This window comes from Corynebacterium gallinarum (genome assembly GCF_014837045.1).
GTDB classification, from domain to species: domain Bacteria; phylum Actinomycetota; class Actinomycetes; order Mycobacteriales; family Mycobacteriaceae; genus Corynebacterium; species Corynebacterium gallinarum.
In genome coordinates this window covers 1-46,089 of the sequence record NZ_JACSPR010000005.1, presented here as the reverse complement: position 1 = coordinate 46,089, position 46,089 = coordinate 1, and the positions used below count along the sequence as shown (strand labels likewise).

General features: G+C 60.6%; 41 protein-coding genes, 5 tRNA genes and 1 pseudogene. 25 read left to right on the top strand and 22 right to left on the bottom strand.

All coding sequences use genetic code 11. From position 1 onward, the window contains the following. Window positions 1–2: 2 nt before the first annotated feature. From H9627_RS08135 to H9627_RS08120, 4 genes are all read right to left on the bottom strand, one after another. Window positions 3–75: transfer RNA gene (locus H9627_RS08135), tRNA-Gly, on the bottom strand. Between the two features lie 32 nt (window positions 76–107). Beyond that, window positions 108–182 (bottom strand) — tRNA-Val (locus H9627_RS08130). Between the two features lie 9 nt (window positions 183–191). Further along, a tRNA-Cys gene (locus tag H9627_RS08125) sits at window positions 192–262 on the bottom strand. Between the two features lie 41 nt (window positions 263–303). After that, window positions 304–376: transfer RNA gene (locus H9627_RS08120), tRNA-Gly, on the bottom strand. A 354-nt stretch (window positions 377–730) separates the two neighbouring features. Between H9627_RS08120 and H9627_RS08115 the strand changes: the two genes are divergently transcribed. The 6 genes from H9627_RS08115 (at window position 731) to H9627_RS08090 (ending at window position 4,389) form a co-directional block, all read left to right on the top strand. Continuing rightward, window positions 731–802: transfer RNA gene (locus H9627_RS08115), tRNA-Val, on the top strand. A 156-nt stretch (window positions 803–958) separates the two neighbouring features. Continuing rightward, window positions 959–2,188, top strand: coding sequence for a tyrosine-type recombinase/integrase (locus tag H9627_RS08110; RefSeq protein ID WP_191733515.1), 1,230 nt, complete (start codon window positions 959–961; stop codon window positions 2,186–2,188). 23 nt (window positions 2,189–2,211) lie between these two features. Next, window positions 2,212–2,853 (top strand): hypothetical protein, encoded by a 642-nt coding sequence (locus H9627_RS08105; protein WP_191733514.1) that lies wholly within the window; start codon window positions 2,212–2,214, stop codon window positions 2,851–2,853. 479 nt (window positions 2,854–3,332) lie between these two features. Continuing rightward, on the top strand, window positions 3,333–3,545 hold the full coding sequence (locus H9627_RS08100) for a helix-turn-helix transcriptional regulator (RefSeq protein WP_191733513.1): 213 nt from the start codon (window positions 3,333–3,335) through the stop codon (window positions 3,543–3,545). Beyond that, a complete protein-coding gene (locus H9627_RS08095; RefSeq protein WP_191733512.1) occupies window positions 3,542–3,994 on the top strand; it encodes a hypothetical protein in 453 nt (150 codons plus the stop codon). Before H9627_RS08100 ends, H9627_RS08095 begins: the two co-directional genes overlap by 4 nt. 2 nt (window positions 3,995–3,996) lie before the next feature. Beyond that, a complete protein-coding gene (locus tag H9627_RS08090; RefSeq protein WP_191733511.1) occupies window positions 3,997–4,389 on the top strand; it encodes a hypothetical protein in 393 nt (130 codons plus the stop codon). A gap of 127 nt (window positions 4,390–4,516) precedes the next feature. On the opposite strand, the pseudogene H9627_RS14190 reads toward H9627_RS08090, so the two are convergent. Then, a pseudogene (locus H9627_RS14190) lies at window positions 4,517–5,168 on the bottom strand (IS630 family transposase); the annotation flags it as partial. Beyond that, window positions 5,057–5,548, bottom strand: a complete 492-nt coding sequence (locus H9627_RS14185; RefSeq protein ID WP_225213645.1) for a helix-turn-helix domain-containing protein — start codon at window positions 5,546–5,548, stop codon at window positions 5,057–5,059. The pseudogene H9627_RS14190 and the gene H9627_RS14185, both read right to left, overlap by 112 nt. Window positions 5,549–6,617: 1,069 nt before the next feature. On the opposite strand from H9627_RS14185, the gene H9627_RS14395 reads away from it, so the two are divergent. The 3 genes from H9627_RS14395 (at window position 6,618) to H9627_RS08070 (ending at window position 9,847) form a co-directional block, all read left to right on the top strand. Further along, the gene (locus H9627_RS14395; protein ID WP_191733510.1) at window positions 6,618–6,836 is read left to right on the top strand and encodes a helix-turn-helix transcriptional regulator; all 219 of its coding nucleotides are present in this window, start codon (window positions 6,618–6,620) and stop codon (window positions 6,834–6,836) included. Between the two features lie 163 nt (window positions 6,837–6,999). Beyond that, window positions 7,000–7,179 (top strand): hypothetical protein, encoded by a 180-nt coding sequence (locus H9627_RS08075; RefSeq protein WP_191733509.1) that lies wholly within the window; start codon window positions 7,000–7,002, stop codon window positions 7,177–7,179. 235 nt (window positions 7,180–7,414) lie between these two features. Then, window positions 7,415–9,847: a bifunctional DNA primase/polymerase gene (locus H9627_RS08070; RefSeq protein WP_191733508.1), complete on the top strand. Its 2,433-nt coding sequence runs from the start codon at window positions 7,415–7,417 to the stop codon at window positions 9,845–9,847. A 48-nt stretch (window positions 9,848–9,895) separates the two neighbouring features. On the opposite strand, the gene H9627_RS08065 is transcribed toward H9627_RS08070, so the two are convergent. The 4 genes from H9627_RS08065 to H9627_RS08055 all read right to left on the bottom strand — a co-directional run bounded on the left by H9627_RS08065 (window position 9,896) and on the right by H9627_RS08055 (window position 14,315). Beyond that, window positions 9,896–10,327: an ATP-binding protein gene (locus tag H9627_RS08065; RefSeq protein ID WP_318247773.1), complete on the bottom strand. Its 432-nt coding sequence runs from the start codon at window positions 10,325–10,327 to the stop codon at window positions 9,896–9,898. Window positions 10,328–10,431: 104 nt separating this feature from the next. Then, window positions 10,432–10,656, bottom strand: a complete 225-nt coding sequence (locus tag H9627_RS14180; RefSeq protein WP_225213644.1) for a hypothetical protein — start codon at window positions 10,654–10,656, stop codon at window positions 10,432–10,434. Further along, entirely contained in the window at window positions 10,653–12,287 is a 1,635-nt protein-coding gene (gene istA / locus H9627_RS08060; RefSeq protein WP_191733507.1) for an IS21 family transposase, read from the bottom strand. Before istA ends, H9627_RS14180 begins: the two co-directional genes overlap by 4 nt. A gap of 1,467 nt (window positions 12,288–13,754) precedes the next feature. Next, window positions 13,755–14,315 carry a DUF5067 domain-containing protein gene (locus H9627_RS08055; protein ID WP_191733506.1) on the bottom strand — a complete coding sequence of 187 codons (561 nt, stop codon included), beginning with the start codon at window positions 14,313–14,315 and terminating at the stop codon, window positions 13,755–13,757. Between the two features lie 603 nt (window positions 14,316–14,918). Here H9627_RS08055 and H9627_RS08050 point away from each other — a divergent pair. The 3 genes from H9627_RS08050 (at window position 14,919) to msrB (ending at window position 17,542) form a co-directional block, all read left to right on the top strand. Then, window positions 14,919–15,626: a pyrimidine reductase family protein gene (locus H9627_RS08050; RefSeq protein ID WP_191733505.1), complete on the top strand. Its 708-nt coding sequence runs from the start codon at window positions 14,919–14,921 to the stop codon at window positions 15,624–15,626. Window positions 15,627–15,706: 80 nt separating this feature from the next. Further along, window positions 15,707–17,086, top strand: a complete 1,380-nt coding sequence (locus tag H9627_RS08045; protein WP_191733700.1) for a glycosyltransferase family 87 protein — start codon at window positions 15,707–15,709, stop codon at window positions 17,084–17,086. A 42-nt stretch (window positions 17,087–17,128) separates the two neighbouring features. Next, window positions 17,129–17,542, top strand: coding sequence for a peptide-methionine (R)-S-oxide reductase MsrB (gene msrB, locus H9627_RS08040; protein WP_191733504.1), 414 nt, complete (start codon window positions 17,129–17,131; stop codon window positions 17,540–17,542). A gap of 90 nt (window positions 17,543–17,632) precedes the next feature. Here msrB and hemQ read toward each other — a convergent pair whose 3' ends face one another. Continuing rightward, on the bottom strand, window positions 17,633–18,352 hold the full coding sequence (gene hemQ, locus H9627_RS08035) for a hydrogen peroxide-dependent heme synthase (protein WP_191733503.1): 720 nt from the start codon (window positions 18,350–18,352) through the stop codon (window positions 17,633–17,635). A 414-nt stretch (window positions 18,353–18,766) separates the two neighbouring features. On the opposite strand from hemQ, the gene H9627_RS08030 reads away from it, so the two are divergent. Together H9627_RS08030 and H9627_RS08025 are read left to right on the top strand one after the other, a co-directional pair. After that, the gene (locus H9627_RS08030; protein WP_191733502.1) at window positions 18,767–19,384 is read left to right on the top strand and encodes a DUF3000 domain-containing protein; all 618 of its coding nucleotides are present in this window, start codon (window positions 18,767–18,769) and stop codon (window positions 19,382–19,384) included. Between the two features lie 18 nt (window positions 19,385–19,402). Then, on the top strand, window positions 19,403–20,626 hold the full coding sequence (locus tag H9627_RS08025) for an HRDC domain-containing protein (protein WP_191733501.1): 1,224 nt from the start codon (window positions 19,403–19,405) through the stop codon (window positions 20,624–20,626). A gap of 9 nt (window positions 20,627–20,635) precedes the next feature. On the opposite strand, the gene dxs is transcribed toward H9627_RS08025, so the two are convergent. The 4 genes from dxs to dut form a co-directional block, all read right to left on the bottom strand. Beyond that, window positions 20,636–22,546: a 1-deoxy-D-xylulose-5-phosphate synthase gene (dxs, locus tag H9627_RS08020; protein ID WP_191733500.1), complete on the bottom strand. Its 1,911-nt coding sequence runs from the start codon at window positions 22,544–22,546 to the stop codon at window positions 20,636–20,638. 210 nt (window positions 22,547–22,756) lie between these two features. After that, on the bottom strand, window positions 22,757–24,022 hold the full coding sequence (locus H9627_RS08015) for a class I SAM-dependent RNA methyltransferase (RefSeq protein WP_191733499.1): 1,266 nt from the start codon (window positions 24,020–24,022) through the stop codon (window positions 22,757–22,759). Between the two features lie 148 nt (window positions 24,023–24,170). Then, a complete protein-coding gene (locus tag H9627_RS08010; RefSeq protein ID WP_191733498.1) occupies window positions 24,171–24,983 on the bottom strand; it encodes a DUF3710 domain-containing protein in 813 nt (270 codons plus the stop codon). A gap of 271 nt (window positions 24,984–25,254) precedes the next feature. After that, window positions 25,255–25,707 (bottom strand): dUTP diphosphatase, encoded by a 453-nt coding sequence (gene dut / locus H9627_RS08005; RefSeq protein ID WP_191733698.1) that lies wholly within the window; start codon window positions 25,705–25,707, stop codon window positions 25,255–25,257. 122 nt (window positions 25,708–25,829) lie between these two features. Between dut and H9627_RS08000 the strand changes: the two genes are divergently transcribed. After that, window positions 25,830–26,354, top strand: a complete 525-nt coding sequence (locus H9627_RS08000) for a DUF3093 domain-containing protein (RefSeq protein ID WP_404826203.1) — start codon at window positions 25,830–25,832, stop codon at window positions 26,352–26,354. 194 nt (window positions 26,355–26,548) lie between these two features. Here the strand turns inward: H9627_RS08000 and H9627_RS07995 are convergent, their stop codons facing one another. Continuing rightward, window positions 26,549–26,839, bottom strand: a complete 291-nt coding sequence (locus tag H9627_RS07995) for a DUF4193 domain-containing protein (RefSeq protein ID WP_006767798.1) — start codon at window positions 26,837–26,839, stop codon at window positions 26,549–26,551. 164 nt (window positions 26,840–27,003) lie between these two features. Then, complete coding sequence (locus tag H9627_RS07990) at window positions 27,004–27,861, bottom strand: inositol monophosphatase family protein (protein ID WP_225213642.1); 858 nt, start codon at window positions 27,859–27,861, stop codon at window positions 27,004–27,006. Between the two features lie 132 nt (window positions 27,862–27,993). Here H9627_RS07990 and ppgK point away from each other — a divergent pair, with 132 nt between their 5' ends. Together ppgK and H9627_RS07980 are read left to right on the top strand one after the other, a co-directional pair. Beyond that, window positions 27,994–28,746: a polyphosphate--glucose phosphotransferase gene (gene ppgK / locus H9627_RS07985; protein WP_191733495.1), complete on the top strand. Its 753-nt coding sequence runs from the start codon at window positions 27,994–27,996 to the stop codon at window positions 28,744–28,746. A gap of 484 nt (window positions 28,747–29,230) precedes the next feature. Beyond that, complete coding sequence (locus H9627_RS07980; protein ID WP_191733494.1) at window positions 29,231–30,748, top strand: RNA polymerase sigma factor; 1,518 nt, start codon at window positions 29,231–29,233, stop codon at window positions 30,746–30,748. Window positions 30,749–30,818: 70 nt separating this feature from the next. Here H9627_RS07980 and H9627_RS07975 read toward each other — a convergent pair whose 3' ends face one another. The 4 genes from H9627_RS07975 to H9627_RS07960 all read right to left on the bottom strand — a co-directional run bounded on the left by H9627_RS07975 (window position 30,819) and on the right by H9627_RS07960 (window position 34,946). Continuing rightward, complete coding sequence (locus H9627_RS07975) at window positions 30,819–32,165, bottom strand: DUF418 domain-containing protein (protein ID WP_191733493.1); 1,347 nt, start codon at window positions 32,163–32,165, stop codon at window positions 30,819–30,821. 89 nt (window positions 32,166–32,254) lie between these two features. Then, window positions 32,255–32,812, bottom strand: a complete 558-nt coding sequence (locus tag H9627_RS07970) for a hypothetical protein (protein WP_191733492.1) — start codon at window positions 32,810–32,812, stop codon at window positions 32,255–32,257. Between the two features lie 182 nt (window positions 32,813–32,994). Beyond that, on the bottom strand, window positions 32,995–34,710 hold the full coding sequence (locus tag H9627_RS07965; protein ID WP_191733491.1) for a DEAD/DEAH box helicase: 1,716 nt from the start codon (window positions 34,708–34,710) through the stop codon (window positions 32,995–32,997). Next, window positions 34,707–34,946: a DUF3039 domain-containing protein gene (locus tag H9627_RS07960; protein WP_191733490.1), complete on the bottom strand. Its 240-nt coding sequence runs from the start codon at window positions 34,944–34,946 to the stop codon at window positions 34,707–34,709. The genes H9627_RS07965 and H9627_RS07960 overlap by 4 nt, the downstream gene beginning before the upstream one ends. A gap of 120 nt (window positions 34,947–35,066) precedes the next feature. Between H9627_RS07960 and H9627_RS07955 the strand changes: the two genes are divergently transcribed. The 6 genes from H9627_RS07955 (at window position 35,067) to galE (ending at window position 40,813) form a co-directional block, all read left to right on the top strand. Beyond that, entirely contained in the window at window positions 35,067–35,522 is a 456-nt protein-coding gene (locus H9627_RS07955) for a DUF3099 domain-containing protein (protein WP_191733489.1), read from the top strand. Then, window positions 35,512–37,059, top strand: coding sequence for a DUF7782 domain-containing protein (locus H9627_RS07950; RefSeq protein ID WP_191733488.1), 1,548 nt, complete (start codon window positions 35,512–35,514; stop codon window positions 37,057–37,059). Before H9627_RS07955 ends, H9627_RS07950 begins: the two co-directional genes overlap by 11 nt. A 13-nt stretch (window positions 37,060–37,072) precedes the next feature. After that, window positions 37,073–37,507 carry a D-aminoacyl-tRNA deacylase gene (dtd, locus tag H9627_RS07945; RefSeq protein WP_191733487.1) on the top strand — a complete coding sequence of 145 codons (435 nt, stop codon included), beginning with the start codon at window positions 37,073–37,075 and terminating at the stop codon, window positions 37,505–37,507. A gap of 181 nt (window positions 37,508–37,688) precedes the next feature. Continuing rightward, complete coding sequence (locus H9627_RS07940; RefSeq protein ID WP_191733486.1) at window positions 37,689–38,690, top strand: sigma-70 family RNA polymerase sigma factor; 1,002 nt, start codon at window positions 37,689–37,691, stop codon at window positions 38,688–38,690. 444 nt (window positions 38,691–39,134) lie between these two features. Continuing rightward, window positions 39,135–39,827 (top strand): metal-dependent transcriptional regulator, encoded by a 693-nt coding sequence (locus H9627_RS07935; protein ID WP_191733485.1) that lies wholly within the window; start codon window positions 39,135–39,137, stop codon window positions 39,825–39,827. Continuing rightward, a complete protein-coding gene (gene galE / locus H9627_RS07930; RefSeq protein ID WP_191733484.1) occupies window positions 39,827–40,813 on the top strand; it encodes a UDP-glucose 4-epimerase GalE in 987 nt (328 codons plus the stop codon). Before H9627_RS07935 ends, galE begins: the two co-directional genes overlap by 1 nt. Before the next feature lie 14 nt (window positions 40,814–40,827). On the opposite strand, the gene H9627_RS07925 is transcribed toward galE, so the two are convergent. Next, window positions 40,828–41,961, bottom strand: a complete 1,134-nt coding sequence (locus tag H9627_RS07925; protein ID WP_191733483.1) for a DUF4192 domain-containing protein — start codon at window positions 41,959–41,961, stop codon at window positions 40,828–40,830. A gap of 342 nt (window positions 41,962–42,303) precedes the next feature. Here H9627_RS07925 and H9627_RS07920 point away from each other — a divergent pair, with 342 nt between their 5' ends. Both H9627_RS07920 and H9627_RS07915 read left to right on the top strand, forming a co-directional pair. After that, complete coding sequence (locus tag H9627_RS07920) at window positions 42,304–43,281, top strand: PAC2 family protein (RefSeq protein WP_191733482.1); 978 nt, start codon at window positions 42,304–42,306, stop codon at window positions 43,279–43,281. A gap of 133 nt (window positions 43,282–43,414) precedes the next feature. Further along, on the top strand, window positions 43,415–45,955 hold the full coding sequence (locus tag H9627_RS07915) for a DEAD/DEAH box helicase (protein WP_191733481.1): 2,541 nt from the start codon (window positions 43,415–43,417) through the stop codon (window positions 45,953–45,955). Window positions 45,956–46,089: the final 134 nt, after the last annotated feature.

Genomic DNA, 46,089 nt, shown 5'->3' with positions numbered 1-46,089 from the left:
AGAGCGGATGACGAGACTCGAACTCGCGACCCTCACCTTGGCAAGGTGATGCGCTACCAACTGCGCTACATCCGCATGAATCTGGTTTTGAGAGTTGATTCAAACTCTGGTGCGCGATACTGGGATTGAACCAGTGACCTCTTCCGTGTCAGGGAAGCGCTCTCCCGCTGAGCTAAACGCGCTTTGCTGCGAGGTGGAAACGGGAATCGAACCCGTGTGCACGGTTTTGCAGACCGTTGCCTCACCACTCGGCCATTCCACCGTGGCGGTTGATCCCGCCTCAGGTACACGTTAACGTACCAGAGCGGATGACGAGACTCGAACTCGCGACCCTCACCTTGGCAAGGTGATGCGCTACCAACTGCGCTACATCCGCATGCACTGCGCTGAACATGATTACGTTGTAACCCCTCGTTGCGGTGCGAGAACCAACTTTAGTCCGAACAGCGCGAACAACACAAATCCGCAGCTCAAACCATAGTTACCCCGCCCCAGCCAGGGCGAAAGCAAACACCACATGAATTACACCGCCGTAGTTTCCCAGGGCACAGACAGAAAGCGGGCGCCGGACATGGTCACCGACCACCTTTCCCCTTCCTATAGATAGGTATCGGCCGCTACAGAAAAAGAACTCCACACCGCGCGGGAAGAAACTGGGGCCCGGATTAGGAATTTTCTGCACCATCGTGTTAACTTCGAATTGCACCGATGAGGTTTACCGCGGTCGCACGGTCCTATGGCTCAGTGGAAGAGCGTTCCGTTCACACCGGAAAGGTCGCTGGTTCGAACCCAGCTAGGACCACAAATTGCCCTGTTCATCACCCCCGATGAGCAGGGTTTTCGCATGTCAAGGCATGTTTCCCCTAAATTGGCCCGTGGACATATAGGGACGGGAATGGACAAGAATCGACGTTCTTATTCCACGCTTGTTCCACGCTTATCCCACGGAGGAATAGAAATGGCACGCAAGAAGGTACGCACCCGCAGAGCGTTCGGGGCAATCGAAGAGCTTAAGAGTGGCCGATACCGCGCTAGATACCGCCACCCGGAGACCACGGCATGGGTTAATGCCCCCAACACCTTCCCCGCAAAGATCGACGCTGAGGGCTGGCTAGCCGATGAACGCCGCCTCATAGACCTAGGAACGTGGATCTCCCCCGAGGAGCGAGAGCGCCGGGCTGAGCTTGAGGAGATAGCCGACAGCAATACAGTTCGGGTGTGTATGGATCAATGGCTCAACGATAAGGAACGACAGGGTCTGAAGGCATCCACCATGACCAAGTACCGGGAGCGGGTGGCATACCGGATTACCGCTGAGGGCCTAGCGCTGGCGGATATGCCCGTATCAGAGGTGACAAGCCGGGCTGTGCGTGAGTGGTGGGATGACGTTCAACAGCGGTGGCCGGATTCTGGCGAGTTGAACCGGAAGGCTTACCAACATCTGCGTTCTGCTTTCGATGATCTAGTTGACGATGAAGTTATTCCCGTTAACCCCGTTGTCATCCGTGCTAGTAAGCGGACGGTTAAGCCAAAGATGGAGAAGAATCTTCCCACCCTGCTAGAGCAACAGGCCATTTATTCGGAAGCTCCAGAGCGTTACAAGCTGATTACCCTGTTGACTCAGTTTCACGGTCTCCGTATCGGTGAAGCCCTAGCGCTTAAGCGACAGGACATAACAGTGAAGTCTGATCTGACTAAGGGGCCTGGACCATGGTCTCCCCTAGTTCATGCCTCAGTTCACGACAACCTTCAGCGGGTGAAGCGAGATGGCAAGTGGGTCATGGAAGCTATGGGATCTGCAAAGACCGCTCAAGGTAATAGGCGAGTACCAATCCTGTCCATGTTTCATAAGGACCTGTTCCTACATATGGAGAAGTTCACTGGCCCCCACCGAGAAGAACTGTTGACTACCACCCGCACCGGTAGTGCTGTGTTCGATACCGCTTTTCGCTCCACCTTCAATGGGATGTTGAAGCGTGCTGGCATTACTCGCCGTCTCCATCCACACGCGGGACGGCGGTTCATCGTGTCGGCTCTATTGGAACAGGGGTATGAACCAACAGCGGTTGGTCAGATCATCGGAGACAAGGACCTGAAGGTGGTGCTTGAGATCTACGCACAGGTGCGGGATGGACGTACAGAGGAGATCATGACCGCATGGTCTAGGTCTTGGCAAGCGGAAGAATAGGCGAGAGTGGCAGCCACTCCCCCGTGGTTGCCATTGAGTACAAAGAGGAAGGAACGTACATGAGGGGTCTAGGTCGCTGGCTACAACTGAACCCGGAAGAATTAGAGCGCCACAAGGTAGCTACGTGGCGTATTGCCGGTAGTGGAAGGGCTGTGGGGTATACATTGGCGGTGGATGGCAACGCCGTTTTGGTGGGGGTAGTCAAGGCTAGAGGCAGTGATGCTAACTTGATTCCGCTTCCATTGGAGAAGCCCCGTGAAGGTGTCACGCTGGAGTTAGTTAAATCGTGGACGCTCACAGAAGCGATTGAAGCCTTTGAGCAGGGAGAAGTTACCCCTAGGGAGCTCAACTGGCTCTACCGTCATTCTGGTGGGGCTACGGGTGTCTCCTACACAGCCCATACGGAGATAGAGGACATTATTGACCTTGATCCCGCAGTGGAGGGGGTGTTCATCCGCAGTGGCAACCATTCCGGCTATGTCCACGTGGACAGGCTGATACCAGCGAAGGGGAAGACCGTCATCATTGATCCTTCTGAGCTGTATAAGCCAGCCCGGTTGCAGTCAAGCCCGCTTACTCAGGATGGTCTCCCGGAGTATTCCTTCAATGATCGGATGAAGATCTTCGCTAAGGCGGCGGGAAAGTTCTTTGCTGACAAGTCTTGACAGCTCCAGATATTCATACTAAGTTCGCATTTTCAACTTAACGCCCCGCTGACTGCAAGCGGAATCCAGACTAATTGGGCACCAGTCCTTTCCATTGGGAAGGGATAGGTGTCTTTTTTCATGTCTAACAAGGCAAATATAACCAAGCTTGGCGCGAGTGAACCCTACGTGCCGTTGTCCACTGCTGCACAGCACTTCGCGGTCTCTGAGCGCACGCTGAGGCGATTTATCGCTAGTCGAGATATTCCAGCCAAGCGATTGGGCAGATCCATCCGCCTCCAGATTGGAGCGGTTGAGAACGCCATGACTTCTTTGGGCAAGAAGAGCTGAGAAGTAAAAGCACCGATAAAGGCCCTGACACGCCGTAACTAAAGCCACTTAACACAAGTTAGTCGGTGTGTCAAATGCTGTGTGGTATAATAAGACTTAACAATGAAAGATTGAACCTATTATAGGCAAATTGAGAAAGGAAGAGAACTATGCAGGCAGACAAGCTACTTACTATCGGGGAATTGGCTGCACTACTCCAGATCAGCAAGGTATCGGTAAACGAGTTGCGCAAGAATGGCGATGGCCCACGTGAGGTGCGGTTGGGTGAAAGAACCATCCGCTTCAGAGTTTCAGACGTACAGGAGTGGCTCACCGAACATGCCCGTGAGGCAGGAGCAACTGAGCTGGGGAATGCGGCATGAGTAAGAAACTCCAAGACGGGCTGACTGCTCTAATCCGCTCTAAAGCTATTGAGGACAATCCCGCGCCTAAGAGTCATAAGTTCGCCACCAAAGCTGAGTTCCGCGCGGCCCGTGCCGCTTGGCAGGCAGAGAACGCAAAGAAGACCCCTAAGCCATTGCCACACGGCTTGTACGCAGAATATCCAGCCAAGGCATCCCCCCACCTTCCAGAGATCGCGCCGGGATGGGGAAGGAGCCTGCTAGCTGGCTACCTACGAGCTCTGGACGGCGCTAATGCATGGGTAGTTAATCCCACGGTGGAAGGCAACGCCTACGTAGCTACCCCAACCACGCTCACTGAGACCGATAGCGCGGAACTGGAACAACTCAAGGGGTACGGGTTCCGCGTGCTCATCACGTTCACGGACAGCCCCCGCATCACCATTACCGAACCACAGGAAGAGATTTAAGAATGGCTAACCACTATAACCGTCATGAAAGTGGCTACCGAGACACCTATGAGGCGGCGGTAGCAGCCCATGAAGCCCATTATCGCGATAGCTCTGAACCCTACGGCGATGAAGTCACGCGGGAAGAGTACGGCACTGCAATGAAAGCATTGCAGAAGGCTTATTTCACTGAAGCCAACCGCCTGCTGGAGAACTCGCACACAGGAGTTGAGTACGCGGCAGAGCTATTAGCGCTCACGTATCCAAAAATGGAGCGGACGGGTAGGACTTCTTTCACTCTCGCCCACTCAGACCTTCTCCTTGAAGGTGCGGAAGACCGCCGTGGCATCGCTGAGATCCACGCTTACCAGCTATTAGACCAGCTCAAATTTCACCTAGTAGAGTGTCGTGACTAATGTTCTGGGTACAGGTGGCGGAGCTTGATCCGTGCGTCCGTGGTGGTGAACTGCCAGTTCACGGGTCGTTGATCTGCATTGGTGGTGTCCTGCCAGCGACCGAGCTCGTGATTGAGGGTGTCGATGTCGGGTATCCGGCGGGAGAGGCACTGACGTGACAGTGCGGATAATTCGATCTCGGCGATATTGAGCCAGGGCCCGTGCTTGGGTGTGTAGTGAATCTCCAGTCGGTTGGCCAGGGCCCGTGCCTGCTCGGCGTCGAACGCCTCGTACAACGAGCCCAGAGTGTGGGTGTTGAGATTATCCATGACCAGCACGACCTTGTCCGCGTCGGGGTAATCCACGGTCAGCAGTGTCTTCATCTCGTGGGCCCAGTCCACCCGGGTGCGCCGGGGTCTGGCATGCACCCGGCGTCGCCCGGCCAAAGGCTGGCTCCACACAAAGATGGAACACACTCCCTTGCGGGAGTACTCGTAGTCTTCTTTGCGGACACGCCCGGGTGTCGCGTCGATGGAGTCCCGGGTGTAATCCAGCAGCTGGTAGGGCTTTTCACCCATGCACACCACCGGAATATCCGGGTCATGAGCACGGGCGTAGACATCGAGAACATCTTCCATCCGGGCCACGAACTCGCCGTTGGCTTTCGGTGGGATCGCCCAGTACTCCTTCAGGTGAGGCTGAAGTTTCGTTTTTTTAACACCCGACCGATGGTGGAATGATCCAACGGTGGAAGCCCGTCGGTGAGCAGAACATGCTTCTCCAGCAGTCGCAGACTCCACTGGGCCTGCCCTTCCGGTGGATTACTGCAGGCCAGAGCGATCAGGCGGGCTTCAACCTCGCCGGTGACCTTCGGAGCCACCGGCGGAGTCAGGCGTGTTTTCCGGGTGACAGTTTCTTCCACGTCCCCACCACGATCAGCGTAGGCCTTGGAGACCTTGACCACGGTATCGGCGCACACTCCAGCCAGTTCTGCCACCGTCGCCTGAGTCGGTACCGGTTCACCGCGGCTCAGCCGACCGGGGTGGTGTTGGTCAAGTTCCAGCAGGATCCGGGCTCGACGCACCTGCTGGGCCGGGAAGGACCCGGTGCGGACTCTGGCGGTCAACCACGCACGGTCAGCCTCGCTCAGGGTTACCGGTCGGGACTTTGTTCTCGCCATCACTACCCTCGCTTATGGCGGGTGATTAGGGGAAGAAACCCACCAGGATCATCATCCCCTAATCAAGGCCATAAGTCACGACACTCTACTAGATCAGGTTGAATCTAAGGGCAAGATCGCAGACAAGGACGCACTTGTCCTAGAGGAAGCTAGAACCGCCCTCAGTAGCCCCGGTGTCTGGAATGACGTTATCGACCTTGCCACGGTCTACCTAGGTGACAACCCCTTAGGCTGGCGCGGAACAGGTGCAGACCCCCGAGAGCTGATCAATGCCGATAGCTACGAGGTCGCATAAATGATCTTCTTTGGGTCAAGCAGCTCAACCCCACGAACTCAATCACCTAGCGGCTTGAATGAAGCCAAGTGGGTGCAGAGGTTCAAGGAAAATGGCAACCCCCGCCCTGATAGCCGATATGACCAAGAGGACTACGAGCATGACAAAGGGTTCAGTCGCTACCTAGAGCGCTAGCAACCCTCCCGGCGCGATAATCCCCCGCTATTTGCCCCGTGGACGCGCCGGGAACGTCTGGATTGGCAATTACTAGTTCAAGGGTTGACGGGTGCGCAAATCGGCGTATAGGACACCTGTCCTTCCCGAACCACTAAGGAAAAGTAGATATGAATGAAGGCTTAGGTAGATACCTAGTCAAGAATGTGCCCACTGAAGGCGGGAGCGAGGGTGAGTCTTGCCGGAGATCGTTCTTCAAATTTCTTCTCTCTGGTACAGCGGAGGAGAAGAGGGGGCGACTGGAGTCTGAAGGTGTTAGCTTCAGTCGTTATCTGTAACCGTCGCTAAGTAGTGAAACCGGCCCGACTTTCTAGTTTAGGGCCGGTTTTCTCATCTCTGAGTTAATTAAATTCAAACTCTCTTCAAGGGGGCTTTAGGGTACTCTACACGCCGAAAAGTGCCACTTTCAAAAAAGTAACCCTATAGCTTGATAGAAAGTCATGACCTGCGTCAATGACGACATTAAAGGGGTTAGATAAAGTGCGTATGGTACACTTCTAGCATGAACGTTTTCAGGGGTGGAAGCGTCTAATCCCATCATTGACAAGGAGGTAATCACCCATGCTTATTGACAAATGGTTAAGCACCACTCAAGCGGCAAAGTATTTAGGTCTCACAACGAGGACGCTGTATAACTGGCGAGCAAACAACACGGGTCCACGGCACGTGCGCAACGCAGACAATCACGCTCTGTATCGAGTGTCTGATCTAGACGACTGGATAGACGCTAGTGAGGCGGACACGCTGTCCTACAGAAGGGTTGTGAAGCAGCATGGCTAACAACCTGTACACGAGCAACCAGCAACATGAGCTACAGGATGCACTCGCTCAGGTGCGGTGGTCTTTCCCTCAGCTCATTAATTATCTATGGGAAAAGAACGACAGTTCTTTAGTCTCGCTGGATGATCTTCAGACCAGCTCCCACGGAAGTAGTTGGTACTAAATGCGCCTTACAGAGTTAGAGCTTTTCTCAGATCGGGATCTCCGCGTGATGGAGGTTCAGGCGCTGATCAGTCTGGCCGATAGCGTTGAACTTTTGACCGCCAAGGTATACGAGCTGAACGACACGATCACTGATATTTCGGACGTTGTAACTGGTCTGGAGGCCAAGCGACGACATTAGCCCTGACTGTGGTGCTAATTGGCTGGCGATCTTGGATTGACCTGGAGCGGTTCAGAATTCACTTGAGCATGGCCACCGCCCGTTTGGCACGTAGACAATGAAAAAACCCTTCAGAGAGGAGATTCCTGAAGGGTTCCACCGAAGAGGCGGTTATGTCCGAAGATAACCGTGAAAAGCGGGTAATGAGAAGGTCTCCCCCGCAACCACAATCCATTGAAGAAAGAAGTTCAACCACTTGAACACATACAATTCTACCACATCCGCTGATACGAGTCCACAGGTAGGCAAGGCTTATGAAGCAGCAGAAGCCTACCGTGAGAAGGGCTACGCCCGACCTATCCCCATGAGGAAAGAAGACGCCAAGCGCCCGTTTCTTAAGGGTGTCCATGGACGCAAGACCACCTTCACTGAAGCCAACGCCACCGCCCACCAGTGGTGGGAGGATAACCCACAGGATGATGTAAACCTAGCACTGGTGATGGCAGCTGATTCAGCTGATTACGAGATTATCTCTATCGACGTTGATCACCACGACAACAAGCGCGGACGGGATCATCTGGAAGAGCTGGAGGGTGACTATGGGTCACTAAGCCTGGACCAGCACCCGGCGCGATCTACGCGCCGGGGAGTCAGCGATAAGGGAGGTCAGTACTTCTTCAGAGTCCCTAAAGAGCAGTGGTGGCCTGCACAGGCCTGTACAGACGTAGATATTCGTTCGCTGGGTATCTCCTACGCCACCGTGTGGCCTTCCGTAAAGGATGGCGAACGGTACCAGTGGCTTGACCCTGATGGTGAAGCTGTGGAGCCACCCGCTGTGTGGGATCTCCCCACACTGCCCAAACAGTGGGTGGAGTGCCTTTCCCGTGGAACTGTGCCGAAGGGATTAAACGGAGTGGCGGAACCAGTGCAGGGGCTGGAGGACGCATACGAGCGCCTCCATGGTCTGGTAGCTAACTTTGACGCTCCAATTTCTGAGACGTTGGTTGAGAAAGTAGAGAAGATTGATCTAACTTCCGCTCACCCAGAAATGAACGGTGGAGTTCATAGCCTCATTCAATGGTGCGCCTTTGAAGAGGGGCCTTCTGGACTCAGAGCAGCTTTAGAGCGCCTGGAGAGCCGCTATCTCAAGGCCACCAGGGACCGCCGTCGCCAGGATGTGGCACGAGGGGAATTCGCCCGTTCTGTTGAGGGCGAAGTGGACCTTGTCTTAGCTGAGGTTGCACAGGGCAAGAGTCTCTCTATCACCAAAATGAACGCTATCGCCCACCAAATTAAGGACTTCGATCTCACTAGTGCGTTGGGTGCCTCACGGCTTGCCAGCGCCCGCGAGGAGCTGATGGAGGGGGTCACCGAGATCATCATGACCACTACGGGTGATGACCTACCTGCTGAGATCCTACTGCTACTCAACGATGACCTTCGCGCTGTGGAGCTGGATCTGCACGACAAAAGAGAGCCAGATCTCTACGACACCGCGAAGGGAGTTTTCATTTCCAAGTCCACCCTTCGCCCTTACTATCGTCGCTACGTGGCACCGGCTCTCAAGGAGTTCTTGGCAATGCTGGATACTGAGGACGATGAACAAAAATGGCTGGCTAAGCGGGTCGGCATGGCGGTCACATACTGCGGAAATCAAGGGAGCATGAACGGTGCCTTCCCAACCCTGGCCGGTCTACTCATGGAACGTCACCCGGTGCTCAGAGAGTCGGATTTTGACGCTGCTGACAATCTTCGAGGTCTGTCGGACGGCATGGTTATTGATATCAACAAGTGGATTGATGGGGACCTCAAGTCTTCAGTCCGCCCGCGTCGCCCCGAGGAGCTGCTCAAGAAGTCAATGAATATCTCCGGGGCTGAAATCCTTAAGGGTTGCGCCCGCTTAGATAATGGAGAGGTACCGCCCATTCAGAAGCTGGAGCAGGCTGTGTTCCACTCCAGCGTAATCCCCACGGTCAATGAGCTTATGGCCTACAGCTTGCATGGAAACAACCCTCACCGCGTGATCTGGGGTGCAATGGGAGACACTGGCACTGGCAAGAGCACTTGGCTGGACTTTTACCAGCGTGTCCTAGGTGATTACGGTGCTACATCGTCCTTGGAAGACTTGAGTTCGCGTCAGTCCGGCAACAACAGCTCCAAGGCTGCGGCCATGAGAGCTTCAGTGGCTTTTCTCTCAGAGCTGTCACAAGAGACCAGGGGCCAACGAGACGCGCTCAAGGAGATCTCGGGCAACACAGAGATCGCCGTGACGGACAAGTTCACCCGTACCGAGTATCACAAGGGCACGGTGATCTGTTTCTCAACCAATGAGCCCGCCCGCATTGATTTTGATGAAGCCCTAGAAGATCGCTTTGTTGTGGTCCCTACCGCTGGTACCCGCCCGAAGGTGGAAGCTGTGCTCAGCAAGTTCTCTGAGCGAGAGGGCGATAACGGGAATTGGCAAGCTGACTCCTTTAATGCGGTTGGCCTGCTGAATCTCATGGCCCGGAACTTCGCCCGCCCATGGAAGGAAGGTTTTAAGCGGAAGGATCTCCCCGATATTGTGGTCTCCACTGCTGAGCGCTTTGTGATGGAGTCCAACCCGGTGAATGCGTTCCTAGATCAGGCGTTGCTGTTCCGAACGGGTATTTTGAAGCACCGTGGTGACAAACGTGAAGCACTGGAGTGAGCATCGTGAAGCAGCACCCACCCCAGCACCAGGACGCCTAACCGCCTGTTAACTCATCGTCGGTTTCAACCTCATGTTCGGACCATCCAGGTTGATGATCTCAGCGCCACCAACAAGCCGATTCAGCAATGACTCCGCGACCACCTTGTCCGCCATCGAGGTGTACCACTCTTCCGGATTGAACTGGGAGGTCACCATTGTTGATCCACGCCCCTCGCGGGCGGCCAAAATATTGAACAACACATTAGCCGTATCCGCGCTGATCGGGGTCGTGAGAAAATCATCCAGAACCAGCAGATCCGTCGTGGTGATCTGATTAATGAACTGAACCCGCTTGGGATCGTGGTAATCCATCACCGCCAACTGTGCCGCCAAGTCATCAGTCCGGAAGAACCGGGCGGTGTAATCCCGCCGACAGGCAGCATTCAACAACGCCAAGGCCAGATAGGTTTTCCCCACCGATGATTTGCCTAGGACAATGACGTTGGTGGCCTTGGCTACCCATTGACAGTGAGCTAACCGTGTCGTTAACTCGACGTGCGAGGTTGCGATCAGGTCGGTAGTCGAGTTCTTCTACACAAGCATCAGGGTTTGGCGACTGGGATGCTTTGAGTAGTTTTGCTTTGGCGGCGTTCCGATCGGGCCGCAACCTCTTTATCCAGGGCAAAGGCAATCTTTTGGGAAAAGGTCCACTCGTCATAAGCGGCGTCGTTGGCGATATCGATGACGGTCTGGCCAAAAGCAGTCATCCGCAAACTGGTAAAGGTGTCCAGCCACGTGTCATCAAGATGAATAGAAGAATCGCTCACGGCTGATCCTCCTTCTTACCCATCAAGGAATCCAAGCTGAACTGGTCGGCCCCGCCCAACAAACCACCCCGCCTGCGATGATGCTGTGACCTCTGATCTTGACCACTCGGGCGCGGTGGCACCTCAGCAATGGTCGTGGGGCGAGCTGCCAGATCGCTACGCACCGCAGCCATCATGTTCTTCACCGCCGTGTAGGACACGGCCCGGGGTTGATCACCCTCCCCGACAAGTCGGCGGCATGCCTCTTCGAGGATTATTTTATTCTCACCTTTACCCATCCCCAGAATATTGCGGGCAGGAAGATACCCCTGAGCCACAATCGGCTTCGCCGCCAACAGTGCATCAATGACCTTCCTGGTGAACGGCCCGACCCTGGCCGCCTGATTGAGGAAATAAGCCGCTGACCACAGTTGGGTGGGATCTTCCATTCCCGGTGGGCAATGGGCAATATCGGTGACATAGGCCCCTCGTTGGTTGGTGACCTGGTGAGTGGCAATAGTGATGCCACCAGCAAAGACATCGAGTTGCTCCCCGCGGATACGGACATCGACAGTGTCACCGACATAGGTATACGGGATGGAGTAATGCACCGTGGATACCGTGATGTGCCAGTTCGGAGCGACCTTCGCTTTCTTCCACACTGTGGATACAAACGGCTGGTGAGGTAGTTCAGCCAAGAGATCCTGTTCAGCATCGATGAAGATCTGGCGTCTGGATAATGGCTGGTCACGAAAGGGGATGCGGTCATTGATCTCATCAACTGCTCCCCGAAGAGCACCGTTGAGGTCGTCTAGATTGGTGAAGTCCCTGCCCGCTAGTTTCAGGATTGCCCAGTTGGTGATGACTTTGACCCCGGATTCCACATTGCCTTTATCCTTCGGCCGCAGGGGGCGTGCCGGCAATGCTGCAGTGTTGTAGTGGGTCAAAAACTCCTCATAACTAGTGTTGACCCTGCGTGCCCTATCCCCGGTGGTAATGGCATTGGATGCGGTGGAGGCATTATCCGGGACGATGACTTCAGGTACTCCCCCGAAGTAGTCGAAGGCCAGGCGGTGCGCGGCCAGCCAGCTGGGTTGGCGCTGATCAAGCAAACCATGGGCGAAGACCAACCCGGAGTAAGGCAAGGTGGCGACGAAGATGCTGACCTTGGTGGTTTTCCTGCTGATCGGGTCGATCAACTGCATTGTCGTTCCAGCCCAATCGACCTGGCAAGTGTGTCCTGGGATGTGGTGGACCCGGGTGGTCAGGCCTTGCGCGGCGATGTGACGGTTGACGAGCTGCCGGAAACGTTCATAGCTGTAGTGCCGAAGCCCTTCAGGTGCGGGGATGTTCAGGTAGTTGGCCCACAGGACGTTGAGTGGGGTTTTCTTCCTGCCGGTTCTGGCTTTTATGATGGTGTCGATGTCGATGGTGACGAATTCACCTGCGGTGGTGGCCCGGCCATCGCCGATCATCAATGCCAGGTCTTCATTGCTGTGGCCCATGATTTGGGCTTCGGTGGTGAGATTGTGTTGGTCGAGTGCTTTACGCGCTTTAGCGATCGTGGCGTGTGCGGCACCGCAGTGGGCTTGGATTGTCCTGTATGAATTGCCTCGAAGAAGCAGAGTCATGATCAACTGGTAGTTGGTCACGGTCCAGGTCCTTTCTAGTGTTCACCTGACCGAGTTGTCGGGTGATACTAGAAGTGTGGGGTCTGACTCCGGTTACCGCTTCACGAAGCTCACCATACTGCTTCACGATTGTCACCACGGTGCTTCAAAATAGCCGTTCCTAACACGTTGCTGCTCACCGAAGACTACAACGACCGTATCGCCCAGGATGACATTCTAGAAGCTATCCGTGACGCTCTGGGTGATGACCTTGTACCCAAGGTCCCTGAGCTGAAGAAACTCATGTCAGCGAGAAGTTCTGAGAGTAAGAGGGCCCGAGGAGCCGATAGCCTTGATCGCAACGGCCACCTAGACAACCGGAATGTGAACCGTTACTTCGGTGTCCGGTGGCGCTCTGAGAACGTCCTGAGGCTCAATATCCCTCACATCTCCGATGACGATCTGAAGCAGGTTCGCGCCGCTGCGTAGTACATAGCCCCACCCTCCCTCTCTCGGGTGGGGTTTATTCATATCTGCCGCTGTTCAAATTTGCTGGAACAAGTTCCGCTTATGTTCCGACTATTGGAACAAGCATCTTTGCAGGTCAAGGCATGTATCTAACCCCTATGTTCCAATGTTCCAGTAATAATTCATTCTAAAATAAGTAGATATAGAGAGAGGCCTATATAGATATAGAGTGAGAGTCAGCTTTCGGCGGAACATTGGAACAAGAGGGTCAAAAACATAGCCCTGCCTGCGGATATGCGTGTTCCAGCACCTGGAACAAGACCACCTCACGTTCCGGGATATTGGCGTAATGTGACATGCATCGCTAATAAGAGGTGTATATGGGTCTCTATATGGAAGAGGTGCATACAGGTATGACTAATGCGTGTGCGCCATGCCGCTGCGTAGTGCGTGGTGTGCGTGCCTAGTCAGGCCTGAAGTGGTTCTTTCAGGAGCGGTGGATGTGGATCTCGCATATGCCCCAACGTCAGGCCGTCCACCTTTTGAGCAGGTAGCAGGCTGGACCAGTTGACGATGACTACCCGCCGATCCCCCCGAGGGTTCTGAACCTCAGTAGCGCTGAGGCTTGCCCCATTGTCGCTACCCCTCACCGAGTGAAGCCTGACCTAGTCAAGCGGCTGCGGAAGGTGTCCAGCTAGCCAGTAGCGGCCCTGCGGGAACTACCGTGGGGGAATGTTGATGCTGAGCTCAGAACGGCTCTGAGCGTGTCGAGCTGGCAAGTCGATTGAACCGATCAGCTGCGGTGACGTACCCCGAAAACACGCGAGCATATTTACCCCCCGGGGAGGGGCCCCCACCCCGTCGCTCAGGACACCCTGCCCTGTGCTGCACATTCCCAAGCGCGATAGTTCAGAATAAATTGCCCTACATGCTAAGTATATAACGATATATCGCTATATCCAGAATGGCAGGAGCAGTTTAGGAATAAGAAAACCCCGACATCAGAAATGACGGGGTAGGTTCTGCGAAGGTAATTGGGCTTTAAAGAATCGCTACCCAAGTTGCGGTGTCTGAGCTGAAGCTCAGGGTTGGACTGTCGGTCACACGATATTCGCCTGGCTCAGTACCATCGAAGCAGATGGAGCCGGTGATGGTCCCGCCCGGTGCGAGCTCCCCGCTTGAAAGATCGTCAGATCCAGAGAAGGTTGGGTCGGTGATCACACCGGCTGGGTTCTGCGCTTTCCAGTCCCATGCGCCAGAGAAGCTGACCTGTTCGTCGGTGTTGTTGGTGTAAGTCACCTGGCCGCAAGTGAGGGGGGTTCCGAACGAGCTAGAGGTTGCCTGGAAGCTGTTTAGGGTAACTTCCAGACCCTTACCACCGGTGTAGGTCTCTCCAATCTGGAATTCGGTCTTCTCCTCAGCTTCCGCGCCTTCGTTGGCCCCCTGTTCGGCTCCCGCCTCGGAGCTGGTGTTGCTATCTGAAGATGTGCTGGACGTGTCATCTCCGCCGCCAGCGACTGCACTGATGATGCCAATGACAATAAGGATGCCAACGATGATGGCTCCCCACTTCATACAGCCACCCTTTTTCTTCTTTTCCACGTAAACGATACGTTCCTGTGGCTACTGTCCCGGATTATCTTGGGGTGAATATGGCGTAGACACGGATCTCTCCTGAAAGCTTTGGCTCAATATTAGGTAAATGGTGAGCAGTGATTGAAATGCTAGGTAGAACATTAGTCACTGTGAAGATCCGCAGCAATTGATGTGTTTAAAATAATTTTTGCGGGGGTGAAAGCTTAAAGGAAGCTGCCATTTTAATTCATCTAGGTGAAATGACATTCCCTAAGGCCGGACCACTGATACCGCCTAACTCTAATCGGTTGGGATGGAATTAAACGGGGTTATCCCCCAAAAACCGGTAAATGAATTTCAGGGGTTCACATGGAAAGAGAAGGGAGTGTTTACCGCCAAGTAGTAGCGGTAGAATAAGCATTGTCAGTTGTTCCACGGCGGGGGTAATGAGGAACGTTATTCCAGTCTTGTTCCACGCGGGGTAGAATGGAACAGAGCTTAAGTCCCTGATCAGCACGAATGACGCTTTTAGTTCCTACCCAGCTAGGACCACCATCACAGCCTGTTTCCCCCTGGGGAGGCAGGCTTTTTCGTGTTTTCCCGGGCCACCGCTGGACTAGAATCAGCCACATGGTGGATATGAAGGATCTCGTCACAGGTCTCATCGGCCCGGTCCTGCCCGTGGGGGAGCCCGAGTGCCGCGCGGTTCTGGTGACCACACTGGCGGGTTCGACCTCAGCTGGGGGCACCTCGGGGTATCTGGGCAATGACACGGACACCGCTCTCCTGTTGGCTCTGCGCGCATGGTCGGATGTGGTGCTGGTGGGCGCGTCCACGGTCAGGGCGGAGGACTACGGCGGGGTGGTCATCGATGAGATTGAGCGGGAGACCCGTCGGCGCCGTGGTCAGCAGCCGGTTCCCCCCATCGCGGTGATCTCCTCCTCCCTGGATTTCGATCCCGGTTCCAGGTTCTTCACCGAGGCCGCCGCCGCACCGATCATCGTCACCGACAACACCGATCCCTCCCGGCTCGCCGGACTACAGGCTGCCGGTGCGCGCATCCTGCAGGTGGGGACGCTCGGGGTGAGGTTGGTCGTCGACAAGCTCAGGCAGGAGGGGTTCGCCCGGATCAGCTGCGAGGGCGGCGCGTCGGTGTACGCGCAGATGATCGACGCCCGTGCCATCGACGTGTGGCACCACACCATCGACCCCACCCTGTCCGGCACGGTGGAGAAACCCGCCGTCCGCGGAGGCCACAACCGGCCGGCCGCGCTCACCCTGGAACACGTGCACGCCGACCCCGACAGCACCCTGTTTCTCCGCTACCGGTTCGGCTAGGGGTGTTGGTCGACAACCGAATCCACCCCATTGGTTAGATTGGAGCGGTGAGTTCCCCAGCCAACCTGTTCCCCGACGACATGAGCTTGTCGACGCCCACCCCCGCCCTCCCGGACGCCCCCAGGCCCCGGCCACGCCGCAGCGCGTGGGACCGGGTGGGTAACGCCGTCGGTTGGCCACTGGCCATCCTGCTGATGGCCCACCGGTTCTTCATCCTGGCGATCAACGGTTCCGTCACCGACGACTTCACCACCGTCTACAGTGCACTCCGCCGTTTCATCGAGGGCACCCCGGTGTACAACGAGATCTACCACTACGTGGATCCGCACTACCTGTACAACCCCGGCGCCACCCTATTGTTGGCACCCCTGGGGTACATCACGGACTTCACCCTCGCGCGCCTGGCGTTCATCGCCGTCAACCTCCTGGCGATCGTCCTCGCGCTCGGCCTGCTCACCCGGATGGCAGGGTTCTCCCTGCGCAGCATGGTGTGGCCGCTGTCGATCGCGCTGGCCATGCTCACCGAAACCGTCCGGAACACCTTGATCTTCTCCAATATCAACGGCATCCTCCTGCTGATGATGGCGTCGTTCCTGTGGTGTGTGATCCACCGCCGATCATGGGTGGGTGGGCTCATCATCGGCCTGGCGATCCTGGTCAAGCCCATGTTCCTGCCCCTGCTGTTCCTGCCTCTGGTACAGAAGCAGTGGGGTGCGCTGGTCGGGGGCATCCTGGTCCCGGTCATCTTCAATGCGGTGGCGTGGCCCCTGGTCCCCGGTGCCTCCGACTACATCACCCGCACCGTGCCCTACCTCGGTGAGACCCGCGATTTCGCTAACAGCTCACTGCCTGGAATCGCCATCTACTTCGGCATGCCCGGCTGGCTGGAACTGACCGCGTTCCTCATCTTCGGTGCCATGGTCGGTATCGCGGTGCTGGCGCTGCTGCGCTTCCGTAACACCGAACCGTTCTTCTGGGCGGCCACCACCTCCGGCATCCTGCTGACCGGTGTGTTCTTCCTGTCCTCCCTCGGCCAGATGTACTACTCCATGATGATCTTCCCGATGATCTTCACCCTGCTGGGCACACGGTCGGTGTTCCACAACTGGATGGCATGGGTCGCGGCATACCTCTTCCTCACCCCGGCTTCCTTCGCCTCACCCCACTGGCCCGACATCGCCCGCTGGATGGAATTTTTCCGCGCCACCGCCGGTTGGTCACTATTGATAGCAGTCACCTTTGTTTCGGCGGTGGTGTGGTTCATCACCGACATCCGGAGCAGGCGTGGCGGTGCGGCTATCACCGGTGGGACATCCGGGGTTAGTGGGGACACCACTCCCCCGCTAAGTTCCGGTTTCTTCACCGGTGGAGGATCAACCACGCTGGGATCAGCGTCCCCGGTAGCCACCGATTCTCCGACCGATCCGCCCACCCAGGTCCCCGGGCTATCCCCGTTCTAGCGGGTATTCCAGGAAGATCATCCACAACCACGAGAGGACACCATGACTGACTTCAAGCTGATCACCGATGCACAATGGCGCGAACGCCTCAATCCGGAGGAATACCGCGTGCTGCGCCAGGCCGGCACCGAGGCTCCGCACGTCGGCGAGTACACCGACACCACCACCGAGGGTGTGTACAGCTGCCGCGCCTGCGGCGAGGAACTGTTCCGTTCCACCGAGAAGTTCGATGCCCACTGCGGCTGGCCGTCCTTCTTCTCCCCGCTGGCCAAGGACAAGATCATCGAGAAGGAGGATCTGTCCCTGGGCATGCGCCGCATCGAGGTGCTCTGCGCCAACTGTGGCTCCCACATGGGCCACGTGTTCGAGGGCGAGGGTTTCAACACCCCCACCGACCTGCGCTACTGCATCAACTCCATCTCCCTGCGCCTGGAGGAGAAGCCGGTTTCCAACTAGGGCCCGGATCCAGGCACACGGAATAAGACAACACCCCGGCCGGCACCATGAATGGTGCCGACCGGGGTGTTGATTATTGCAGCCGGGTGGTTAGGGAAGAACCTCAATCAGCTCGGCAATGTCCTCGACGCGGTAGCCGGAGACGAACGGGAGTTCCTCACGCACATGCATGCGCGCCTCGGTGTAACGCATCTTGTGCATCAGGTCGACGATGCGGTGCATCTTATCCGCCTCGAAGGCGAGCATCCACTCGTAGTCACCCAGGGAGAAGGCACTGACGGTGTTGGCGCGGACATCAGCGAAATCCGCGGCAGCCTTGCCGTGCTCGGCCAGGATGCGACCGCGCTTGGCCGGCTCCAGGATGTACCAGTCGTAGGAACGGACGAAGGGGTAGACCGTCATCCACTTCCTCGGCTCCTCGCCCATGATGAAGGCGGGGAGGTGCTGCTTGTTGAACTCGGAGGGGCGGTGGATACCGTTACCGATCCAGAACACCTCGGAGACCTGTCCCAGGATGGTGGTGCGACGGAAATCGGCGAACGCCTTCTGGAGTTCGTCGAACTCCTCCGCGTGCCACCAGATCATGTAATCCGCCTCAGCGCGCAGACCGGTGGCATTGTAGATACCCCGGATGACCACCTTGCCCTCGTTGACGAGGTTGGTGAAGAATTCACGGGCCTGTTCGATCACCGCGGTGCGGTCATCATCCAGGGAACCGGGAATGGCACGAAACACCGCCCACTGGGTGTAGCGCTGCACGTCATTGAGCTTGTCGTAGTCGAGCTCACTCACAGGTTGTCTTCCTTTCATGGATCAGCATTGTGGACAATGCTGATCCGATAGCGGATGAATCGTGGTGCGGACCGCCACGGTTCAGGCAGTGGCCCCGTCTGTGTGCCCCTGAAACCAGGAACCCAGGAAGACCTCACAGAAGACACTGCTGGTTGCGCCTTCGGCGGACGTTGACCGGGAGCCCTTCCGGTGGCGACACCACCGGTCGGATCCCCGTGAAAAACACGCACCAACACATCCATCATAAGTTTGATCGCCGTCTCATGTGGCATCACCCCCCAAATAGGGAATATTCGCCCGACTGACCGGATTTCACAGCTATTTTCTGACCGGTTGTACGGAACCCTTCCGGCATCACACATATTCTCGTGAAAAGCCGGTTAAACGGCGCGCCTCCCCCTACTGCAACCGCGCCCCAGTAAGTTTCAACCTGTGATCGATTCCGAAGCGACCTCTCAGCACAAGACACCAGCCGGCCAGGCTGAGGGCACCCCCGCCGAGTTCTCCGAGGCGGTGGAGTCCATGCACCGAGCACGCCTGCGCCCCGAAATCACCCTGGGTACGATCAGACCTCCCCAGCGTCTGGCCCCGTTCTCCCACGCCATCGGCCTTGAGGTCAACGTCGCCGACGATCAGGAGATCGTCGCCCAGGACAGCGACGGTGACTCCTTCGGCCGACTCATCCTCCTCCACGACCCGGGTGCCGAGGAGGCCTGGGAGGGCACCATGCGCCTGGTTGCCTACATCCAGGCCGACATGGACCACGCGGTGGCCTCCGATCCCCTTCTGCCGGAGGTGGCATGGCAGTGGCTCACCGAGGGGCTGTCCCGCAGCGGTGCGGAACACACCAACCTTGGAGGAACGGTGACATCCACCACCTCCGTCAGGTTCGGTGAGATCGGTGGCCCACCGAGTGCGTACCAGTTGGAGATGCGGGCCTCCTGGACCGCTACCGGCAACGATCTCACGACCCATGTGGAGGCTTTCGCCACCGTGCTCGCCTCCGTGGCCGGTCTTCCACCGGAGGGCGTGACTGAACTCCACCGCTAGGTGGGTAAATTGGTAGGCATGGCCTCCGACTTACTCCAACCCCGCGACGGCACCCCACCGCTGCTCACCACCCCCGCCCAGTTCGAGGCGGCGGCAGATGTGCTGGCAGGTGGTTCAGGGCCCTTCGCAATCGACACAGAAAGGGCGTCCGGTTTCCGTTACGATGACCGGGCGTTTCTCATCCAGATCCGTCGCAGGGGTGCAGGAACTCTCCTTTTCGATCCGGAGTCCCACCGTCCGGAACTCTCCCGCTCGCTTGGTCCCGTCCTCAACGGACAGGAGTGGATCATCCACGCCGCCGCCACGGACCTGCCGAGCCTGGCCTGGCTGGATCTGCGTCCCGGCACCCTCTTCGACACTGAACTGGCGGGCCGGCTCGCCGGTTTCGAGCTGGTCAACCTCGCCGCCATGGTGGAGCAGATCTTCGACCTGCATCTGCTCAAAGGCCATGGCGCCGAGGACTGGTCGAAACGCCCCCTCCCGGAGGAATGGCTGAACTATGCCGCCCTCGATGTGGAGATGCTGCTGGAACTCGCTGATGTCATGGCCGAGATCCTGGACAACCAGGGCAAACTCGGCTGGGCGGAACAGGAATTCGAGCACATCCGCACCCAGTTCGCCGATGTCACCGAGGCACCCACCCTCAGCTGGACCGATATGAAGGGTGTGGGCACCCTGAAACGGCCGGAGCAGCTGGTGGTGGCCCGTGACATGTGGATGGCACGCGACAGTGCCGCCGCCGACCGTGATCTGGCAGCTGGCCGGGTACTTCCCAACAAGGTCATCGTGGAAACCGCCCGCACCCTGCCCAAAAACTACGCGGAGCTGGCACGGGTGAAGGGGTTCCCAGGCCGGAACGCCGGGATGGTGAAGCGGTGGATGCGCATCATTAACCGGGCGCTGGCCTCGCCGCGACACACCTGGCCACGGCCACTGACCCGCCCCGATGGTGTGCCCGACCGCCGGTACTGGAGCTCCTTCCACCCGGATGAGTATGAGATTCTCCAGGGGATCCGCGCGGACATTGATGATCTCGGGGCTGAGCTGAACATCCCCGGTGAGAACCTCTTCCAGCCGGCGGCACTGCGGGCCGTGGTGTGGATGGCTACCAACACCGGGGAGATCCACGATCAGGACAGTCTGATGGGCGCACTCCGTGATTACGGGGTACGCCCATGGCAGGTGGAACAGGTGTCACCGATCCTCGTCGATGCCCTGCTCCGGGGGAACAGGCGGGGTTAGTTCCCCTCGTTAGTTCCCCTCGCCGAACAACCGGTCCATCCAGCCCAGTGCGGTTTTCTCCACGCTGTCGATGTCCAGGTCGTGGTCCAGCAGAACCTGCCCGCGGCTGGCGTGGTCGAGGAATTTCTGGGGCACCGCCACCTGACGGCGTGGGGTGTCCACCTCCGCTGCGTTGAGCGCATCGGAGAGCAGGGATCCGACACCACCGTGGATGACACCGTCCTCGATGGTGATCACCAGGTCATGGTCAGCGGTGAGCGCCACCAGGGACTGCGGGATCGGGATGACCCACCGGGGGTCCACAACGGTGACGTTGGCGCCCGCGGCAACCAGGCGTCCACCCAGTTCCAGGGCGAGGGTGGCACGCTCCCCCACCGCCACGATGAGGATATCCGGGGCATCCTCCGATGCCGGGGTGGCTTCCAGGTACGCCAGGATGTCCACCCCGTCTTTCACGGTCTCGATGGCCTCGATTGGTGCGGGCAGATCGCCCTTGGGGAAACGGACGACGGTGGGACCGTCGTTGATGTCGACGGCCTCACCGAGCAGTTCCCGGAGGGTGTTCTCATCACGTGGGGCCGCCACGCGGATGCCGGGGACAATGGAGGTCAGCGCCAGGTCCCAGACACCGTTATGGCTTGCTCCATCGCTGCCGGTGACACCCGAACGATCCAGCACGACGGTGACCGGCAGGTTCAGCAGGGCCACGTCCATGAGCAGCTGGTCGAAGGCACGGTTGAGGAAGGTGGAGTAGATAGCCACCACCGGGTGTTTACCAGCCAGGGCCAGGCCGGCGGCCGAGGTGAGGGCATGCTGTTCCGCGATGCCCACATCGTAGAAACGTGTGGGGAAGTTCGCGGCGAACTTGGCCAGTCCGGTCGGGCCAGCCATGGCGGCGGTGATGGCGACGATATCCTCGCGCTGGCCACCGAGCCTGACCAGTTCCTCACTGAAAGCCGCGGTCCATCCGGGTTTGGAGGCCGTCACCGGGATGCCGGTGCGCGGGTCCATCACGCCGGTGGCGTGCATGAGCTCATCCAGGTCGCGCTCGGCGGGGGCGTACCCGCGGCCCTTCTCCGTGACCAGGTGGACGATGATCGGACCCTCGAAGTCACGGGCGTAGGCCAGGGCGTTGTCCACGGCCTTCTGGTCATGACCGTTGACGGGGCCGATGTATTTCATGCCCAGTTCCGGGAACATCTCGGTGGGGATGACGGTGCTCTTCACACCCTCCTTGAAGGCGTGGAGCGCCTCGAAGGTGCGTTCGCCCACCCACCCCATGGACTTCAGGGTGGACTTGCCCTGTTCCATGACGCGGTCATAGAACGGTTCCATGCGCAGCTGCGCGAGGTTCTCGGCGAAACCACCGATGGTCGGTGAGTAGCTGCGGCCGTTGTCATTGACCACGACCACCACGTTGCGGTCCTTGCCCGCTGCGATGTTGTTCAGGGCCTCCCAGCACATACCACCGGTGAGGGCACCGTCGCCGACGACGGCAACCACATTGCGGTCGGTGTCCCCGTCGAGCTGGAACGCCTTGGACATGCCGTCGGCATACGACAGGGCGGCGGAAGCATGAGAGGACTCGGTCCAGTCATGTTCGCTTTCCGCGCGGCTGGTGTAGCCGGACAGACCATCCTTCTGGCGCAGCGTGTCGAAGGCATCGCCACGGCCGGTGAGGATCTTGTGCACATACGACTGGTGCGAGGTATCGAAGATAATCGGTTCATGGGGGGAATCGAACACCCGGTGGAGACCGATGGTCAGTTCGACCACACCGAGGTTGGGACCGAGATGACCACCGGTGGCCGCAACCTTGTCGACGAGAAAGCTGCGAATCTCCCCCGCCAGCACCTCCAGGTCCTCTTCTGCAAGGGCCTTCAGGTCCGCAGGCGTTGAAATACTGTTCAGGATTCCCATGGGCGTGAGTCAGACACCTTTGCTCTCGGAAGTGGACGTGTATTCATCTGGAAGGTGCTGGGTGCACCTGTGGGTATGTGTGCAGGCGATCGTGTCACGGAACCCGCTGTGCAGCGGGTGGGACATGATCGCCTGTGCTGTTGGAGCCATCTTACTCCGTGGGGTGCCAAACCACTGTCATCGACTGACTCCGGTGTCCTCACGGACGCGCTATGCCGACTTCCTGGTGAACACACCGATGGTTTCATAGTGGTGGGTTCCGGGGAAGGCATTGAACACGGCGAGGCGGTTGAGGGTGTATCCGCCGGCGGACCAGTCCGCGACATCCCGGGCGAAGGTCGCCGGGTCGCATCCGATGTGGATGACCAGCTGGGGTTTCGCCTCCGCGATGGTGGCCACCACATCGGAACCTGCGCCGGTGCGGGGTGGGTCGAGCACCACCACGTGTGGTTTGGGCAGCTGGGAGGTGACGGATTCCACACGACCGGCGTGGAAGGTGACCGGCAGGCCGACCAGGGCATCATCCCCGGCCTCGGCGGATCCCTCGGACAGCTCCACGGAGTGCACGTGCGCACCCAGTGCGCGGTTGATCACCGGCACGAACAGGCCGACACCGCCGTACAGGTCCCAGGCAACCGGGCCACGCTTATCGACGTCAGTCAGTTCGGCCCCATCCAGCACCTCACCGATGAATGCGGAGTAGGCACCGGGGGCCTTGGTGTGTGCCTGCCAGAAACCGGAGACGGGGAAGGTCCAGGTGTGCTCGCCGACCGTCTGCTCCACGCGGCCGTCGCCTTCGAGGACGTGCAGGATCGTCTCGGCGCGGCGACCACGGGGGGCCTTCCTGACCTCAACGACGGTGCGCACGCCACGATCGTCAATGGCGGCGATGACCTCGGAGTCTGGGGTGAAGGTCCGGGCACCGGGACCCACCAGACCGTCGATAAGCTCGGGTACCACCTGGGAGCAGGCCACGTCGGTGACCAGGTCGTTCGAACGCACCTTGCGGAAACCGGCGCGCCCGGAGGCGTCGACGCCGAGGCGGACGCGGGTGCGCCACCCCTGGGCTGGTTCGAGATCGATGAGTTCCGGGGTCGGGATGTCCGTGAGACCACCGATGCGCTCCAGCTGATCAGTCAGGATCCGGGACTTGATATCGAGCTCGGCGCCCGGGGCGAGTTCTGCGTAGTCGCAACATCCGGCACCGGCTGCCGCGGCAGGGCACCGGGACTCCACACGGTGCGGGGAGGCCGAGTTGACCTGCACCACGAAACCGCGCGCGAACCGCTTCTTCACCTGGGTGATCTCGACATCGACATCATCACCCGGGAACCCTCCCCGGACGAAGATGACCCGTCCCCCGTGGTGTGCGATCCCCTCGCCGCCATGTGCGGGGCGGGTGACCTCAACGGTGATGGTGTCCCCCTTGGTGAGGTCCGGGGTGGAATCGGTGTTCAGTTCGGCGGTGTCAGACATGTGACCTGCCCTTTCTTCGGCATTGCTCCACGGGCCATGTGCTCGGTGTGATCCGGTGGCCACACCCGTGACAGCCACCCCGTTAAGTTGGTCATCCGCGGCCGACGAGTTTATAGCTGAACATCGCCAGGCTGCGGATCAGACAACACTACCCCGCCTGACCGGCATTTCCGGTATCGCCGGTTGCTCCGGGCTGATTCGTCGGCTGGGCGTTCTGTTTCTGCTGCTGCGCACGCTTTGCCATGGCCTGCTGGATCTGGTCGGCGAACTGCTGGGGCAGGGCCACCGGCAGCGGGCTGCCCGCGAGGATGGGGGCATCACCACGGTTGACGAAGGTGCGGGCGATGACCTCATGCCCGAGTTCCCGCATGGCATCCGCGCGGTCAGCGGGGCTGATCATGGTCATCCGGAGCATCCACCGGGGACCGTCGACGCCAGCAATGCGGATGAGACGGTCATTGGCCTCGCCGACCACCTCACGGCCCCACGGGCCCTGTTCCACACGGACGGTGAGACCGTCCTTGCGCATGCCGTCGGCGATCTCCCGGGTGGCCTCACGCCACTGTCCCGCGGAGGTCCGGCCCGCGAAGGCCACCGGGGTGATACGGCCGTGCGGGGTGACGATGTGGAGCATGCGTGGCCCCTGCTCCCCCATCTCCACCTGCACCTCAGACTGCATGGGCAGGGGAATCTGGAGGGACCCCAGATCAAGCAGGCCCTTGGAGAAGTCGGAGAAGTCGAAATCCCCGATGCTCACCTCGCCTGCGTCATAGGGTCCGGTGGTGCCTGTGACAGCGTCGTGGATGGGATCGGGCCGGTCCTCCCCCGCATCCGGGGTTGCTGCTGGTGAAGTCTGGTCCGGCTCGGCCTGGGAGGGGACGTCATTGTAATGCTCTTCCTGCTCCTGGGCGTGCTGCTCAGGGGTTGATGCATTCTTCTTGCCAAACGGCCACAGTGCCATGATCTACCTTCCGGTCCTTCTTGTCTCGTACTTTTCTTGTACTTTTCTCATCCATGGCCCGGCCCGCTCCGCGGGTGGTTGGGTGCAGGCCATGTGCATGATGCGGATATCGTCACCCACGGTAACCGCTTTCCCGGGTTTCGTCCCCGGAACCAGCCGGAAACACCCGGGCCCGGCCGAGAGCGATCCACAGGGTTGAGGTGTTTCGGCCCCATCCTATCGGGGCGTGGAAACGGCGTGGGAAGACTGGCCTTCGTGATCAGTCCTTGTGTCAGTTGGCCCGCATCCCGGTGGATCCATGCCCCCGGTCACCCCGGATGGTTTCATCCAGTTCATCAACCTCGATGAAGTCCACCAACTCCACCCGCTGGATGATCAGCTGCGCGATGCGGTCACCGCGGGTGATCGTGATCGGGGTGTCGGGATCGAGGTTGATCAGGCACACCTTGATCTCGCCCCTGTAGTCCGCATCCACGGTGCCGGGTGCGTTGACAATGCTCAGTCCCTCACGGGCGGCGAGCCCAGAACGGGGATGGATCAGCCCGACGGTGCCCAGGGGCAGGGCGATGGCGACCCCGGTGCCCACCAGTTCCCGGTGTCCCGGCGCGATGACCACATCGGTGGTGGAGTGCAGATCCACGCCGGCATCCCCACGGTGTGCACGACGGGGCATGGGCAGATCCGGGTCGAGGCGGAGGAGGCGGACGCTGTCGATGGTGTTCAGGTTCTCAGTCACCCCATCAGGGTACGCAGGGGTTTGCCCGGCCGAGTCAACCGGGACGGTGATGCACCACCACCAGTGAGATAGGATCACCTATTGTGAGTGATTCCCAACGCGCTGATTCTGTGAACCCCAATGGTCCCGGTGACGATTCCCCGGGCACCCGGATCATCTACCGCGAACGGCAGTGGGTCCCGTGGTACTGGTGGCTGGCGATGGCCCTCCTGGTCGCACTGCTGACCGCCCAGTTCAGTCTGAACCGTGGTGATCTGTGGATCTACATCCCGGCGATCGTGCTGTCGGTCCTCGCGGCGTGGGTACTGCTGCGCCTGTCCTCGACCGTGATCACGGTCGAGGAGGATGGGGACGGCACACGCTGGCTGATCGCCGGCCAGGCGAATCTGCCGCATGATGTGGTCTCGCGTTCACTGGCGGTTCCCGCGACCGCCAAGCGTAATGCCATGGGACGTCAGCTCGACCCGGCCGCCTTCGTGGTCTCCCACGGGTGGGTTCATGAGATGGTCATGCTCGTCCTCGATGACCCGGATGACCCCACGCCCTACTGGTTGATCGGCTGCAACGACCCCGAGGCCCTGCTGCGTGCCTTCGTCCCCGACCAGGCGGACGACGCCCTGGCCGACTTCTCGTAACTTCTCATAGGCTCCGGAGTCACATAAACCCCGTATCCCCCCTTCTGATGGTGGGGATACGGGGTATGTTTCTCACCTGGTCACCTGTTGTCGATGCTCCGTGCGTCTGCCGTACGTCTGATGCAGTCACCAGCGCGGGCGGGCATGGGGCGATGAGCCGGAGCCCACCCCGGGATTCTGCGTGCCAGCGTCAGCTATGCGCAGTCGAGGCAGATGTCTGAACCATCGGCCTCGGTGTGGGACTTGCGGTTGTTGCGCTGAACCAGGAAGCAGCTGGCGCAGGTGAATTCGTTTTCGCGACGTGGTACCACATCGACGTTGAGTTCCTCACCGGAGAGATCGATGTTGGGGATCTCGAACGGCTCGACGATCTCACCGTCATCGTCCATGTCGTTGGCGGTCTCAACGGCCTTCAGGCCTTCGAGGGAGTCGGTCTCCAACTCATCCTCGACGCGGCGACGCGGAGCATCGTAATCGGTAGCCATGGTGTTTCCTCCCGAGTGGGTTCGGTTCATCTTGCGAAAATGTGCACTTCAGCAAATGTCATGCAACGTTTAGCGCGCATAGTAAATGAGAAAAACCGTCTTGTCATACTCCCTGGTCAGAGGCCTAAAATTACGGGGATAAAAGCACCCCCGGTCGCGGCGGATCACTGCTCCAGGGGTGTGAGGGCACCGATCGTGTCAAACAGGTCGGTCACGGCATCGAAGACAGGGTATGGTGCGGCATACAGAATCTCACCCGATTGACCTGGAATGGACAGGCTGGGTGCGTGGACCCGCGCACCGGCCTCCCGCGCGATGAGGATCCCCGCCGCGTAGTCCCAGCAGCTCAGTCCGTGTTCGTAGTAGACGTCGACCTCCCCGTCCGCTAAATGACACAGGTCCAGGGCCGCGCTGCCCATCCGCCGGATGTCCCGGACCACCGGCAGCACCCCGGTGAGCACCTGCGCCTGCCTGGCGCGGCGGGTGGTGGAGTATCCGAACCCGGTGGCCACCAGGCACTGGGTGATGTCATCGATGTCATTGACCCGCAGGGCAACGATCTCATCGTTGTCGGGCAGGTACTTGTACGCACCCTGACCGCGGGCGGCGCTGTAGAGCACACCGGTTTCCACGTTGATCACCGCCCCGGCGACCACCTCGCCGTCGATGGCGGCGGCGATGGACACCGCGTATTGGGGCAGGCCATAGACGAAGTTCACGGTCCCATCGATCGGATCAACGATCCAGGTCACTCCACTGAGGGAGGGGGTTCCGGTGCCCTCCTCCCCGATCAGGCCATCCTCCGGTCGTAGTTCCTGCAACCGGTTGGCGATGAAGTCCTCAGCCAGGGTGTCCACGATGGTCACCGGATCCACCGCAGAGCTCTTGGTGTTGGTGTAGGCCCACATGTCACCCAGATCCGCCCGCTTGTCCCTGATGCGGGCGGCCGTCAGGGTGACTGTCTCTGAGGCGATGGCCCTGAGTTCATTGAAGGAGAACGTGTGTGCATGCGTGGAGTCCATACTTTCCATCATGGTGTGTTTTCCCCGCCGGTGCCGGTGATTCCGGCTCCACTCCCCGGAGACCGTCGCGACATATGACCTTTGCGTCTGTTTTTCCTGCCGGATTCCCTGTTGGTTTGTACACTTGGGCGCATGACTGAAACGGGATTTGGAATCGATATCGGCGGTTCCGGTATCAAGGGTGCGCGGGTTGATCTGTCCACCGGGGAGTTCATCGGTGATCGAATAAAGATCGCCACGCCTCAGCCCGCGACCCCCGACGCCGTCGCCGGGGTGGTCGCCGAGATCCTCGCCGAAGCGGAGTGGGACGGGCCGGTGGGCATCACGGTTCCCGCCGTGGTGCGCGGACAGGTGGCACTCACCGCCGCCAACATCGATCAGGAGTGGATCGGCACAGATGTCCATGAGCTGTTCCACCGGCATCTGGGTGATCGGGAGATCACCGTTCTCAACGATGCCGATGCCGCGGGCATTGCCGAGGTGACCTTCGGCCACCCCGATGCGCGGGAGGGATCAGTCATCCTCCTGACCTTCGGAACCGGCATCGGATCAGCGTTCCTCATGGATGGTGAGCTGTTTCCCAACACTGAGCTGGGGCACCTCATCGTCGATGGCATGGAGGCCGAGCACCGTGCCTCCGGGGCGGTGAAGGAGAACAAGGACCTCTCCTGGAAGAAGTGGTCCGCTGAGGTCAGCAAGGTGCTCAATGAGTATGAGCGGCTCTTCTATCCCCAGTTGTTCGTCGTGGGGGGCGGGATCTCCAGGAAACACGAGAAGTGGGTGCCGCTCCTCGATGTCCAGACGGAGGTCGTACCGGCGGAACTGCGTAACCGCGCAGGCATCGTCGGAGCCGCGATGGCGGTGACAAAACACCTGGCCCCCTAGGGGTCACGCTTCCCGCCACCGGATGAGCAGGGGGCGGGGTCTTGATTCGGGATTACGGTTGGGCTATGCAAAACGGCCCCCTTGTGACACGTCAACAGCTAATCACCTATACTGGTCTGTTGATCGTGGACAAAGGTAACCATGAGATTGATTCACCCTTGTGACTTCCCAAGAAACACTTAACTCAAAGCATCAACTCATGTTGGGAATGCTGATGAGACTTTCCGGGATACGGCAACAGGGACATGGAGCAATTGATCGGCTGACCATCTCTCGAGCGATGTGGCTCAGACACAGACGCTTTTATTCGGCGTTTCCGGGAACAAAGAAACATTCCGGTTGTTGCATATAAGTATCTGAAGATGACGCATCACTTGGACAAGCACAGCGAAAGGACATTAGTGGTAGCCACTGAATCCTCACAGCACCGCTCGGATCAGTCGAAGAAGTCGATGAAAATGCACCAGGAGCCGTGGAGAGCAGCATGGTAGAGAACAACGTAGCAAAGAAGACGGTCGCCAAGAAGACCGCCCGTAAGACAGCACGCAAAGCAGCACCGCGCGCGGCCGCACCTCTGGGATCGCAGGACGTGTCTGCGTCTTCGACCCCTGCCGCAACGTCTCCCGTGACTCCGGCGTCCGCCGCCATCGACGCCACCGTTGATGTGGCCAGTACGACCGCCGGTGACGCGGCAGCCTCAACCGAGGCTACCGACGCAGCCCCCGCTGCCCGGAAGACGGTTGCCAAGAAGACCGCGCGTAAGACTACGGCGAAGAAAACCACCGCCAAGAAGACCACCGCGCGCAAGACCACCGCCAAGAAGGCCGCGCCTGCCAAGGCCGCCCCGAAGGTGATTGATCCGGATCTCGACGAGGAGGATCAGGATCTGGTTGTCGACGAGGAGGATCCCGACTTCATCCCCGTCGACGAGCTGGAGGAGGACGACGAGGTCGCCCCACTCGGCGAGGAGGAAGAGGAGAAGGAAGAAGACGACGGTTCCTCCGTCTGGGATGAGGACGAGTCCGCCACCCTGCGTCAGGCACGCAAGGACGCCGAACTCACCGCGTCCGCCGACTCCGTCCGCGCCTACCTCAAGCAGATCGGTAAGGTCGCCCTGCTCAACGCCGAGCAGGAGGTGTCCCTGGCCAAGCGCATCGAGGCCGGTCTCTACGCCACCCACAAGATGGAGGAGATGGAGGCCGCTTTCGCCGCTGGTGACAAGGACGCAAAGCTCACGCCGGCGGTCAAGCGCGATCTGCGCGCGATTGCCCGTGATGGCCGCAAGGCGAAGAACCACCTGCTGGAGGCCAACCTCCGTCTGGTGGTCTCCCTGGCCAAGCGTTACACCGGTCGCGGCATGGCGTTCCTGGACCTGATCCAGGAGGGAAACCTCGGTCTGATCCGTGCGGTGGAGAAGTTCGACTACTCCAAGGGGTACAAGTTCTCCACGTACGCCACCTGGTGGATCCGTCAGGCCATCACCCGCGCTATGGCCGATCAGGCCCGTACCATCCGCATCCCGGTCCACATGGTCGAGGTCATCAACAAGCTGGGTCGTATTCAGCGTGAGCTGCTGCAGGAGCTGGGTCGCGAACCCACCCCGCAGGAACTGTCCAAGGAGATGGATATCTCCGAGGAGAAGGTGCTGGAGATCCAGCAGTATGCCCGCGAGCCGATCTCCCTGGACCAGACCATCGGTGATGAGGGTGACTCGCAGCTCGGTGACTTCATCGAGGATTCCGAGGCTGTCGTCGCGGTGGATGCCGTGTCCTTCACCCTCCTGCAGGATCAGCTCCAGGATGTGTTGGAGACCCTGTCCGAGCGTGAGGCGGGTGTGGTCAAGCTGCGCTTCGGCCTCACCGACGGCATGCCCCGCACCCTGGATGAGATCGGTCAGGTTTACGGTGTGACCCGTGAGCGTATCCGCCAGATCGAATCCAAGACCATGTCCAAGCTGCGCCACCCGTCGCGAAGCCAGGTGCTCCGCGACTACCTGGACTAGGTTTCCCCGCTCAGCACTAGCAAGAGGCGCCCGTTCCCACGGGCGCCTCTTACTGCTCTACCGGACCTGGTTAACGCTTGTCGACGTCCACCTCATTGTCATACAGCGACGCGGGTGGGGTCTGCACGGGTGGCAGAGGTGAGGCACCCGGTGGCAGCGCATGCCCCTGACCCGAATAGGCCTGGTACAGTCCTTCCTTCCCGTAGGAGAAACGACGGTGGACAGCCTCGAAGGGCCCCTTCCGACCAGCCAGCTCCAGTGCGTAGGCGAAGAGCACCGTGAGCACCCAGACACCGAGGGCCACCGCGCTCGCGCCGAGGATGCCCCCACCGATCCCCCACCCCAGGGTGAACGGCTGGGTGGCGATCAGCAGCAGGAGCGACTGGAGGATATACCCGCTCATGGAACGTGCGCCCAGCGCGGCGATCATGCGGGGAATCAGGGGCAGACCGGGTGCCTCTCCCCCGGGGTCCCGCGCATCCAGCCTGCGCTGCAGCGGGTGGACGAGCAGTGCGATGGCGGCGATGATACCCGGGCCGGTCAACACACCGAAAGCCTGGTTGAGCCCAAAGAGGACTTGTGCCCAGGAGGAGGGGAGCACACCGATCTCCGACAATCCCCACGGCAGGCCGATGAGCACGACCACAGCCAGCGCGACCCACACCGCGGTCCACAGCTGACGGCGGAATTCATCAACCCGGCTGAGCACCCGGTGGCGGGCGGCGATGTACCCGACGATCATCACCGGGAACAACATGAGGATCTCCATGGGTATCATCGCAACCTGACCGACCACCATGATGAGTGCAAACAGCAGATACTCGCCATAACTCTCCTTCGGGCCGTTGAGGATTCCCATATCCGCCTGCAGGTTGGCGCCGGCGGACACGGACATCAACGCGGTTGCCGCGAGGGTGGAGATGAGGTTGAGAACGAAGAACACCCCGGCGAACCACCACAGGGTCTTGTCCCGGAAGGTCATCATCACGGCGAGGAGCATGCCCGCCACCCCGTAGAAGAACATGATGTCACCCCAGAACAGGAACACCATGTGCACCAGACCGAACAGGGCGAGAAAACCATAGCGGCGGACCAGCACGCGGCGGGCCTGGTTTTCCGGATAACCCCGACGCCACAGGCTGCCCACGATCATGCCCACGCCATACCCCAGCATGGTGGAGAACATCGGCAGGCCACGGACGTGGATGAACATGGCGCTGAACACCACCGCGATCTGCTCCCACGCCGATCCCGTGATCATGCCGCCCAGCCTGTTGGCCTCCAGACTGCTGTCCGCCGGGAGCCATGCGGTGGCCACATTGGCCAGGGCGATACCCAGGAGGGCGATACCCCGGGCGATGTCGGGTGAGAGTATCCGGTTGCGTTGGGCCGAACGTTCGGGAGGGTGTGTGGTCATGGAAATATCCTCACATGTCAGGGGGATTTTGTCAGTGGTGGGCATAGAAAAGGCCCCACAATGTGAGGCTGGGAGGGGTGTGGTGCGTGTTAGGCGTTTTCATTGAGGAACTGTTCCACACATGCCTGTTGGGAGGAGACATCGGAGTTGTCCACGAAACAGTCCATGATCCCGCTGTTGAGAAACGCCACGACCACCACGGTGAAGAATATGACAATCAGCAGGCTGATGGCCGACAGGATGAGACCACCCACCGACCACCCGGTGCGTTTGTTGGCACCCTGGAATCTCTTGCCACGGACCAGCGCCACGATGGACACGATCACACCGGCGATGGCGAGGAACGGGGCCGCGAGAATGAGCACAGCGAGGGGGCCCGCGAACACAGTCAGCAGTGCCACGACGCTGGCGATACCCAGGCCGAGTGCCCAGGCGGCCAGTTTGTTCGGTTTTTCGTTCATCGGGGAGTTCTCGAAACCCCCACCGTAGGGCTGCCCGTATCCCCCGGGAGCGGTGGAACCTGACGGCCCCGCAGCCCAGTCCGGGGCCCCTGAACCGTAGGAACCATAATCCGGTGCGCCACCGGCATTGCCCTGGTTATTGCTGTTGTTGCCCGGATCGCCATATGGGTAATTGGGGGTGGTCATGATTGTGGCCTTCCTCGGTGTCGGTTTCACGGATCGTCATCATCATGATGAGGGTGCGCACGACAACACGCGGTGGGTGTGCCGTCCGTATCAGACCAGATTACCCCCGGCACCGTGTCCCCGCGCGGAGGGTATGTATTTTCATGCGGGACACCTGCCACACCACCCCTACCCGGGGGCCATTACCATTGGCGGAGATAGGCGATCCGGTCGCGCAGCTGCTGGGCGGTGCACAGCGCGGTCGGTGGGCCACCGCAGTTCTTACGGGCCTCGGTGTGGATGGCACCGTGGGGGCGGCCAGTCCGACCGGAGGTGATGGAGACGATGGTGTTGAGTTCCTTGCGCAGGCGCGGGATCTCATCACTGGCGATCTCCTCCCCCACCTCCTTCTCGTGGATCTCCGCCTCACGCTGGCGCTGGCGTTCCTCCTCCCGGCGGCGTTTCTCCTCCGCGTCGCGGGCATCCAGCTGCTCCTCCTGCCGCTTGCGCAGCAGTTCACGCATCTGCTCCGCATCCAGCAGACCCGGCAGACCGAGGTAGTCAGCCTCCTCCGCGGACCCGGCGAAGGTGGCCGTGCCATAGGTGGAACCGTCATAGATCAACGAGTCCAGCTCGGCATCCGCCCCGAGGGATTCATAGCTGGGGAGCTGATCCGGTTCGCTCTCCTTCCGGTTCGCCTGCTCCAGCAGGTCATCATCCCAGCCCTCCTTGGGCCGGTCAGGCCGTCCGAGGACGTGATCGCGGGACACCTCCAGCTTGGCGGCGAGGTCCAGCAGTACCGGGACCGACGGGAGGAACACCGAGGCGGTCTCGCCCGGCATGCGTGAACGCACGAAACGGCCGATGGCCTGCGCGAAGAACAGCGGGGTGGAGGCCGAGGTGGCATAGACACCCACAGCCAGACGCGGGACGTCCACACCTTCCGAGACCATACGGACCGCCACCATCCACTCATCGGTGGAGGCGGAGAAATCATCGATGCGCTCCGAGGCACCCGGCTCATCGGAGAGGATGATGGCCACCGGCGTGGAGGACAGCTCCTTGAGGATCTTCGCATACGCACGCGCAGCCTTGGTGTCGGAGGCGATGACCAGCCCGCCGGCATCGGGGATGTTCTGACGCAGCTGCATCAGGCGGGTGTGCGCGGCGGACAACACCGAGGGGATCCAGTCACCCTTGGGGTCCAGTGCCGTGCGCCAGGCCTTGGCGGTCTGCTCCGGGTTGAGGGGCTCACCCAGCCGTGCCGCGTATTCCTCGCCGGCGCTGTCGCGCCAGCGTGCCTCACCGGAGTAGGCGAGGAAGACCACGGGCCTGACCACACCGTCGGCAAGCGCCTCGGAATAGCCGTAGGTGTGGTCTGACCGGGAGACCATGTGCCCGTCCTCGTCCTCCGTGTAACGGACAAACGGGATGGGGGAATCATCGGATCGGAAGGGCGTACCGGTCAGCGCGAGACGGTGCTCGGCATCGCGGTAGGCCTGACTGATGCCCTCACCCCAGCTCTTGGCGTCACCACCGTGGTGGATCTCGTCGAGGATCACCAGTGACCGGCGTGCCATGGTCACCTGATAGTGCTTGAACGGGTGCATGGACACCTGGGCGTAGGTGACGCAGATGCCGTCATAGGCGGGGTTGACGCTGCCGGAGTTCTTGAACTCGGGGTCCAGCGCCAGACCGACACGCGCCGCTGCCTGCGACCACTGCGCCTTGAGGTGCTCGGTGGGGACGACGACGATGATGCGGTCAACGGTCCGGGATGCCTTCAGTTCCGTGGCCACGCGCAACGCAAACGTGGTTTTACCTGCGCCGGGGGTTGCCACGGCCAGGAAGTCACGGGGTTTTTCGGCAAGGTACTTATCCAGGGCTGCGCGCTGCCAGGCCCTTAGATTGCCACTCACTTCCTACGCAGACCCTTGTAGATTCTCTCGCAGTCCGGGCACACGGGGGAGCCGGGCTTGGCTTGCTTGGTCACGGGGAAGGTCTCGCCACACAGCGCAACAACCATGCGACCATTGACGGCGGAATCCACGATCTGGTCCTTCTTCACGTAGTGGAAGAACTTCGGGGTGTCGTCGCTGGTGGCGTTATCTTCCCTGACGTCGGGGCGTTCAATAGTCTTCGTTGTCGTTCTCACCCATCCCATCATGCCCCAAATTCCTGTGTTCGCCATAAACGGACTACCCTTTGCGGTATGAACCAGCGGAAATCCCGACAGCACAGGCCGAAAGGATCGTCGGGATCCTCTTCGAACAAGATGTTCAGGAAAATCTTCCGGCGTAATGAGATCCTGCTCATCACGGACAAGAAGCGCACCCACTCGCAGGACATCCGGCACCGGCGCCGTATCTACAACATCATCCAGTTCTCCCGTGTACCCCTCCTCGCCTTCGCGGGGCTGTGTTGGATGATGTGGGGGTTGTGGTGGCTGGCGGCCATCATCTTCATCATCTCCATCCCCCTGCCCTGGATTGCGGTGGTGATCGCCAATGCGCGGGGTGAACCCCGTGATCCCCGGGAGCGGGCGGTGTACAAACCGGCGTTGATCCGGGAGATGAATGAGCAGTTGCGTCTGGAGGCCGCACGCGCCCGTGAGCTCGAGGCGGGACCACCCTCCGCGGAGGGTAAAGAGGTGGATCGCATCCGCAGGTTCGAGGGCATCACCATTGATGCCGACGAGGATTTGGAAGAGGACAATAAGAATGACAGCTAGCCCGCAACACCGCTCGCCTCTGACCGATGTGGCACGCGAGGTGAAGAAAGTGTTCCGGGAAATCGGTTTCACCACCCCGGGGATCGCCGACCTGCTCGGCCCCGACTACACCCAGGCGATGCACGCCGGGCAGCCGGCGGCGGTGCGCTACCACCTGGACACCCTGCCCGAGACCGACCTCAACCTCGCGCTGCGGGCGCTGGTGTTGCGCGATGAGGTGCGCGTCGACAAGCTCGCGTCGCTGTTCGGCGAGCGCACCGTGGCAACGCTTATCGACGCCGGATTCGCCCGGCCCTGCGGTGCGGATGAGGTCCAGATGCTCATTGATATCCGGCCACATCTCATCGCGGGTCGCCAGCAGTGGGTGTTCTCCGATGCCGATGCCTCCATGACCCCGCATGTTCCGGGGCCGGACCACGTGCTGGGTGTCGGGGCGGCGAGCCTGTCGCTGTTGCAGGCCACCCCGGTCTCCCCCACCGGCCGGGTCCTGGATCTGGGTACCGGCTCCGGCATCCAGGTGTTGGGGCAGGCGGGTGTCGCCTCGTCGATCACCGCCACCGATGTCCATCCCCGGGCCCTGGATTTCGCCGAGGCCACCCTGGTGGACTCCGGGATCCCGGCGGAACTGCTCGAGGGCAGCTGGTTCGATCCGGTTGAGGGACGGGACTTCGACCGGATCATCGCCAATCCCCCCTTCGTGGTCGGCCCACCCGAGATCGGTCATGTCTACCGCGATTCCGGGATGGATCTCGACGGCGCCACCCGCCTCGTGGTGGAACAGGCCTGCCTACACCTCGCCCCCGGTGGCACCGCCCACCTCCTGGGTGCATGGGTGCACTCCGGTGAACGCTCCTGGCAGCAGCGGGTGGCCGACTGGCTCCCGGATGAGGGTTACGCAGCCTGGATCATCCAGCGTGACTCCGTCACCCCGGCGCAGTATGTGGGTACCTGGCTGGCGGATGAATCCCTCGACCTGCGGGGCCCGGAGGCCGCGGAACGCACCACCGCCTGGCTGCGTCACTTCGATAACGCCGGGGTCTCGGGTGTGGGCTTCGGGTTCATCGCCATCGAGCGCATGGCGCTTGGGGACAGTGCCGTGAAATCCGATATCCTCGCCGAGGACATGCCTCAGTTCTTCGAGGATCCGCTCGGGCCCGAGGTTGCCGAATACTTCTCCCGCATCGCCTGGCTGCGGGAACAGACCCGGGATTCCCTCCTCGGAGCCCGGTACCGGATCCGCCCCGGGGTAGCGCTGGAGGATGTCCACCTGGCGGACGCGGAGGAGGGCATGGGTTTTGCCCCCGTCGCCAAGCGCCTCACGCGTACCGACGGACCACGCTGGACGCATGACATCGACCGGCATCTGGCCGCGGTGCTGTCCGGCCTCAACCCACACGGGTTGAATCTGGAGGAGACCCTCGGGTTGTATGCCGTGGCCAACGGCATTGAGGAGGAATCCCTCTACACCGGGGCCATCACCGCCGTGGTGGATCTGATCCGCCACGGGCTGGTCCTGCCGGCTGATCTGATCGCCTGAGAGGAGTCATAGTATGAAAGCCGTGTTGACACGGGTGAGTTCCGCGAGTGTGACCGTCGGGGATGAGGTGGTCGGTTCCATCGACTGCCCCGACACCGGGGGCCTGTTGGCCCTCGTCGGGGTGGGGGCGACAGATGCGCCGGATGCGTGGGAGACGATGGTCCGCAAGATAGCGGAGTTGCGCATCCTGGACAATGAGAAATCAGTCAGCGATGTGGGCGCGCCCGTCCTGCTGGTCAGTCAGTTCACCCTGATGGGCAAAACGGCCCGGGGCCGTCGTCCCTCGTGGTCCGATGCGGCGGCGGGTGGGGTCGCGGAGCCGGTCATGCGCATGATTGCCACCGGCCTGCGGGAGCGGGGCATCCATGTCGAGGAGGGCCGCTTCGGGGCGATGATGAAGGTGGCCTCTGTCAATGAGGGGCCCTTCACGGTGTTGGTGGAGTGCTGAAGTGAGAAAATTCCGGTCCGCAATTTATTCATAAAGGTCACCTCAAAACCTACCCCCGGGTCAAGCGTGGAGTATTTACCCTCTACCTTTCGGGGGAGGTCTGCGGATTATGTTCCTTAACGGGAACTTTATAAATGGTCGCCCCGTTAATTCTAATGAACCGCGAAATTAGGAGGCCAGTATGACTCAACCGTCCACGCAGGATCTCAAGCAAACCGGCGATGATCGTGAAGTTGACCCCGGAAGCAGGCGAGGCCAGACCAACGATAACCCTTCGCAGGACCTTGTTCGCGTTTATCTCAACGGCATCGGCAAAACCGCTCTGCTCACCGCTGAGGATGAGGTAGAGCTGGCCCAGACCATTGAGGTCGGCCTGTACGCCGAGTACAAGCTGAAGCATTCCGGCGAACCCCTCACCCGCGCCATGAAGCGCGACCTGAAGGTGCTGACCAAGGAGGGCAAGAAGGCACGCGCCCACCTGCTGGAGGCCAACCTGCGCCTGGTGGTCTCCCTGGCCAAGCGCTACACCGGCCGCGGCATGCCACTTCTGGATCTCATCCAGGAGGGCAACCTCGGTTTGATCCGCGCAATGGAGAAATTCGACTACACCAAGGGTTTCAAGTTCTCCACCTACGCCACCTGGTGGATCCGTCAGGCCATCACCCGTGGCATGGCCGATCAGTCCCGCACCATCCGCCTGCCTGTCCACCTCGTGGAGCAGGTGAACAAGCTCTCCCGCATCAAGCGTGAGATGTACCAGCACCTCGGCCGTGAGGCCACCAATGAGGAACTGGCGGAGGAATCCGGCATCGAGGAATCCAAGATCGAGATGCTGCTGCGTCAGTCCCGCGATCCGGTGAGCCTGGATATGCCGGTCGGCGCCGACGAGGAGGCCCCCCTGGGTGACTTCATCGAGGATTCCGAGGCCACCGACGCGGAAACCGCCGTGGTCGCCTCCATGCGCCATTCCGATATCCGTTCAGTGCTCAGCACCCTGGAGCAGCGTGAGCAGGATGTCATCCGTCTCCGCTACGGTCTGGAGGACGGTGTTCCGCGCACCCTCGATCAGATCGGTCGCCGTTTCGGTCTCTCCCGCGAGCGCGTGCGTCAGATCGAGCGTGAGGTCATGAGCAAACTCCGCGACGGTGAGCGGGCGGCGAAACTCCGCGAATACGCCGTGTAACACCACCACCAGGGTGCCCACCATGGGCGGAGATCCCCGGTATCACAGGTAGCAAGCTGGAAATCCTCCCCGGGGTTTCCGGCTTTTTGTCTCTGTGCGGGGAGCGGATCCCACCCACAGTCCGGCGGGTGTTGCTGAGAGACTGTGACTAAGGTGTAATGGATTCCTCCGGCACACCTGGTGCGGTCACGGACCCAGCGGTGGTGACGGTGGTACCGCTGGCAGAAGCAGTTATAGGTATCGATCCCGCAATTTCGGTCGAGTTATTAGTGTTGACACTCCGAGCGGGAATGAACACCGGTAGAATGCGTTAATGAACATGGACGAGGCCCACATCGTCCGGAGGCCCACCTCCCTCCCGGGATCAGGCAGGCCGGGGCAAATCGCATCCCGCAGGACGCGGTTTTCTAGTTGAGAATAGATTTACAAGGAAGGCAGTCTCCTGTGAAGGATCTGGTCGATACCACTGAAATGTATCTGCGCACCATCTATGAGCTGGAGGAGGAGGGCATCGTGCCGCTCCGTGCCCGCATCGCGGAGCGCCTCGAGCAGTCCGGCCCCACCGTCAGCCAGACTGTGGCCCGCATGGAGCGTGATGGCCTGGTTCATGTCAGCCCGGACCGCAGCCTCGAGATGACCCCGGAGGGCCGTGCCCTCGCCATCGCCGTCATGCGTAAGCACCGCCTGGCTGAGCGCCTCCTCACCGACATCATCGGCCTGGACATCCATAAGGTTCACGACGAGGCCTGCCGGTGGGAGCACGTGATGAGTGATGAGGTGGAACGCCGCCTCGTGGAGGTCCTCGACGATGTCACCCGCTCCCCCTTCGGCAACCCCATCCCGGGTCTGGCCGACATCGGCCTCGACCAGGAGCGTGAGCCCGACTCCGGAATCCGTGCCATCGACCTGCCCCACGGGGAATCCTTCCGGGTCCGTATCGTCCAGCTCAATGAGATCCTCCAGGTGGATCAGGAACAGTTCAGCATCCTGAGCGCCGCCGGTATCCGGATCGGCACGGAGGTGGACATCATCAATGAACAGGGCCGCGTCGTGATCACCCACAACGGGATGATGGTGGAGCTCATCGATGACCTCGCACATGCCGTGCGCGTGGAGAAGGCCGAAGGCCTCATCTGATGAAACTCCTGGTCACCGGCGGAGCCGGATATGTCGGCAGTGTCTGCGCCGCCGTTCTGGTCGAACGTGGACACGACGTCACCATCATCGACAATTTCACCACCGGCAACCGCGAGGCCGTCCCGGCCGGCGCCACGCTGGTGGAGGGTGATGTCCGTGACGTGGCCGATGAGGTGCTGGCCGCAGGAAATTTCGACGGGGTGGTGCACTTCGCCGCGCGTTCCCTGGTGGGCGAATCCGTGGAGCACCCGGCCGACTACTGGCAGCATAATGTGGTCACCACCCTGACCCTGCTGGATGCCATGCGCACCCACGGGGTGGACAACCTCGTGTTCTCCTCCACCGCGGCCACCTACGGTGAACCAGAACAGGTTCCCATCACCGAGGACATGCCCACCGCCCCCACCAACCCCTACGGCGCCTCGAAGCTGGCCATCGATTACGCGATCACCTCCTATGCCCATGCCTATGGCCTGGGGGCTACCAGCCTGCGCTATTTCAACGTGGCCGGAGCCTACGGGAACATCGGTGAAAACCGGGTGGTGGAAACCCACCTCATTCCCCTGGTGTTGCAGGTCGCCCTGGGCCACCGGGACAAGATCTTCATGTTCGGCGACGACTGGCCCACCGCCGACGGCACCGCGGTGCGCGACTACATCCACATCCTCGACCTCGCCGAGGCCCATGTCCTGGCCCTGGAATCCAACACCGGCGGCACCCACCGCATCTTCAACCTCGGATCGGGTGACGGATACAGCGTCAGACAGGTGGTGGAGATGTGCCGTGAGGTGACGGGACATCCGATCCCCGCGGAGGTGGCCCCCCGGCGCGCCGGTGACCCGGCAGTGCTCATCGCCTCCTCCGAGAAGGCGCAGCGTGAGCTGGGATGGAACCCTGCCCGCACTGATCTGCGCACCATTGTCGAGGATGCCTGGGCATTCACCTCGCAGCTCGGCGCACGTGCGCACAGCGCCCACCGCGGTTAGCGGGTCCCCGTCACTCAGGCTGCCGTGGAGGTTCCCCCGTTGCTCCCGGGGCTGTACTGGGCACGGACCATCGCATTGCCCCGCATGCAGGCGTCCACCATGGTCTCGAACTGGCCATCGGCGAGCCCGTGTCGCAATAGCCCCGAGAAACTGTGGTCCGGGTCGGTGGCCAGGGCGGCGTCGAGGGCCGGGATGGCCTTCATCCCGAGGTTCTGGCGGATCACCGCGAGGGAGTACAAACACAGGGCATTACACCGGATGCCCCCATCGAAGGTTTTCGCCACGGCCATGAACAGATCCGCCACGACACGCGGGTTGTCCACACTGTGGTGCAGGATCGAGTCCCGGAGCAGCACGGAGGTGAGATAGGCCGCGGCGTCGCGCAGCAAGCCCGGTTTCCGTAGCAGGGTCGCCACGGTGGAGCGGGTGCCGGCCAGTGTGACACGGTCGAGGACGGTCTCGAAGTCCTCCAGCGCCGCATCGAAGGCCCCGCCCCCTGGATCGGTCCTGATGGCACGTAGTATCTCATCGCCCCGGCGTTGCGCCTGCGCGCCCAGCTCCCGGATGCCGTCGCCGGTGAGGAAGCGGTTATCCCGGTCGAAGACCGCGTAGGCATCTGTCCGGGTGGCCTCCGGCAGCTGCCCGTGCTCAAGCAGGTTGCGGGTGGCCACCGCACCGGTGACCGGGGCGATGCGTCCCTGTTCCCAGTCGAGCAGTCCCCTGCCCCCAGCCCCGAGTTCCTCAGGTGATGGCCCGAACGCGAGTTGATAGATCTCACCGCTGTAGATCCCGGTGGTGATCCAGCAGGCGGTGGTCGGGATGACCCCGGACTCGGCGGTGGAAAAGAGCGTGTCGACGATCCCCTCCACCCACTCGTCCGAGGAGTTCTCGGTGATGATGAAGCAGAAGATCAGATCGGCATCGGTTGATTCGATGGCACGACCGACATCGGGCAGGAGGTCGAGTTCGTCGATGTTGACCCGGATCACCGGCCCCAGGGTGTGCCGGGTGCTCTCCCCCTCCCGGAACATGACGGTGAACACGACGGACTCCGTGGGGTAGAACCCCAGGATTCCCGGAATATTGGCGATGAGATCCCCGGGTGTCCCCAGGACGGATGTGGACTGTGTGATGTTGTTTTCAGGCATGGGCTCAGTATGGGGTCGGGGGCCCGGGGGAACCAGACCACTACTGAGCTATCCCCAGTTTCCGGCGACGGCGAGAAAACTATCCACATCCCCCGGGGACACGTGGCGGGTTGCTCCCCGGCGGGGATGGTTCCACCGGCTGTGGATCGTCGATTAGAATCGGAACGACCCGGTTGAATATCACAACAATGTAAATGGGGGGATTAATTATCAATGTCAATTGGTTGAACTGTGCAGAGACCAATCACATCGGTGAGGTGGTCAGAAACTGTCAAAGTTTAACCACGGGAACCACCCCATGGAACCGACCCTGGAATCAACTAGGAGTATCGAGGAGGAATAATGTCGGATAACAAGGAATCAATGTACGAACTTGAATACCCGTCACCTGAGGTGAATGGCGGCGGCTCAGAAGGCCCCACCCTCGTTGTTGCTCTTCAGGGTTACGCCGATGCCGGTCATGCGGTGGAGGCCAGCGCCTCGCATCTCATGGCGGCACTGGATCACCGTCTGATCGCCTCATTCAACAATGACGAGCTGATCGACTACCGCTCGCGCCGACCCACCGTTGTCATCGACAACAACGAGGTCACCGAGATGGATGAACTCCAGCTGGGACTGCACGTGGTCCGAGACTCGGACAACAAACCATTTCTGGTGCTGTCCGGTCCCGAACCGGACCTGCGGTGGGGTGCCTTCACGGAGGCTGTGTCAGACCTGGTGGACAAGTTCGGCGTCGACCAGACCATCTGCCTCTACGCCGCCCCCATGACCGTTCCCCACACCCGCCCCACGGTGGTCTCCGCACACGGTAATTGCGCGGAGCTGCTGAAATCGCGGTTCAGCATCGATGCCCGCATCTCCGTTCCGGGTTCGGCATCGCTGAAGCTGGAGAAGTTACTGCACACCCGTGGGAAGAATGTCGCCGGCTACACGGTCCATGTTCCCCACTATGTCGCGGCGTCACCCTACCCGGCAGCCACCCTCAAACTGCTGCAGGCCGTGGCGGAGACCGCGGAGCTCAACCTCCCGCTACTCTCGATTGAGCGGGATGCGGAGAAGGTACAGCGTCAGCTCACGGAGCAGACCTCCGATTCCATGGAGATCCAGCATGTGGTCGGCGCCCTGGAGCGCCAGTATGACGAGGAGCTGGAGCGGTACCGGGAGAAGAACCCGCAGGCGGTCCTCCCCGGTGAGACCCCTGTCCCGTCCGGTGATGAGATCGGTGCCGAGTTTGAGCGGTTCCTCGCCAACCTCGATGATTCCGATAACCCCGACGGCCCCGACAGCCCTGACAACCCGGAGGACGATGGACGGTAACTGATACTCTCCTCCTCACTCCCCCGTCGCACCCCGCGGGCACCATCTGGTGCCGGCGGGGTGCGGCGGGTCTTTTCGTCGACAAGCATGCGGGGTACCCCGCGGTGACCGGCGTTGGCTACGCTGGTTAACTGTGAACCTCTCCCAGATGCTGCCCGATCTCACCGACGTGCCCGCCTCGCTGCTGGATGAATCGATCTTCGATTCCTTCCTGGCCTGGACGAAGGAGCGTGGCATCAGTCTCTACCCAGCCCAGGAGGAGGCCTCCCTGGGTATTCTCACCGGGGACAATGTCATTCTCGCGACCCCGACCGGTTCGGGTAAATCCATGGTGGCCATCGCCGCGCACTTCATCGCCCTGGCCCGCGGACAGCGCAGTTTCTACACCGCACCGATCAAGGCGCTGGTCAGTGAGAAGTTCTTCGCCCTGTGTGAGGTCTTCGGACCGGAGAATGTCGGCATGATGACCGGAGATGCCACCGTCAACGGTCGGGCCCCCATCATCTGCGCAACCGCGGAGATCGTCGCCAACATCGCACTCCGGGACGGTGCCGCGGCCGCCATCGACCAGGTGGTGATGGATGAATTCCACTACTATTCCGAACCGGACCGCGGCTGGGCCTGGCAGGTGCCACTCCTGGAACTGCCCCGCGCGCAGTTCCTGCTGATGTCCGCCACCCTGGGGGACACCGACTGGCTGGAGAAGGATCTCACGGACCGGACCGGCCGTACCACCAGCTTCGTCGGCAACACCGAACGCCCGGTGCCCCTGGAGTTCTCCTATGTCTACACCCCGGTGCACGAGACGATCGAGAGCCTGCTCAAGGAGAAGAAGGCACCGGTGTATGTCGTCCACTTCACCCAGCGTGACGCCATCGAACGAGCCCAGGCCATGACCTCCCTGACGGTGGTGACCAAGGAGGAGAAGGACCGCATCGCCGAGGAGATCGGGGATTTCAGGTTCACCACCACCTTCGGAAAGACACTATCCAAGCTGGTGCGCCGGGGCATCGGTGTGCACCACGCCGGCATGCTGCCCAAGTACCGTCGCCTGGTGGAGAAACTCTCCCAGACCGGCCTGCTCAAGGTGATCTGCGGAACCGACACCCTGGGTGTGGGCATCAACGTCCCCATCAGAACGGTGCTCATGACCGGCCTGGTCAAATTCGACGGTTCCCGCGAACGGGTGCTGAAATCCCGTGAATTCCACCAGATCGCGGGCCGCGCCGGGCGTGCCGGTTATGACACCGTCGGGCATGTGGTCATCCAGGCGCCCGAGCATGAGATTGAAAATTCCCGTCTCCGCCAGAAGGCCGGGTCGGACCCGAAGAAGCTGAAGAAACTGCGCCTCAAGGCCACCCGTCCGGGTGAGGTCACGTGGACCAAAAGCACCTACGAGCGGCTCACCACCGCCGAGCCCGAGCAGCTGACCAGCCAGTTCAAGGTGACCAACTCCATGATCCTCAACGTGGTGGCCCGACCCGGTGACGGTTATGACCACCTGAAGCATCTGCTGCGCACCAACCATGACACCCGCGCCAAACAGAACAAGGACATCCTCACCACCCTGGAACTCTTCCGGGGGTTGGTCAATGCGAAGATCATCGACAAGGTTGTGGACGGCCCGGATGAGACAGGTCGGATCTACGCCCTGACCGCAGACCTCCAGCGCGACTTCGCCCTCAACCAGCCCCTCGCGCCTTTCGCACTGGCGGCCCTGACCCTGCTGGATAAGGAATCAGAGACCTACACCCTGGATGTGATCAGCGTCTTCGAGGCCATCCTCGACGACCCACGCCAGATCCTCATCGCCCAACAGAAGGCCCGGCGCGGTGAGGAGATCGAAGCCCTCAAGGCGGAGGGTGTGGACTACAGCGAACGCATGGCCATCATCGAGGATGTCACCTGGCCCAAACCGCTAGAGGAGGAACTGGAGCAGGCCTTCGACACCTTCCGGGAGGGACACCCGTGGGCGAAGGAATTCGAACTGAGCCCCAAGTCAGTGGTGCGCGACATGATCGAACACGGCATGACCTTCTCCGACCTGGTGGCCACCTACGGGGTCGCACGCTCCGAGGGTGTGGCCCTGCGCTACCTCACCGATGCCTGGCGCACGCTGCGCCAGACCCTGCCGAAGGAGCACAGCACAGAGGAGCTGGAGGATGTCATCGAATGGCTGGGCGAGCTGGTCCGCCAGGTCGACTCCTCCCTGGTGGATGAATGGGCCCAGATGGCGGATCCGGACGCCCCGATCTCCCGCGAAACCCTCGAGCGTGAACTCGCCTTCGGTGTGGAGGACCCCACCGCCCTGACCGCCAACCGCAGGGCATTCACCATCATGATCCGCAATGCCATGTTCCGCCTGGTGGAGCTGTTCGCCTACGAGAAGGAGGATCAGCTCGTTGCGATGACCTCCTATCTGGATGAGCAACCGGACTTCCCCGGAGCCATGGACGACTACTTCGAGGAATACGCCGACCTGGACACCGGGCCGGCCGCCCGTGGGCCGGAGTTCTTCTCCGTGGAGCAGACGGGGCGGGCCTGGGCGGTGCGTCAGATCATCAAGGATCCGGAAGGGGATAATTCCTTCGCATTCAGCGGTGTGGTGGACCTGGACGCCTCCGATGAAGCCGGTGAGGTCCGTTTCTCCTCCCTGGACATCCAACGGAATTAGTGGTCCCGCGGGCCCGCACCACCCCCGGGGGGGGGGGGGGGGGGGGGGCGGGGGGGGGCGCCGGAGGATCCTGAGGCGCTGCTGGACCCGGTGGAACCGGATGAGCCCGGGGAGAACGCGGACTGGGCGAGCGC

Bases quoted from the DNA above. Each gene is read 5' to 3' on its own strand.
- H9627_RS08110 (WP_191733515.1), top strand. From the start codon at position 959: ATGGCACGCAAGAAGGTACGCACCCGCAGAGCGTTCGGGGCAATCGAA.
- H9627_RS08100 (WP_191733513.1), top strand. From the start codon at position 3,333: ATGCAGGCAGACAAGCTACTTACTATCGGGGAATTGGCTGCACTACTC.
- H9627_RS08095 (WP_191733512.1), top strand. From the start codon at position 3,542: ATGAGTAAGAAACTCCAAGACGGGCTGACTGCTCTAATCCGCTCTAAA.
- H9627_RS08090 (WP_191733511.1), top strand. From the start codon at position 3,997: ATGGCTAACCACTATAACCGTCATGAAAGTGGCTACCGAGACACCTAT.
- H9627_RS14185 (WP_225213645.1), bottom strand. From the start codon at position 5,548: ATGGCGAGAACAAAGTCCCGACCGGTAACCCTGAGCGAGGCTGACCGT.
- H9627_RS14395 (WP_191733510.1), top strand. From the start codon at position 6,618: ATGCTTATTGACAAATGGTTAAGCACCACTCAAGCGGCAAAGTATTTA.
- H9627_RS08075 (WP_191733509.1), top strand. From the start codon at position 7,000: ATGCGCCTTACAGAGTTAGAGCTTTTCTCAGATCGGGATCTCCGCGTG.
- H9627_RS08050 (WP_191733505.1), top strand. From the start codon at position 14,919: ATGGTGGATATGAAGGATCTCGTCACAGGTCTCATCGGCCCGGTCCTG.
- H9627_RS08045 (WP_191733700.1), top strand. From the start codon at position 15,707: ATGAGCTTGTCGACGCCCACCCCCGCCCTCCCGGACGCCCCCAGGCCC.
- msrB (WP_191733504.1), top strand. From the start codon at position 17,129: ATGACTGACTTCAAGCTGATCACCGATGCACAATGGCGCGAACGCCTC.
- hemQ (WP_191733503.1), bottom strand. From the start codon at position 18,352: ATGAAAGGAAGACAACCTGTGAGTGAGCTCGACTACGACAAGCTCAAT.
- H9627_RS08025 (WP_191733501.1), top strand. From the start codon at position 19,403: ATGGCCTCCGACTTACTCCAACCCCGCGACGGCACCCCACCGCTGCTC.
- dxs (WP_191733500.1), bottom strand. From the start codon at position 22,546: ATGGGAATCCTGAACAGTATTTCAACGCCTGCGGACCTGAAGGCCCTT.
- H9627_RS08015 (WP_191733499.1), bottom strand. From the start codon at position 24,022: ATGTCTGACACCGCCGAACTGAACACCGATTCCACCCCGGACCTCACC.
- H9627_RS08010 (WP_191733498.1), bottom strand. From the start codon at position 24,983: ATGGCACTGTGGCCGTTTGGCAAGAAGAATGCATCAACCCCTGAGCAG.
- H9627_RS07995 (WP_006767798.1), bottom strand. From the start codon at position 26,839: ATGGCTACCGATTACGATGCTCCGCGTCGCCGCGTCGAGGATGAGTTG.
- H9627_RS07990 (WP_225213642.1), bottom strand. From the start codon at position 27,861: ATGGACTCCACGCATGCACACACGTTCTCCTTCAATGAACTCAGGGCC.
- ppgK (WP_191733495.1), top strand. From the start codon at position 27,994: ATGACTGAAACGGGATTTGGAATCGATATCGGCGGTTCCGGTATCAAG.
- H9627_RS07980 (WP_191733494.1), top strand. From the start codon at position 29,231: ATGGTAGAGAACAACGTAGCAAAGAAGACGGTCGCCAAGAAGACCGCC.
- H9627_RS07975 (WP_191733493.1), bottom strand. From the start codon at position 32,165: ATGACCACACACCCTCCCGAACGTTCGGCCCAACGCAACCGGATACTC.
- H9627_RS07970 (WP_191733492.1), bottom strand. From the start codon at position 32,812: ATGACCACCCCCAATTACCCATATGGCGATCCGGGCAACAACAGCAAT.
- H9627_RS07955 (WP_191733489.1), top strand. From the start codon at position 35,067: ATGTTCAGGAAAATCTTCCGGCGTAATGAGATCCTGCTCATCACGGAC.
- H9627_RS07950 (WP_191733488.1), top strand. From the start codon at position 35,512: ATGACAGCTAGCCCGCAACACCGCTCGCCTCTGACCGATGTGGCACGC.
- dtd (WP_191733487.1), top strand. From the start codon at position 37,073: ATGAAAGCCGTGTTGACACGGGTGAGTTCCGCGAGTGTGACCGTCGGG.
- H9627_RS07940 (WP_191733486.1), top strand. From the start codon at position 37,689: ATGACTCAACCGTCCACGCAGGATCTCAAGCAAACCGGCGATGATCGT.
- galE (WP_191733484.1), top strand. From the start codon at position 39,827: ATGAAACTCCTGGTCACCGGCGGAGCCGGATATGTCGGCAGTGTCTGC.
- H9627_RS07925 (WP_191733483.1), bottom strand. From the start codon at position 41,961: ATGCCTGAAAACAACATCACACAGTCCACATCCGTCCTGGGGACACCC.
- H9627_RS07920 (WP_191733482.1), top strand. From the start codon at position 42,304: ATGTCGGATAACAAGGAATCAATGTACGAACTTGAATACCCGTCACCT.